Here is a 53,813-nt window from a genome sequence, read left to right on the forward strand (position 1 = left end):
ACGCGCGATGCGCCGATCATTCCGGAGACCGTCGATGCCCGCGACGTGGTCGCGATCCTGCGCGACTCCGCGGTGCATATCGGCCTCGTGCACGACGAATACGGCACCTTCCAGGGCGTCGTCACCAGCGCCGACATCCTCGAGGCCATCGTCGGCGCCTTCCATACCGAGGAAGGCCCGGCCGAGCCCGCCTATGTCAGGCGCGACGACGGCTCCTATCTGATCTCGGGCTGGATGCCGGCGCTCGAGTTCAGCGAACTGCTCGGCATCGCGCTGCCCTCGCCGCGGCCCTACCAGACCGCGGCCGGCTTCCTGCTGCATGCATTCGGCGCGATCCCGGATGTCGGCGCGAAAACCACTGCGCAGGGCTGGGACTTCGAGATCGTCGATCTCGACGGCCGGCGCATCGACAAGGTGCTGGCGAGCAAGCAGCCGGCGGCCTGAGGTTGCCAGCCGGCCGGCCTGTTGATAACGGGCAGGACAACGAAACAGGCGACCGCGGTGTGCTATCGGCATGCCGGCAGCCCAAGCAAATCCCGCGTAACCCCCCACGGAATTGATCCCATGCGCCTTACCCTCGTCGGTTCCCGCCATTTCGGCGTGACGACCTTGAACATGCTGCGCGAGCACCACGTCACGCTGGTCAGGGTGGTCGTCCATGACGGCGAGGACCGGCTGGCGGCAGCGGCCAGGGCGGCCGGCATCGAGGTCGTGGTCCAGGCCGATCCCAAGCTGGTGACGGCCGCCGAGATCGCGCCGGGCACCGACCTGATCGTAACCGCCCACAGCCACGCCCGGGTCAGCAAGGAAGCCCTTGCCGTGGCCAAGCTTGGCGGCATCGGGTACCACCCGTCGCTGCTACCGCGTCACCGCGGCATCGCAGCGGTCGAATGGACCATCAAGGAAGGCGATCCGATCGCCGGCGGCAGCATCTATCACCTCGCCGACCGCATGGACGCCGGCGCGATCGCCGCGCAGGACTGGGTGTTCGTCAAGAAGGGCGAGACCGCACGCGAATTGTGGGAGCGCGCGCTGGCGCCGCTCGGGCTGCGTCTGCTCGGCGAGGTCATCGACTACGGCAAGGTCAACGGCTCGCTGCCGGCCAAGCCCCAGGATGAGCAGTTTGCGACCAAGGCGCCTAACCTCAGCCCCGGCAAGCACTAATTCGCATCTTGGTATCTGGATACCTTAGATAATCGAACGACGGAGCAAATTCTTCGTTCCCGCCCCGGAACCAGATTCACTATGATGTGTTTGAGTTCACAGGAACATTCGGGGCTCCCGCGACGCAGCAAATTTTGAACACATTGTGACAGGATAAGCCGCGTCATCACACGAAATGACAGGGATTTGATTCATGCGTTCGATCCGCATTCGCGACCTGATTTTGGTCACTTCGGTCGCCTCGGCTGCCGCCCTCACCGCTGCTCCCGCCTCCGCACAGCAGCCTTATGACGGCCTCTGGAACGTCACCGTCGTCACCAAGACCGGTAGCTGCGAGCCGTCGTCCAGCTCCACCCTGACCGTTTCGGAAGGAAAGATCACTGCGCCCGGCGCGACGATCTCCGGCACCGTTGGCAGCGGGGGCCTTGTGCGCGTCTCGATCAATGGTGCATATGCGAACGGACAACTCAGTGGCAACTCCGGATCGGGGAAGTGGAATGGGGCATCAGCTGGCGTACCGTGCAGCGGCCGATGGGAAGCATCCCGTCAATAAGATCACCAGCGTATCGAGTTTCTTCGCCATCGCGCGGCGGCCAGCATTTGCAGCCGCCGCGTTTTACGTGACCGCATTGGCAAGCACCGCTGGCCATGCCCAGTCCGGCCCGTTCGCCGGCATGGCAGGCACCTGGTCGGGCGCCGGCTCGGTCACCCTCGATGACGGTTCCAGCGAGCGTATCCGCTGCCGTGCGACCTACCACGTCGGTGGGCCCAGGATGACCATGAGCCTTACCTGCGCCAGCGACGCCTACAAGTTCAATCTGGCGGCCGACGTGCAGGCCGAGGGTAATGCAGTCACGGGCTCCTGGAGCGAGTCCAGCCGCAATGTCTCCGGCGATCTGCGAGGTCGCGGCGCCGGCGGCAACTTCCAGGTCGTTGCCAGCGCGCCCGGCTTCAATGCCGACATTTCGATGCGCACCAGTGGTAACAAGCAGTCCGTCGCGATCAGGGCCGACAGCCAGTTCCGCGGCGCCAACATCACGCTGTCGAAGTAACCAATCGACACGCCGAACGAGAAAAGCCCTCGGGTCATCCCCGAGGGCTTTTCTTGTTGGCTGCGCAGGCAATGGCTCGCATGTGCCTCTATGCGGCAGGCACGAACGCCGTCACCTCGATCTCGACTTTGGCGCGCTGATCGACCAGCCCGTCGATATAGAGCAGCGTGGACGGCGGGAAATTGCGCCCGAGCGTCTCCTTCCACGCCGCGCCGATACCGGCGCCCGCGGCCTCGTATTCGCTTCGGCTGGTCAGGTACCAGGTCAGGCGGACGATGTGCTCGGGACCGGCGCCGGCTTCGCTCAACAGCTTGATGATGCGCTTCAGTGCCGTGCCGACCTGGGCAGCCATCTCGGGCGCGTACTCGCCCTTCTCGTCGCCGCCGGTCTGCCCCGCCAGCACGATCCATTGGCCGGGCGCGTCGAACGCGACACCGTGCGAGAAGCCGCGGGGTTTCGACCACTCGGCCGGTTGCAAGATACGCATGAGCAGATCCTCCTGATGTGATTATTCGCGCCCTGCTTAGCAGAGATCGCGTGGTCGGCGCACCACGCACCGGCAGAATTGCGCGTTGCAAATTCATACCAGCTCGCCGATACCGGGAATCCCTCCTCATCTCATTCCCGTCATGGATCGCACGCCCTCAAAGACCCGCGCAGCACTGTGGCTGTCCGGTTGGCTCGCGCTGATGCTGATCGTGGCGGTGGCCGGCCGCGAGGCCACGCGCGAGGTCAACGTCTTCCAGCTGATGGCCGTGCGCGGCGTGCTCGGCTTCGTGATGCTGTGTCCGCTTGTCCACATCAATGGCGGGCTTGCGATCGTGAAGACCGCGCGCCTGCACCTGCATATTGCGCGCAACCTGATTCATTTCTGCGCGCAGCTTGGCTGGTTCTATGCGCTGACACTGATCCCGATCGGCCAGGTGGTCGCGATCGAGTTCACCATGCCGATCTGGACCGCGATCCTCGCGGCCGGCTTCCTCGGCGAACGGATGACATCCTGGAAGATCGTCGCGATCGTGCTTGGCCTCATCGGCGTCATCATGATCGTGCGGCCGGCGACCGGTGCGATCAATCCGGGCCAGCTGATCGCGCTCGCCGCCGCCATGGGCTTCGGAGTCTCGATCGTCGTGGTCAAATCGCTGACGCGGACCGAGCAGGCGCTGACGATCATCTTCTGGATGCTGGTGGTGCAGTCGCTCGCCAGCATCGGGCCTGCGCTCTATGTCTGGACCTGGCCGCCGCTCTCCACCTGGGGCTGGCTTGCCGTGATCGCATTCTGCGGCACCTTCTCGCATTACTGCATGGCGCGCGCCCTGCTCCACGCTGATGCGACCGTCGTGATCCCGATGGATTTCGTCCGGGTCCCGCTGACCGCGATCGTCGGGTGGCTGATTTATGCCGAGCAGCTCGACGCCCATACGGTGCTTGGCGCCGCAATGATCCTGGCCGGCAACCTCCTGAACCTGAAGCCCGCTGCAAAGGTGTCGGCGCGCGCAAGATGACGGCCGCGCCGCGCTACGCCGCTGCGGCTCGACCACAAAGCCCGGGGATCGTCCCGGGCGCTTCGAAAGCGTGCTACTTCCCGGCGGCCTTGCGCAGCGCCGCGTTGATGCGGTCCTGCCAGCCGGGGCCGCCCTCCTGGAAATATGCCAGCACGTCCTGATCGATCCGCAGCGTGACCTGCTCCCGGACGCCGGGGACCGGGACGGCCGCAGTCTTTGGCAGCGCATCCGCGACCTTGGTGGTGGCCCGTTTGAACGCCGCCTCGGCTTCGCTGCGGGCATCGTTCAGGGTTCGCGGTCGTCTCGGCTGGTCGGCCATGTCCTAGATTCCTTCAAACAGCACCGTCGAGAGATAGCGCTCCGAGAATGACGGCACAATCGCCAGGATGGTCTTGCCCGCAGCCTCCGGCCGCTTGCCGATCTGCAAGGCGGCCGCGATCGCTGCCCCCGACGAGATGCCGCCGGGGATGCCTTCGTTGCGGGCCAGCGCGCGCGCGGTCTCGATTGCGGTGGCGCTGTTGATCTTGACGATCTCGTCGATCACCGAGCGGTCGAGGATGTCAGGGATGAAGCCCGCGCCGATGCCCTGGATCTTGTGCGGCGTATGCTGGCCGCCCGACAGCACCGGGCTCTCCTCCGGCTCCACCGCGACGACGCGCAATGACGGCTTGCGCGGCTTCAGCACCTGCCCGACGCCGGTGATGGTGCCGCCGGTGCCGACGCCGGCGACGAAATAGTCGATGTTGCCGCCGGTGTCGTTCCAGATCTCCTCCGCCGTGGTGCGGCGATGGATTTCGGGATTGGCGAGGTTCTTGAACTGCTGCGGCATGACGGCGTTGGGGGTCGTGCGCACGAGTTCTTCCGCGGTCGCGATCGAGCCCTTCATGCCCTGCGCCGCTGGAGTCAGCACGATCTCTGCGCCGAGGAAGGCGAGCATCCGCCGCCGCTCGATCGACATCGACTCCGGCATCACGAGCTTCAGCCGATAGCCGCGCGATGCCGCGACATAGGCCAGCGCGATTCCGGTGTTGCCCGAGGTCGGCTCGATCAGCACGGTGTCGGCGTTGATGATGCCGGCCTTCTCCATCGCCACGATCATCGCCGCGCCGATGCGATCCTTCACGCTGGCCGCCGGATTGAAGTATTCCAGCTTGGCGAGGATCGTCGCGTTGACGCCGCTTGCCTGCGGCAGTCTGCGCAGCCGCACGATCGGCGTCGAGCCGATCGCATCGACGATGGAGTCAAAGACGCGGCCGCGTCCGGGTTGCACTGCACTCGTTGTCGACGGCGCGTCCATCAAGCGGCTCCTGCTGCGGGATATGCTGGAAATATGCGGTCTTCTCTCATTAGAAGCAGCGCATCATGGCGCGCAAGTGAGAAACCGCCGAGACGCAAATTCGTTGCATCGCAAAAACTAGAACCTGCGCAAATAACGTAAAACCTACGCATTTGTGTTGCGACAAGGTCAAACAAATGCGTCTATATACTTTGGTAAGGTGCAGCTCAGAACGCAAAGGAGGTCACATGCCAGCTCTCGCTGAAGTTCTGTCGACCGCAGCGTCCAGGCCCGATCCGCGCGGCAGCGATTTGCCGACCTGTCCTGTGTGTGCTGACTCCATGGTAGCGGCAGAAGCGTCCGCGTACCTGTTCGACAATTTGATCAGCTATCTCTGGACCTGCGACAATTGCGGTTACGGGTTCGTGACCAAGCACACGGTGAAACCGATCGTGTGCAACTGATCACTTAAGCTCACCTCGGAGCGATGTCACCGCGCGCCCAACCGGCGCGCGTTTTCGTTTTGAAATCCTCGAAGGTGCCCATTGCCACCGCGTCGCGAATGCCCTGCATCAGCTCCTGGTAATAGGCGACGTTGATTTCGGACAGCAGCATTGCCCCAAGTGTTTCGCCGGCACGCACCAGATGATGCAGATAGGCGCGCGAGTAGCTGCGCGCCGCGGGCCACGTACTCTCTTCATCGAGCGGACGCGGATCGTCGATGTGCCGGGCATTGCGCAGGTTGATCTGCCCGAACCGGGTGAACGCCATGCCGTGCCGCCCGTTCCGGGTCGGCATCACACAGTCGAACATGTCGACACCGCGCGCCACCGCCTCCAGAATGTCCTCCGGCGTGCCGACGCCCATCAGATAGCGCGGCCGATCGGACGGCAGCGCCGGCGCGGTCTCCTCGATCATCGACAGCATCACCGCCTGCGGCTCGCCGACCGCCAGCCCGCCGATCGCATAGCCGTGAAAGCCAACGTCTGTGAGGCTGCGCGCGCTGGCGTGTCGGAGGTCGGGGATGTCGCCGCCCTGGACGATGCCGAACAGCATGTAACCGTCCGGCGCGCTCTCGAAGGCACGCTTGGAGCGTTCGGCCCAGCGCAGCGAGAGCTGCATCGCGCGCTCGATGTCGGCGCGCTCGGCCGGCAGCCGCACGCACTCGTCCATCTGCATCGCGATGTCGGAGCCGAGCAGCCGCTGCACCTCGATCGAGCGCTCCGGCGACAGCTCGACCTTGGCGCCGTCGATATGCGAGCGGAAGGTCACGGCCTTCTCGGTCACCTTGCGCAGCTCCGAGAGCGACATCACCTGGAAGCCGCCGGAATCCGTCAGCATCGGGCCGCCCCAGCCGGTGAAGCGCTGCAGGCCGCCGAGCCCCGCGATCCGCTCGGCGCCCGGCCGCAGCATCAGGTGATAGGTGTTGCCGAGCACGATATCGGCGCCGGCATCGCGCACCTCGCGCCAATGCATGCCCTTCATCGCCCCGGCGGTGCCGACCGGCATGAAGGCTGGCGTCCGGACGACGCCATGCGGCGTGGTCAGGCGCCCGGTGCGGGCGGCGCCATCAGTGGCCAGCAGTTCGAAATGATTGGGAAGATTCATGCGGCTGCTTATTGCGTGTCGCCGGTGCCCGATCAACCCGTCGGGTAACGGCCTCCGCGCGACTTCGTGAACGGCAGCGGCCGGGCGGATGCTTGCGCCGGAACGGTGCTTCCGTTAAACAAAACGAAACCGTATCGTTTTATGTCGAGAATAAGGCGGCGGATCATTCCCGCCGCGACTGCGATCCGCGTGAAACCTGACTGGCCGAGATGTTCCCACCCTGCAGCGTCCGGCCTGACGGCATCCGCCATCGGATGACAACCGCTCATGCGATCCGGCAAGCGGTGCTGCTGTGCGGGCTTGCTCTCGCGCTGGCGGCCTGCAGCTCGCTGCCGCGTATCCCTTACACTGCGGCCGACGCCGCCAATTCGCGGGTGCTCGATCTCGACGGGCTGCGCCGCTATGCCGACGAGCCGGCGTCCAAATTCCGGCTCGAGAAGAGCGACCGCGCCCCGATCAAGACCTATCTCGCCCTCTCCGGCGGCGGCGCCGACGGCGCCTATGGCGTCGGCGTCCTCAACGGCTGGACCGCGGCCGGCAACCGCCCGAGCTTCTCGGTCGTCTCCGGTGTCAGCACCGGCGGGCTGATCGCGCCCTTTGCATTCCTCGGCCCGCGCTACGACGATACCCTGAGGGACGTCTACACGTCGGGGATCGCCGAAAGCCTGCTGCAGGACCCGAGCCTGATGCGGGTGCTGTTCGGCTCCGGCCTGTTCGGCAACAAGCGGCTGCGCGAGCTGGTGGCGCGTTACGTTGGCCAGGACGTCCTGAGCGAGGTGGCGCACGAAAACGCCAAGGGCCGAAAGCTCCTGATCGTCACCACCGATCTCGACACCCAGCGCACGGTGATCTGGGACATGGGACGGATCGCCGCCGTCGGAACGCCGGAGGCGCTACAGCTGTTTCGCGACGTGATGGCGGCCTCCGCCAGCATCCCGCTGGTGTTTCCGCCGATCATGATCGACGCCGAGGGCCAGGGCCGCCGCTTCCAGGAGATGCATGTCGACGGCGGCGTTACCGCGCCGGTCCTGACGCTGCCGGACGCACTGCTGTTTCGCGAACGTGCCTGGCCCGCCGATGGCCGCATGAACATCTACATCCTCGTCAACAAGAAGCTCGAGGGCAACTTCGAGCTGGTGTCGAACTCGACGATCGACGTCGCCTCGCGCAGCATTTCCGCGATCACCCAGGCGCAGACGCGCTCGGTCATTCTCTCGACCTATGATTTCGCCCGGCGCAACCGGCTGGGCTTCCATCTGTCCTACATCGAGCGCGACTATCCAGCGCCGGAAACCCAGGGCTTCGACACCGCCTATATGCGCGCGCTCTACCAGCACGGCTACGAGAAGGCCGCCGCGGGGCAGGCCTGGACCGCGACGCCGCCCTGAGCGGGCCAGCCCCCGGTACCACCGAATGGACGAATCCGCATCGCGCGGGTTATAGACCGGACAGACCCGTCCGAACGCACAACGAGATGAATGGGCAATGGGATTGACGGCAAGCAAGGCCAAGGTGGCCAAGCGCGGCGTGATCAAGTCACGTGGCGGCCGGCCGACCCGGGATGCTGCGATCGAGCGCGACCAGCGGCTGATCGAGGTCGCCACGCGCCTGTTCCTCGAGCGCGGCTTCGATGCGACGTCGATCGACGCCGTGGCCGAGGCCGCCCGCGTCAGCAAGCCCACCGTCTACGGACAGTACGGCGACAAGCGCGGCCTGTTCACCGCGGTGCTCAGGCGCGAAATTGCCCGGTGGCTTGCCCCGCTCGCCGCCGCGGCGGCCGAAGCGCAGGCCGGCGGCAGCTGCGACGGTTCGGTCGAGGAACGGCTGATCGAGCTCGGGCGCCAGCTGCTGGTGCTGAACTGCAGCGCCGACTCGATCGCCTTCAGCCGGATCCTGACCGCGCAGGCGATCAATTTCCCCGAGGTCGCCAAGCTTGCCGTCGACGAAGGCTGGTCGAAAGCGGTGTCGACGACGGCGGATTTCTTCGACCATCTGGTCGACAATGGCGCCCTCGACCTCGAGGACACGACGATCGCGGCCGAGACCTTCCTCAACATGGTGGTCGGCCACACCCACCGGATGGCGACATTCGGGATTCTGATCGACATGAAGGCCGCGGTGACACGGATGGAAGTCTCGATCCGGCTGTTCCTCGCCGGTGCCGTGGGACCGCGGGACCGGCTGCGCGACGCCGCCAAGGCACGTCGCCGGCCGACGCGCTGACCGTTTTATTGGATCGTTTCGCCGTCCTACACGTTGCCGTGATGAGTCTTGAATAAACAGAACGAAACCGTATTGTTTAGTTGCAAAGAGACGCTCAGCCCGGATCGCCCCCCAAGGGTTCTGCGTCACCTTGTAACTTCGATCGTCACGACGGAGCTGCCGCCATCGCTCCGCCTGAACGTTCGGCGGCCGACCTCTGACTAACCGAGGTCGGCCGCACCTTTCTCGGCCCGCCGCTCGCTCTGCGAACGCGGGTCATGCGCGTGCACATGTTCAATACAGGCTCGACAATGAGGACAGGACGATTGCACGCACTGAGGCATTGGGCATTGGGAGTGCGGCTACTTGCAACCGCGCTGCTGGCGCTGCCCTTCGCGTCGCCGGCCCATGCGATCACGAGTTCGGCTGCCGCTGCGCTCACCCCGCAGGACAGCGATAGCGCGCTCGACGTGCATGCGGTTCGCCGCGAGCTCGACAGCTTCCAGTCCGCCCAGATCTCGCTGCGCAAGGCGATGTCGATCGCGGAGGCGCTGCACTCGGGCTCGATCACCGCCGATATCAGCTTCGACGGCGCGTCGGATCCGGCGGTCTACCGGGTCAAGACCATGCAGCAGAACCGCATCTGGCAGCATGCGATCGACGCCTCGACCGGCCAAGTGGTCGGCGGCGAGCCGCATTCGCCGCTGGCCTCCCTCGGCGCCGAAGACCGCGACAACCTTGTCGTGCTCAGGGCGCTGCGGCATCGGCTCGCCGATGCGGTGCGCGTCGCCGAGCACACGACCTCGGGCAAGGCGATCAGCGGCGGCTTGATGCGCGAACGCGGCAAGCTCAATTTCGTCATCGTGGTGCTGACGGGCAACGACCTGAAAGAGGTGATCCTCGAGCCGCCCGGCGCGCGCCGGCGCTGAGCGCGGCGCGGGTGCTGCCAAGTTTCTCCCTTGCCAGGTTTTCGCCCAAAAGCCGTTGACGGACGCCGATCTCTGCCGCATAAGTCGGCGCCATGATCACCGCGACCAAACGCACGACCAAAACCACCAAGCCCTCTGGGGCCTCGGGAGGCGTGCGCGCGTAGTCGGTCGTACAGCATCATCTCTACCCGAAGCCCCGCCTGATGAAGGTCCGGGGCTTTTTTGTTGCCCGCGTCATGCTCAAATTCGAATGGAGGACAAAGTGAGTAACGATCCCGTCGTCGCGATTGTCGGCGTCACCGGCGCAGTCGGCGCCGAATTCATCGCCACCATGGACAAGCGCGGCTTCCGCGTCGGCAAGCTGAAGGCGCTGGCGAGCGCCCGCTCGGCCGGCAAGACCGTCAGCTTCCGCGGCAAGCCGGTCGTGATCGAGGAGCTGACCGAGCGCGCCTTCGAGGGCGTCGACATCGCGCTGTTCTCGGCCGGCAGCGGCATCTCGAAGAAGTTCGCGCCTGTCGCGGTGAAGTCCGGCACCGTCGTCGTCGACAATTCGTCGGCCTTCCGGATGGATCCGAACGTGCCGCTGGTGATCCCCGAGATCAACGCCAACCGCATCCGCGACCACAAGGGCATCATCGCCAACCCGAACTGCGCCGCCATCACCGCGCTGGTGCCGCTGTGGCCGATCCACCAGAAGAACCGCATCAAGCGCGTGATCATCTCTACCTACCAGGCCGCGAGCGGCGCGGGAGCAGCCGCGATGGAGGAGCTTGTCGAATCGACCCGCGCCAATCTCAACGGACAGGTCTACACCCCGAAGGTGATGCCGCACCCCTACGCCTTCAACCTGTTCAACCACAACACGGCGATCGATCCGGAGACCGGCTACAACGACGAAGAGACCAAGGTCATCAAGGAGACCCACAAGATCTTCGAGGACGAGAAGATCGCGGTCGGCGTCACCTGCGTGCGGGTGCCGGTGCTGCGCGCGCATTGCGAGGCGATCACCTTCGAATGCGAGAAGCCGATCACCGAGGAGCAGGTGCGCGCGATCATGGCGCAGGCGCCGGGCGTCAAGATCGTCGACGATCGCGCGAAGAACTACTTCCCGATGCCGATCGATGCCTCCGGCCAGGACGACGTGCTGGTCGGCCGCATCCGCAAGGATCTCAGCGACCCCAGCGGGCACTCGATCTCGATGTTCGTCGCGGCCGATCAGCTGCTCAAGGGGGCTGCGCTGAACGCGGTGCAGATCGCCGAGCTGCTGCCCGAGCGCGCGATGGCGTGAGGGGCTTGCCGGGTTCGTAGGGTGGGTCAGCGAAGCGTAACCCACGATCGCTCCGCACATGGGAACGGGTGGGTTACGGCTTCGCCTAACCCACATGGGAACGGTGGGTTACGGTTTCGCCTAACCCACCCTACGCCTTTGCCCGAAACAGCAAACACGCATCGCCGTACGAATAGAACCGGTAGCCGTCGCTGATCGCGTGCGCGTAGGCGGCCTGCATCGTCTCCAGGCCGGAGAAGGCCGAGACCAGCATGAACAGCGTCGAACGCGGCAGATGGAAGTTCGTCAGCAGGATATCGACCGCGCGGAAGCGATAGCCCGGCGTGATGAAGATCGAGGTTTCCGCCGCGAACGGCTCAATGATGCCGTCGGCATTGGCGGCACTCTCCAGCAGCCGCAGCGATGTGGTGCCGACCGCGACGATCCGGCCGCCCCTTGCGCGCGCGGCGTTCAAGGCAGCAGCGGTCTCGGCGGTGATGCAGCCCCATTCGGCATGCATCTTGTGTTCGGAGGTCTCATCCGCCTTCACCGGCAGAAACGTCCCTGCCCCGACATGCAGCGTCAGCCGGTGCAGTTCGACGCCGCGGCTCTTCAGCGTGGCCTCGAGCGCCGGCGTGAAATGCAGCCCCGCCGTTGGTGCTGCGACCGCACCTTCATTGGCGGCGAACATGGTCTGGTAGTCGCTGACGTCCTGGTCGTCGGGCGTGCGCTTGGAGGCGATGTAGGGCGGCAGCGGCGTGGCGCCGACATCGGCGATGGCCTGGTCAAGCACCGGACCATGGAACGAGAATGACAGCGTCACCTCGCCCTCCTGCCCCTTGGCCTCGACCTCTGCATCGAGATTGCCGAGCAGGCAGACCTTGCCTTCATTGCCGAAGCGGATGGTGTCACCGGGTACAAGCTTCTTCGCCGGCTTCACCAGCGCCTGCCAGCGCGAGCCGTCAAGCCGCTTGATCAGGGTCGCCTCGATCTTCGGCTCGGTCTCGCGCCCGATCCGGCGGCCCTTGAGCTGGGCCGCGATCACCTTGGTGTCGTTGACGACGATCTGATCGCCCGCCTCCAGCCAATGCGGCAGGTCGGCAATCGTGGCGTCGCGCAGCACAGCGTCCGGATGCACCACCAGCATCCGCGCGGAATCGCGTGGGCTCGCGGGGCGAAGCGCGATGCTTTGGGGCGGCAGTTCGAAATCGAAGAGATCGGTGCGCATGGCGCGATTGCAACTTCAACGTTGTCATTCCGGGTACGTCGCTTTCGCCACGCCCCGGAACGACGAAGTGTTCAGCTCAAGCCGCGTCGGCGGCCATGCGCGCCTTCACGATCTTGTCCGGATCCTTCACCGGCTCGCCGCGCTTGATCTTGTCGACGTTCTCCATGCCCTCGGTGACCTTGCCCCAGACCGTGTATTGGCCGTTGAGGAACGAGGCGTCGTCGAAGCAGATGAAGAACTGGCTGTCGCCGGAATCCGGATTGGCGGCGCGGGCCATCGAGGCGGTGCCGCGGACATGCGGCTCCTTGTTGAACTCGGCCTTCAGCTTCTTGCCGGAGCCGCCCATGCCGGTGCCCTGCGGGCAACCGGTCTGCGCCATGAAGCCGTCGATCACGCGGTGGAACACGATGCCGTCGTAGAAGCCTTCGCGCACCAGCTCCTTGATCCGCGCGACGTGACCGGGTGCGAGATCCGGGCGCATCTCGATCGTGACCGGGCCCTGCGTGGTTTCGAGGATCAGAGTATTTTCGGTAGCAGCCATGCTCGCTTCTCCTGGCTTCGGGGTGGATATTTCTTGTTCCTGAACGGGATTGCGAATGGGCGGCCCGCAACCGCGCCGCCCAGGCTCTCGGTAAATGGCATCGGCGTGCAACGTTGCAACGCCTCCATCACCGCGACCCGGTACGCGATCCGGTCGTTGTCGGTCGCCTCCTGCGATTCATAGCTGATCCTGGGATGCCCGAGGATCGCGCCCTCGCGGTTGAAGCTGACAATGACGGTAATGTCGATCGGGCCGGCCTTGTCCGCCGGCGGCGGCCGCCAGCAGCGATGGATCGCCAGAACAACGTCCTTGATCGTATTGAGTTGCTCGGGCTCGGCCGCCACCGATCCGGTCAGCGCGAGCCACAGCACCAGCGGCGCGGCGAACCAGGCAAATGGTTTGCTGCGCGCCGCCATCGCCGATCACTTGACGTCGGATGCGACCTGCACCTTCACCATCTTGTCGGGATCGGTGACGGCGCCGCCGGGAGAGCCCGCGGGAGCCTTCTTCAGCTTGTCGACCACGTCCATGCCCGACACCACCTCGCCGACCACGGTGTACTGGCCATTAAGGCTCGATCCGTCGGCGAACATGATGAAGAACTGCGAATTGGCGCTGTCGACAGAGTCGCCGCGCCGGGCCATGCCGACGATGCCGCGCTTGAACGGGACCTGCGAGAATTCCTGCTTCAGGTTCGGATATTTCGAGCCGCCGGTGCCGTTGAAGTTCTGACCGTCGCCGGTCTGCGCCATGAAGCCATCCATCACGCGATGGAACGGCACGTTGTTGTAGAAGCCCTCGCGCGCCAGCTGCTTGATGCGCTCGGCGTGCTGGGGCGCGATGTCGGTGCGCAGCTTGATGACGATGCGGCCCTTGGTGGTGTCGATCACGATCGCATTGGCCTTGTCGAGATTGGCAGGCAGCGGCTGCGCGACAGCAGGCACGACGCAGAGCAGCGCGGCAACGAATGCAAGAATGCGGATCATGGAAACTCCGGACCTTTGATGTTCTGGGTGTGGCAGGCCGCCGGCATCAGCCGGCGAACTTGGCCTTCAGGCTAGCGGCGACTGATGACGGCACGAATGCAGAGAAGTCGCCGCCCATCTGGGCGATTTGGCGCACCAGTGTGGCGGTGATCGGGCGGACCGCGACCGACGCCGGAACGAACACGGTATGCACCTCGGGCGCCATCGCCTCGTTCATGCCGGCGAGCTGCATCTCGTAGTCGAGATCGGTGCCATCGCGCAGGCCGCGAATCATGATGGTCGCGCCGAGCTTGCGCGCCGCCGTCACCGTCAGATTGTCATAGGTGGTGCAATCGAAGGCACAGCCCGCCTGCTGGGCGATCGGGCCGCACACCTCGCGCAGCATGTCCAGCCGTTCCTCGGTCGAGAACAGCGGCTTTTTGCCGGCATGGATGGCGACGGCGACCACCAGGCGGTCGCACAGGCCGACCGCCTGCCGGACCACGTCCAGATGGCCGTTGGTGACGGGATCGAAGGAGCCGGGATAGAGCGCAATACGGGACATGGTCCCTCCTAACCCGCCCGGCTCTCCCCGGCAAGCCGCCCGGGTTCCGCCGGTTGCGCGAAATAAATCTCTCCTCGTCCAGTGAACGAGTCCTGGGATGCCAGCGTCTACGTGGGTGAATGTTTCGTCGGCCGCTGGCGGACGAAACAAAACCGGCCGGCGATGAAACCATTTTCCACCCTGGCGAAGACACCAGGAAACGTGCGGCCGGTAGACATTGGACAACGAAACGACGGGCCCGGGGGGCCCGATCATATGGGGACCGTCATGATCAAGGCACTTTCCGCCATCGCCGTTGCCGCGTTCATTGCCGCCGCGCTCACCGTTCTGCCGGGCTTTGCGCCGCAGGTCGCAGCCTCCACCCCGCAGCCGCTGGCCAAGAGCGACCGTCTCGACATCCACCCGGTCGGCAAGGACTGCTCGCAGCAGGCCTGGCCGAATTTTGAGGCCTCCTGCCTGCGCAGCGCCGGCAACAAGACAGTGGTTCGCGAAGCCCGCCTCGTCACCGCCGACCGCACCCCGTAGTCACTTCTGACCCGTCAAGGCGTCACTTCCGGCCGTCACACAAAACCCAATGGTAATTTGCGACGTCCCGTCGCAGACTATCGTCTAAGGCGCCCGACCGGATGACCCGGCGGGCGCAAGCCATCGGGGGATTGCCGTGACCAGTACGCCCGCCATCGTTTCTTCTGGCCATCCTCCAAGCAGTCCGATTCCGTTTGCCGTCACGCTCGGTGCCCTAGGTGTCGTCTATGGCGACATCGGCACCAGCCCCCTCTACGCCCTGAAGGAAGCCGCCAAGGCCGCCACCCATGGCGGTCCGCTCACCGAGAGCGCCGTGCTCGGCGTAGTCTCGCTGATCCTGTGGGCGCTGATCCTCATCATTTCAGTCAAATACGCCATGCTGATCCTGCGCGCGGACAACCGCGGTGAAGGCGGCATCGTCGCGCTGCTGGCGCTGCTCTCGGCTCGCAACGCAGCGCCCGGCACCTGGCGCGCCCATCTGCTGGTCGTCGGTCTGGTCGGCGCCGCCCTGCTCTATGGCGACGGCGCAATCACGCCGGCCATTTCCGTGCTGTCGGCGATCGAAGGCCTGAAGGTCGACGCGCCCTCGCTGTCGCCGGCGGTGGTGCCGCTCACCGTCGTGATCTTGATCGGCCTGTTCTTCATGCAGAAGCAGGGCACGGGATTCATCGGCAAGATCTTCGGCCCGGTGATGCTGTTCTGGTTCGCCGTGCTCGCAGCCCTCGGCGTTCACGGCATCGTCAAGGCGCCGGGCGTGCTGGTCGCACTGAGCCCGTTCTATGCGTTCGATTTCCTGATCCATCAGGATTTTCACGTCAGTTTCGCGATCCTCGGCGCCGCGTTCCTCGCGGTTACCGGCGGTGAGGCGATGTATGCCGACATGGGGCATTTCGGCCGCTTTCCGATCCGGCTCGCCTGGTTCGCCATCTGCCTGCCCGCGCTGGTGCTGAACTATTTCGGCCAGGCCGGGCTGCTGATCACCGACCCGACCGCGATCGAAAATCCGTTCTTCCAGCTCTCGCCCGACTGGGCGCATTACCCGCTTGTTCTGCTCGCGACCGTCGCCACCGTGATCGCCTCGCAGGCCATCATCTCGGGTGTGTTCTCGCTGACCCAGCAGTCGATCCAGCTCGGCTTCCTGCCGCGCATGCACATCCAGCACACCACCAGCGACGCGATCGGGCAGATCTACGTGCCGCTGGTGAACTGGCTGCTCGCGGCGGCGACGCTCGGCGCCGTGCTTGCCTTCGGCACCTCGGACGCGCTCGCCGGCGCCTACGGCATCGCCGTGTCGCTGTTGATGGCGATCACCACGCTGCTTGCGGCGCTGGTCGCGATCCAGTGGGGCTATTCGCCAATCATCGTGATCGCGGTGAACGGCTTCTTCTTCATCATCGACGCGATCTTCTTCGCGGCGAACACCGAAAAGCTGTTCGAAGGCGGCTGGTTCCCGCTGCTGCTTGCCGCTGCGGTGGCGTTCCTGATGATGACCTGGCGCGGCGGCGTCAAGCTGGTCGAAAGGGCGCGCGGCAAGCTGCGGCAGCCCGAAGAGGATCTGATCGAGACCGCGGTCAACAAGTGCAGCGCCCGCCTGCCCGGCACCGCCGTGTTCCTGGCCTCGGCCCCCAACGGGGTGCCGCTCGCACTGACCCAGTTCGTCAAGCACAATCACGTGCTGCATCAGCGCGTGCTGTTGGTCACCGTGCAGATCGAGGAGCGGCCGCGGATTCCCGACGAGGAACGCGCCGACGTCAACGAGATCAGCCCGGGCATCACCCGGATCATCCTGCATTACGGCTTCATGCAGTACCCGACGATCTACGAAGGGCTGCAGCTCGCCTGCCGGCAGGGCAAGCTGCCCGGCATCGATCTCTCCGACGTGACCTACTATATCGGCCGAGAAACCATCATCCCGCGCGAGGACGTTCCGGGCATGTGGGTGTGGCGTGAATCGCTGTTCGCCTTCCTGCAACGCAACGCCGAGCGGTCGGCGGCGTTCTTCGGCGTGCCGACCGGTCAGGTGGTGGAGTTCGGCACGGAGATCGAGATTTGATCGAGCGGCTCACGTAGCCCGCATGGAGCGGAGCACAATCCGGGCCCCCCAAGTCGGACACGGATATCCGAGGGCCTCGGCGGTTTATTTGCCGACTGCGAGACGACGAACGCCGGATGCCGTCAGGCCGAGTTCTCCGAGCCGTCTGACCGCGTAGCCGAGACCGACAAGGCGCTCCCCGTGCAATTGGGGAATCTCCCGTTGGGCTTCGCCCTTGCCGACCTCGACCAGGGAGGCGAACTCGTCCGAACTGAGGGCTTGGGGATCATCCGTCATGAAGCGGCCTCGTCGGTCCAGACCTTGAACGAAATCAGCGTGTTTGGCCCAAAGGTCTGGGTGATCGGAACGTCGGAGGCATCCCGTCCCTGTGCGATCAGAACCCGGCCGATCCTCGGCACGTTGTTGCGCGGATCGAACATATGCCAGCGGCCTCCGATATAGGCCTCGAACCAGCCGGCGAAATCTCCAGCGGCCCAAGGCAGCGGGGTGCCGATATCGCTGAGATAGCCGGTGCAATAGCGCGCCGGAATGTTCATGCAGCGACAGAAGGTAATGGCGAGATGCGCGTAGTCGCGGCACACGCCCTTGCCTTCGTCGAAGACCTCCCGCGCCGTCTTGGTGGCGCGGGCGTGCTCGTAGCCGAAAGCGATGTGGCGATGGACGAAGTCGCAAATGGCCTGGACCCGCGGCCAGCCCGGCGGCGTGCCCTCGAACAGCTTCCATGCGATTTCCGAAAGCCGGTCGGTCTCGCAATAGCGGCTGCCCAGCAGATAGACCAGCGTGTCCGCCGGCAGGTCCTCGACCGCGTGCTGGCCGGCCGAAGCAAACACCGGATCAGGCTCGCCGCTGTCGCGCACGACGCCATCGGCGGCCAGCCGCATCGGACCGGCCGGCGCAACGATACGGCTGCACCAATTGCCGAATCCGTCGCGATACGGCGTGATCGGCACCGCGGGGGTGGTGGTCAGGTGGTCGGGGACGATGATGTCGGACGCGCGCGTGAAATGCGTGCCGAGCACCATGATCATGGGCGTCGGCTGGGGGAACTCGTAGTGCATTTCGAATCCGACGCGAAGCTTCATTCGAAATACGTTCCTGTTTGTCCTCCCGACATGGCGACGATGCTGTCGAATACAAGGTACGATCTGCCTGATCGGACAAATACCCGTATCGCGCGAGAAAGTGCTGGCTATTTGCTGCAATCGCGCGCAGGAACGACGACGCTTGCCGGCTGGCGCGGCTTGTCAGCGCGAGGCGAACCCGACGAATGTTCGAGTCGGATGGTTGAAAGCCTCCTCCGTACGTTCGAGACAGGTTCGAACGCACTCACCGAAAGACCTTCATGCAAAATCTCTCGCCTCGTCACGTCAAGACTGAAGAGTCCGTGCGCCTCGGCGTGATTTCCGGTTGGTATTCCACAAAAGTCAGCGGAACATTCGTGACCGGCCCGCATGACACCGAAGCCGATTGCTTGCGCAAGATCGCCGAGATCAATCCTCCCCCGCCGAGGAAGAAGAAGTAACTCCTGCGCAGCCAATTGGGCGCATCGGCAAATGCCAACCAAGACGCATGTCGGCAAGATGGCCAAACAAATCCGTGTTCGCCTTCTCGAGGTTATCGTGAGTGCGCAGAAAGAGCCCACCCGCTGGAAATGGCATGTTTCCGAAGGCGGTTTGGAGCTCGTGCACGGCCACGCGACGTCACGCGAAACAGCGCAACGGGACGGCGATAGCGTTCTGTTCACAATGCTATCTGCCCCCCAGGCGCCCTGAGCGGGTCGCCCCTCGAACAGAGACGCAAGTTCTCGAAGCCCGCCGCAACGACCCACGGGCGCGGCCCTGCGCGCCCGAGCAATCGGGCATCAATCGACCTGGCGGGGCCCCAGCCAACCTGGCGTGGCCCCAACCTCGAGCCGCATGCAACGAACCACGCCCGAGAACGACCCTACTCGCCGTTCCCGTTCGCGCCGTTCTCTTCCTCCGGAATGTGCTCGACCGAGACGACATGCTCGTCCTCGGCGGTATCGAACACGATCACGCCCTGGGTCGAGCGGCCGGCGACGCGGATGTCGGCCACCGGGCAGCGGATCAGCTGCCCCTTGTCGGTGACCAGCATGATCTGGTCGGCGTCCTCGACCGGGAACGACGCCACCAGATTGCCGTTGCGGTTGTTGACGCTCATCGCGACGATGCCTTTGCCGCCGCGGCCGGTGGTGCGGTACTCGTAGGACGAGGTCCGCTTGCCGAAGCCGTTCACGGAGACGGTCAGCACCACCTGCTCGGCCGCCGACAGCTCGGCGTAGCGCTCCTGCGACAGCTGGATCGCGTTCGTCGTCTCCTCGCCCTCGGCATCCGCCGGCTCTTCGCTTGCGGCCTCGCCGGCCACCGCACGGCGCATCTTCAGGTAGGCTGAGCGCTCGTCCGATGTGGTCTCGACATGGCGCAGGATCGCCAGCGAGATCAGCTTGTCGGCCTCGGCCAGCGCGATACCGCGCACGCCCATCGAGGTACGGCCGGTGAAGACGCGCACATCGGTGACCGGGAAGCGGATGCACTGCCCGCCGGCGGCGGTCAGCAGCACGTCGTCACGCTCGGTGCAGATCTGCACGTCGACGATCGCCTCACCCTCGCCGAGCTTCATGGCGATGATGCCGGAACGGCGGACGTCGACGAAATCGGAGAGCTTGTTGCGGCGAACGGTGCCGCTGGTGGTCGCGAACATCACGTCGAGATTGCCCCAGGAGGATTCATCCTCCGGCAGCGGCATGATCGTGGTGATGCGCTCGCCCTGCTCCAGCGGCAGGATGTTGATCAGCGCCTTGCCGCGCGCGTTTGGCGCTGCCATCGGCAGCCGCCAGACCTTCTCCTTGTAGACCTGGCCGCGCGATGAGAAGAACAGCACCGGCGTGTGGGTCGAGGCCACGAACAGCCGCGAGACGAAATCCTCGTCGCGGGTCTGCATGCCGGCGCGGCCCTTGCCGCCGCGGCGCTGTGCCCGGTAGGTCGACAGCGGCACGCGCTTGACGTAGCCCGCATGCGACACGGTGACGACCATGTCCTCGCGCTGGATCAGGTCCTCGTCCTCGACCTCGCCTTCCTGCTCGATGATCACGGTCTTGCGCGGGGTGGCGAACTGCTGCTTCACCTCGGCGAGCTCGGTCTTGACGATGCCCTGCACGCGCGCACGCGAGCGCAGGATGTCGAGATAGTCGGCGATCTCGGCCGCGAGCTTGTCGAGCTCCTCGGAAATTTCGTCCCGCCCCAGTGCGGTCAGGCGCTGCAGCCGGAGATCGAGGATCGCTCTCGCCTGCTCCATCGACAGCCGGAGCGTGCCGTCATCGTTGATGCGATGCCGGGGATCGTCGATCAGCGTGATCATCGCCTCGACGTCGCGTGCCGGCCAGTCGCGCGACATCAGGGCCTCGCGCGCGGTGTTCGGATCGGGCGAGGTTCGGATGACACGGATCATCTCATCGATGTTGGCGACCGCGATCGCAAGGCCGACCAAAATGTGGGCGCGATCACGGGCCTTGCCGAGCAGGAACTTGGTTCGCCGGGTCACCACCTGCTCGCGGAACGCGACGAAGATGGTGAGCAGGTCCTTCAGATTCATGGTCTGCGGACGGCCGGAATCCAGCGCCAGGATGTTGGCCGGGAAATTCGTCTGCAGCGGGGTGAACCGGTAGAGCTGGTTCAGCACCACGTCGGGCACCGCTTCGCGCTTCAGCTCGATGACGACGCGATAGCCGTCACGATCGGACTCGTCGCGCAGGTCGCCGATGCCCTCGATCTTCTTCTCTTTCACGAGATCGGCGATGCGCTCGACCATCGTCGCCTTGTTCACCTGATAGGGAATCTCGGTGATGATGATCGCTTCGCGATCTTTCCTGATGGTGTCGATCGCCACCTTGCCGCGCATCACGATCGAGCCGCGGCCGAGATGGTAGGCCGAGCGGATGCCCTGGCGGCCCAGGATGACGCCGCCGGTCGGGAAGTCCGGTCCGGGAATGATGTCGATCAACTCGTCGATCGTGAGCGCCGGATTGTCGATCAGCGCCACGCAGGCGTCGACGACCTCGCCGAGATTGTGTGGCGGGATGTTGGTCGCCATGCCGACGGCGATGCCGCCGGCGCCATTGACCAGGAGGTTCGGGAACCGGGCCGGCAGAACCGACGGCTCCTTCTCCGAGTTGTCGTAGTTGGGCTGGAAATCGACGGTCTCCATGTCGATGTCGGCCAGAACGGCAAGCGCTGCCTTGGTCAGCCGTGCCTCGGTATATCGATAGGCCGCCGGCGGATCGCCGTCGACCGAGCCGAAATTGCCCTGGCCGTCGATCAGCGGCACCCGCAGCGAGAAGTCCTGCGCCATGCGGACCATCGCGTCGTAAATCGACTGGTCGCCATGCGGATGATATTTACCGATCACGTCGCCGACGACGCGCGCGGACTTGACGTATTTCTTGTCCGGCGTGTGTCCCTGCTCATGCATCGAATAGAGGATGCGCCGGTGCACCGGCTTGAGCCCGTCGCGCGCATCGGGCAACGCACGCGACACGATCACGCTCATCGCGTAATCGAGGTAGGACTTCTTCATCTCGTCGAGAATGGAAACGGGACGAATATCTGAGGGCACCGGCGGCTCGCCGGGCTTGTCGTCTTCGGGTTCGGACAAAGGGGAAATCCGGTCAGTTCTGCTGGGGAATCATATAGACCATCGGAGGCGTGATAACCACCCTTGCGCGGCTCCGGCAAGCCGTTTTTCCCTTCGTTTTTTCATGCACTTACGGGTTTGTTTGCGGCTTCGGTCGCGGCCTGGCCCGGGAAGCGAATTGTGAGCGGCGAATTGCGAATGGAACGCGGGTTTTGCCCTTCGCGATTTCGCTTCCCTCAGTGCCCGAACACCACCGCGTGCATGATCCGCCCGGGCATGAAGGTGAACAGGCCGGCAATCACCAGCGCGCCGAAGAAAATGCCGATCATCGTGAACTTGTGGCGGCGAACGTTGTGGCTCCGCGCGGTCGTCACGCCGAGCACCAGCATGATCAGCGAGAAGATCGACAACAGGTGGATCGGGCTCCACGGGCCCACCAGCTGGATCTGATGGATCCAGAACGAGCTCCCGGCGACCACCAGCATCAGGATCACCCAGATCCAGCCCAGCGTCCGGTGCGGCAGCGTGCCCTTCGGTGCGGCGAGCTGGATGGAGCCGAGCACGAAGGCCGCCATCGCGGCAAAGGCATGGAGCGGGATCGCAGGCGCAGCGTCAAGCAATGGCGCGAGGCTCATGATGACAGCCCTCGAGTGAAGCCACGGCCAGACGTCGCTCGCCGCAGGCCGATGTAAATATCATTCACATTGGCCTGTGTCAAAGTCTAGGGAACTTGCGCGATCTACTTGATGTTAGTTAAATATTATCAGCCTGATATGAGGCTATCCTCATAATCCACACAAGGACTTACCCTCGCGTGTCAAACCGCCGCTCCGGGAAATGAATCTTCACGGAACGGCGTCTGACGGGATCGCGGAAACCGCGACCTGCGGTCAGAACGGGATGTCGTCGTCCATGTCGCTGTTGCGGCTGCCGCCGCCGGCGGCGACCGCACGGCGCGGCGCCGAGCTGACCGGACCGGACGAGCCGAAATCGCTGCCGCCGCCATCATCGGCGAAGCTGCCGCCTCCGCCGCTCCGCCCGTCGAGCATGGTGAGGTTGGAGTTGAAGCCCTGCAGCACGACCTCGGTCGAGTACTTCTCGACGCCGCTCTGGTCGGTCCATTTGCGGGTCTGCAACTGACCTTCGATGTACACCTTGGCGCCCTTCTTCAGATATTGCTCGGCGACCTTGCAGAGGCCTTCGTTGAAGATCACGACGCGGTGCCACTCGGTCTTTTCCTTGCGCTCGCCGGTGCCCTTGTCGCGCCAGGTTTCCGAGGTGGCGATGGAAAGATTGGCGATCGGACGGCCGTCCTGAGTCCGCCGGATTTCCGGATCCTTGCCGAGGTTTCCAACCAGGATCACCTTGTTCACGCTTCCTGCCATCGCATCATCTCCACTCGAAAACCGGGCGCCGGACATCGGCCGCCACTCTCAACCATCGCCACTTACTTGCAGGCGTCGCGAATGACCTATACGGCCGCTGCCGGCTCGTTGCCCTCGCCGTCGCGCGGTTATCCACGATTATCGAGATATAGCACCACAGCCGACACTGTTCCAGTTTTGTTCGCCACAACCAGCCGTAGAAGCGGCCGATGGCGATGGCGCGGCCGCCGATTTCGGTCTTGGTCACCAGCGGGCTCCGTCGCCTCGCTAAAATGCAAGTTAAATCAATGCCTTACATTGTCGACGCTTCTTCCGCGAGTGTTGCATTTGGGAGACGGCGCTTCCGGTTGAATCGGGGTATAGGTACAGCCATCAGACGGGCGCTCGCGTCTGAGATCGCGCTTCGGGACCGTTGGAAGCCGATTGGGAAGCTGGGGTTTGATTATGAAGAAGTTTTTGCTCGCTACGGTTGCCCTGATTGCGTTCGCTGCGCCGGCCGCGGCCGCCGATCTCGCCGCGCGCCCCTACACCAAGGCGCCGCCGCCGATGATTGCCGCCGTCTATGACTGGAGCGGCTTCTACATCGGCGCCAACGGCGGCTGGGGCTCGAGCCACAATTGCTGGGACCAGGTCCCGGGCGGCATCCTGCTCGGCTCGGATGGTTGCCATGATGCGACCGGCGGCGTTGCCGGTGGCCAGATCGGCTATCGCTGGCAGTCGGGCACCTGGGTGTTCGGCCTCGAAGCGCAGGGCGACTGGGCTGACCTGAAGGGCAGCAATAACAGCGCGATCTTCCCGGGCCTGTTCACCAACCAGAGCAAGATCGACGCGTTCGGACTGTTCACCGGCCAGATCGGCTACGCCGTCAACAACGTGCTGCTCTACGCCAAGGGCGGTGCGGCGCTGACAGACAACCGCTTCAACACCTACTTCACGCCGACCGGCGTCCTCGCCGGCAGCGCGAGCGACACCCGCTGGGGCGGCACCATCGGCGCCGGCATCGAAGTCGGCTTCGCGCCGAACTGGACTGCTGGTGTCGAGTACGACCACCTGTTCATGCAAGACAAGACCTACAACCTCACCACCCCGACCGGCGCGCTGTTCAGCAGCATCCGCGATCGCCAGGACGTCGACCTCGTCACCGTCCGCGTGAACTACAAGTGGGGTGGCCCGGTGGTTCCGCGCTACTGATCGCGCGACACGGATTTGATCCAGACGAAAGGCCGGCTTCGCGCCGGCCTTTTTGTTTGCGTGGCCGCCTTGTTGCGCAGCCGAGCGCGCCGGACCAGTACATCGATCTCGGCAAGGTCGCGCCGATCCAGTACACGCCCGCGATCAACGATCGCTCGGAATGGAAGGACACGTTCCACACCGTCAAGCTCGGCATCAATTACCACTTCAACGCGCCGAGCCCGGTCGTATCAGCGAAATACTGAGCTACCGGCAGTCGCGCGCCGCACCCGCACAGCGAACACAAGAGCCGGCCTTGCGCCGGCTTTTTTCCTGCGAGCAAGCGCACGCCTCGCGCGGGCCATTTTCCGTGCATTGTGGTTTCACGGATACACAACTTCCAAGATTTCTATGTAGAAACACCTGATCGTCACACGACACTGCTGTGACGTTCCCTTCAATGTTTGAAGGGACAACAAGAAAATGGGACTGGGACTTGAAAATCAGGAATGTTTTGCTGGCATCGGCCGGCATGTTTGCCCTCAGCGCAATTGCACCGGCAATGGCCGCCGATATGGCAGCCCGCGCGCCTTACGTGAAGGCTCCGCCGCCGGCCGCGATCTACAACTGGACCGGCTTCTACATCGGCGGCTTCGGTGGCTATGCCAGCGAGGAGTCCGGCAATCCGAAGATGGAAGGCGGCTTCGCCGGCGGCACCATCGGCTACAACTGGCAGACCAGCAACATCGTGTACGGCCTCGAGGCCGACGGCGCGTGGGCTGACGTCGACGCTTCGGCCAGCACGCTCGGCGTCACCGTGAAGAGCAAGGTCGACGCGCTCGGCACCGTGCGCGGCCGCATCGGCTTCGCCGTCGACAAGGTGCTGTTCTACGGCACCGGCGGCTACGCCTGGGTCGACAACAAGATCAGCGTCAGCGCGCTCGGCGTGACCGCTTCGCAGAGCAACTTCCACTCCGGCTGGACCGTCGGCGCCGGCATCGAGGCGTTCATCGCGCCGCAGTGGTCGGTCAAGGGCGAGTATCTGTATCGCAGCCTCGGCAGCGAGACCTACTTCGGCGTGCCTTCCCCCGACCTCAATCTGCACAGCGTCCAGTTCGGCGTGAACTATCACTTCGGCGGCCCGATCGTCGCCAAGTACTGAGCAGAGTACTGGATTCAAGCAATCATCCGATCTCGGAAAGGCCGGCCTCGCGCCGGCCTTTTTGCGTCTGGGAACCCGTCCTGCTGACGGCTGCTGCCATCAGGCAAACTATCCGTTGATGGTCTCAACTCAGCACTGGAAATCTGCCGCCGTTCTTCCTACGTTCCAGTCTTCTCACCCATCGGCGCAAGGTCCCGGCAGCACCGGCGATGCGCGCCCAAAAGGCGCCCGATCATGCGCCCGGAAATGTCGCTATGGATGAAGTGCTCAAGGCGAAGCGCCAACAGACCGCCGGCTCCTCATCGCGCGCCATCACGATCCGCGGCGCGCGCGAACACAATCTGAAGAACATCGACGTCGAGATTCCGCGCGACAAGCTCGTGGTGTTCACCGGCCTGTCCGGCTCCGGCAAGTCGTCGCTCGCATTCGACACCATCTATGCCGAGGGCCAGCGCCGCTACGTCGAGTCGCTGTCGGCCTATGCGCGCCAGTTCCTCGAGATGATGCAGAAGCCGGATGTCGACCAGATCGACGGCCTGTCGCCGGCGATCTCGATCGAGCAGAAGACCACGTCGAAGAACCCGCGCTCCACCGTCGGCACCGTCACCGAGATCTACGACTATATGCGCCTGTTGTGGGCGCGCGTCGGCGTGCCCTATTCGCCGGCCACGGGGCTGCCGATCGAGAGCCAGATCGTCTCGCAGATGGTCGACCGCGTGCTGGCGCTGCCGGAAGGCACCCGCCTCTATCTGCTGGCGCCGGTCGTGCGCGGCCGCAAGGGCGAGTACAAGAAGGAGCTCGCCGAGTACCTCAAGAAGGGTTTTCAGCGCGTCAAGATCGACGGCACCTTCCATGAGCTGTCCGAGGCGCCCGCGCTCGACAAGAAATTCCCGCACGACATCGACGTCGTGGTCGACCGCATCGTGGTGCGCCCCGACCTCTCCCAGCGCCTCGCCGAAAGTTTTGAGACCGCGCTGAAGCTCGCCGAGGGCCTCGCCGTGATCGAATACGCCGACGCGCCGGCGGCGGCACCGGCTGAGGACAAGAAGAAGACCGCAAAAATCCACGACAAGAGCGGGCCCGAGCGCATCCTGTTCTCGGAGAAGTTCGCTTGCCCGGTGTCCGGCTTCACGATCCCGGAGATCGAGCCCAGGCTCTTTTCGTTCAACAACCCCTATGGCGCCTGCCCGGCGTGCGGCGGCCTCGGCGTCGAGCAGCATATCGACGAGGACCTGGTCATCCCCGACAAGGAGCTGACCTTGCGCAAGGGCGCGATCGCGCCGTGGGCGAAATCGTCCTCGCCCTATTACATCCAGACCCTGACCGCGCTCGGCAAGCACTACAAGTTCACGCTCGACACCAAGTGGAAGGACCTGACCAAGAAGGTGCAGGCCGCGCTGCTGCACGGCTCCGGCGACGACGAGATCAAGTTCTCCTATGAGGACGGCGTCCGCTCCTACGACACCAAGAAGCCCTTCGAGGGCGTCGTCACCAACATCAACCGCCGCTACCGCGAAACCGAGAGCGAATGGGCGCGCGAGGAGCTCGGCAAGTATTTCTCCGACGTGCCCTGCGCCGGCTGCAACGGCTATCGGCTGAAGCCGGAGGCGCTGTGCGTCAAGATCGGCGGCAAGCACATCGGCGAGATCTCCGAGCTCTCGGTCAGGCGCGCCGGCGAATGGTTCGAGACCGTGCCGGAAGCGCTGAATGCGCAGCAGAACGAGATCGCGACGCGCATCCTGAAAGAGATCCGCGAGCGCCTGACCTTCCTGCTCGACGTCGGCCTGAACTATCTGACGCTGTCGCGTTCGTCAGGCACGCTGTCCGGCGGCGAGAGCCAGCGCATCCGCCTGGCCTCGCAGATCGGCTCGGGCCTGACCGGCGTGCTCTACGTGCTGGACGAGCCGTCGATCGGCCTGCACCAGCGCGACAATGCCCGCCTGCTCGACACGCTGAAGCGGCTTCGCGACCTCGGCAACACCGTGGTCGTGGTCGAGCATGACGAGGACGCCATCCGGCTCGCCGACTATGTGCTCGATATCGGACCCGGCGCCGGCATGCATGGCGGCCACATCGTCGCCGAAGGCACGCCCGACCAGATCATGCGCAACCCGAAATCGCTGACCGGCAAGTACCTCACCGGCGAGCTTTCGGTTCCCGTGCCCGACCGGCGGCCGCCGAACCACCGGCGCACCATCAAGGTCATCAACGCCCGCGGCAACAATCTGAAGAACGTCTCGGCCGAGATCCCGCTCGGCCTGTTCACCTGTGTCACCGGCGTCTCCGGCGGCGGCAAGTCGACCTTGCTGATCGACACGCTCTACAAGTCGATCGCGCGCAAGCTGAACAACGCCAGCGAAGGCGCGGCCCCGCACGACCGCATCGAGGGCCTCGAGCACATCGACAAGATCATCGACATCGACCAGTCGCCGATCGGCCGCACCCCGCGCTCGAACCCCGCGACCTATACCGGCGCCTTCACGCCAATCCGCGAATGGTTCGCCGGCCTGCCCGAGGCGAAGGCGCGCGGCTACGAGCCCGGGCGCTTCTCCTTCAACGTCAAGGGCGGCCGCTGCGAGGCCTGCCAGGGCGACGGCGTCATCAAGATCGAGATGCACTTCCTGCCCGACGTCTACGTCACCTGCGACACCTGCAAGGGTAAGCGCTACAACCGCGAGACGCTGGAGGTGCTGTTCAAGGGCAAGAGCATCGCCGACGTGCTGGACATGACGGTCGAGGAAGCCGCCGAGTTCTTCAAGGCGGTGCCACGGGTGCGCGAGACGTTCCAGACCCTGCACCGCGTCGGTCTCGACTACATCCATGTCGGCCAGCAGGCGACCACGCTGTCCGGCGGCGAGGCCCAGCGCGTCAAGCTGGCGAAGGAGCTGTCAAAGCGAGCCACCGGCCGCACGCTCTACATCCTGGACGAGCCGACCACCGGCCTGCACTTCCACGACGTCGCAAAACTGCTCGAGGTGCTGCACGAGCTGGTCGCCCAGGGCAACACGGTTGTCGTGATCGAGCACAATCTCGAAGTCATCAAGACCGCCGACTGGGTGATCGACCTCGGCCCCGAAGGCGGCGACGGCGGCGGCGAGATCGTCGCCTGGGGCCCGCCCGAGGACATCGTCAAGGCGCCGAGGAGTTACACCGGCAAGTTTCTGGCGCCGGTGCTGAAGAAGGCGAACAGCAAGCCGAGGAAGAGCTCAGCGAGCGAGGCGGCGGAGTAGTTTAAGAAGAGTTTGTCCCGCCCCAAGCAGGTCGAAGCACTTCTAGCTGGTCTTTTAATGGGCGTTGACTGGTTCCGCAGGCAGTCCTGGTCGCAAGAAGATCAGACCGAATTTTGGCACCGCTTGAACAGAGCGCGGGAACAAAATCGGCCGCAGTATGTCTTTGTCCAAGGTTACACATTGATGGAGACCGGACCTCAATACCACGCCGGTGCGATAGACCTTTTTGATTATGTGATCGATCGCTACCCCGATTCGACCAGCTTCGTACAAGCGCTCTCCGCAAAAGCCGATTGTCTTGTAGCGTCGGGGAACGTTGAGGGCGCCCTAGCTTACTATGAGCGCGCGATCCAGAGGATGCGTACCAAGCCAAATGTTCAGACTTGGGCATGGCTTGAGTTTGCGTGGATTGTCGCGACGAGCGAACTCTCCAACCACTACGAGACGGCGCTTGCGACATTTGATGAGTTCGGGCGTCAACCGCCGCTGTTCCCAGTAGTTGCATTCCGCGTCTGCGGTAGCCGCGCCCTCATTCAGAGCGCTTGCGGGCTGACCGACTTGGCCAAGGACGCCGCAAGCGCGGCTCTTGCTGCAGCGGACAAAGAGGTCTCTGGACTGCGGTATCATCCGAAGCTTGGCATCGTAGGATCAAGTTACGACGAGGTCAGGGCGCGACTCGCCGCGATTGCATAGCAAGTAGCCCGGAGGAGCGGAGCGACATCCGGGGCCTCTTATCAACGACAACGGATGATCCCGCATGTCGCTTCGCTCATGCGGACTACAACGTCCGGGCACCCTCACCTCCGCGCTCCACCGCCCAATAGTTCGGGTGCGATTACGATCGCGAGCGGTCGCCCTAGCATGTAGCCCGGATGAATTCGTACAGGGTGGGCTGGCGAAGCGTAATACGCCGACCCTTCGCAAAACTGCGGCGGGTACGCCTATGTCTAATTAGCTAACCCGCCCTACGCACTGCCTCAGTTCCCACGGTACGTGGCTATCTGCCAGACGTTTGCCCAGGAATCCCGCACCGTCGCTCGTCTGTCCCCATAAGGCGTATCCGCAGGCATCTCGATCGATTCAGCTCCTGCTACAATCGCCCGCCGATAGGTCTCGTCCGTGTTCTCAACGTACACATAGAGAAAGGCCGGCATGGCCTCGCGGACGCCTCCACCGTCGCTGATCAGGATAATCGAGTCTCCGATCCGCATTTCCGTTGGCGCTCCGGACCGGACTTCGCCTTTCGCATCAAAAACGTCTCTCAGGAATCCGGCCAAGCCGGCGAGGTCGCGCGTGACAATTCTCGGTATCACGGAAGGCCAGCCGACGGGTTTGAATTGGGTCATGGGTCTGCCTTTGACTAGGCCACGACGATGCGTCGTGGATCAGAGCGGTAGCCCGGATGAGCGAAGCGACATCCGGGGGCTCTGGCAGCCGCCGACGACCGTCCCGCATATCGCTTCGCTCATGCGGGCTACAACAACCGCCACTCACCAGCGCGCTACACCGCCCAATAATTCGGGTGCGTGTAGGCGTGCGAGCGGTCGCCCCAGTCGAATTCGTCGCCGTCGAACTCGGACGGGCCGGTGCGCAGATCGTCCAGCGTCACCTCGGCCTCGAAGGCCTGGCGCGCGGGATCGAATTTCAAGGCAGTCCACCGAACTGGATAATGGTGGTGACTGCTGAGCACGCCGCCGGTCTTGATCACGGCGTAAGCCACCGTTCCGCTCACCTTGTCGAGCATCAGCCGCTCGATCGATCCGAGTTTTGAGCCATCGCGCCCGTAGACGCAGACGTGCTCGACCCGGTCACTGGGCACCAAGGTATGATGCATGGCATCCTCCCTACTTCCCTGGTTCAGCTGACATTATAGCACCAGAGCACGCCGGATGTGCAGAGATCGCATCCATCGGCGCGCCAAACCCGCCTGCTCACCGCCGCGACTTCACCCACCGCAGCCAATCCGTTAGCGGACGCCCCGATGCCTTCGCGGCGATTCCCGACCTTGAGCCGTCAAGCAAATTCGGCGGCGCCTTGATCCAGCGCAAAGTCCGGGACGGTCTTTTCGTCTACTGATTCATCCAATCTTCTGCGTGGATCACTGCCATGGTCATCGACATTCTGTCCCGGGAACACCGCAATATCGAACGGCTGCTTACCGTTCTTGAGCACGAGCTGGACATCTTCGATCACGCCGGCCGGCCGGACTATGAGGTGATCGGCAGCGTCATCGCCTATTTCGAGGTCTACACAGAACTCTATCATCACCGGCAGGAAGATCTGATTTTCGCCAAGCTACAGCTCCGCGATCCGGTCGCTGCCGCGAGAATCGGCGATCTCGCGCGCGAGCATCAAAAGGGCTCCGATCGCCTGCACCGCGTCGCGCATGCCGTCGCCAATGTGCGCGCCGGGGCCGAAATTCCGCGCGAGAATGTCGACGCCATCATCCGCGATTTCCTGGCGCACGAGCGGCGGCACATCATGATGGAAGACCGCGATTTCTTCCCGACCGCGGTCAAGGCATTGACGGCGCAGGACTGGGCCGAAATCGCGTCCGCCCTGTCCCCGCACAAAGACCCGTTGTTTAGCGATGTGACCGAAGCGCGATTCGACGTCCTGCGCGACCACATCATGGAGCTGGAGAAGGAGGCGGAAGCCGAGCGGCATTAGCCACCATGCCGGGCGGCTGCCGGCACATCGACCGACATCTCACCGATTACAATCCAATCCATTTCCGGAGCCTCTCATGATGGGAATGAAATTCGGCGCTGCCTGGTCTGTCGGCAGCGTCGCGCTCGCCGCCGCCTTGCTCGCGACATCTCCGGCGCCGGTCCGGGCGATGGACGGTGACCCGTTCGCGGGCCAGGCCATCTTCCAGCGCACTTGCGTGAACTGCCATTCGCTCGATGTCGGCGTGAACAAGGTCGGCCCGAGCCTGTGGCACGTTGTTGGCCGCCAGCCGGCGTCGGTCCAGGGATTCGACTATTCGGACGCCATGCGCGGCAACAAGACGCCCTGGGACGCGGCGGCGCTCGATACCTACCTCGCCGATCCCCGCGGTGACGTTCACGGTGCGAAGATGTTCTTCAAGGGGCTGCCCGACGCCCATGATCGCGCCGACGTCATTGCCTATCTGAAGACCGCGCGCTGAAACTCGCAGCGCGTGTGCGATGAAGGAGCCCGCATGTCGCTTCGCTCAGGTGGGCTACCGGCCGCAGCTACTCCGTCCGCCTCAGAAACGTCCCGAACGCCCTTGGGCCGTCGCCGACCTTCACCTCGCCGACCACCTTCAGCTCGGCGGCATCGATCACGCTGAGTGTGTTGCTCTCCCAGTTCGCGACCATGATGCGCTTGCCGTCGGCGGTCGCCTCGATGCCCTCGGGGTAGTCGCCGACCGCGATCCGCTTCACGGGCTGCAAGGTCGCAAGGTCGAACACGCTGACCTTGCCGTCATACTGGTCGGTGACGAAACCGCGGCCCTGCGCCAGCGCCACGGCATAGGGGCGCAGGCCGACATGGACGCGGCCGATCTCGCGCGCGGTTAAGATGTCGATCACCGAGACGTCGTTGGAGCCGACATTGGCGGTGTAGGCGCGCTTGCCTTCGGCATCGATGGTGACGCCGAACGGACGGGTCCCAACCTTCACGACCCCTCGCCGCTCGTGCGCGGAAATGTCTGTGATCGACACGCTGTCGTCGTCGCGATCCGCCGAGAGCAGCAGCCGCCCGTCCGGCGTCACGGCAAGTCCGGACGGCGAAGCGCCGACCGCAAGACTGGCGACGACCCGCCGCTCCCCGGCATCGATCACCCGCACCGCGGCAGCGTACCAGTCGGCGACATAGACGGTTGCGCCGTCGGGTGCCACCGCGATGCCGAGCGGCCCGCCGCCGACCTCGACCCGGCCGACCACCCTCCGCTCCGACGCGTCGACCACCGTGACCGCCTTGGCATCCGGGCTCGTCACATAGGCGAAGCGGCCGTCATGGCTGACGGCAACGCCTGCCGGCTTGCCGCCGATCGCGATCGTCGCGACCGGCTTCGAGGTCGAAAGATCGACGATTGTGAGACCGTCGCTGAGCTGGTTGGTGACAAAGGCCTCCTCGGCCCGCGCACCACTGAGACTGGCGAGCAGCGCGATCGCGCGCACGCTCAGCTGCCGCTCTCGATCTTCTTCTTCAGCGCCGCCAGCCCGCCCCGGTAGAGCTCGCTCACCGCCTTCACCGCGGCCTCGTCGTTCAGCTCCGGCGGCGGATCGTTGTTCGGAAAGCCGCGATAGAACGCGCCGGCCCATTCCAGCTTCGCCTTGCCGCCGGGCGCCGGCGACACCGACAGCGTCGAGGAGTAATTGGTGACCGGCAGCACCTTCACGTCGACAGCCGTGATGCGGTACGAATAGCTCATCATCTCGGGCTCGTATTTGTAGAGTTCCTCGTCAATGGTAATGCCGGGCGCCAGTGTCAGCCGCCGCGTGGCGCCGATCTCGTTGCCCTTCTCGCCCTCGGTCTTGGCGACACCGGCAAGCCAGCTCATGTCCTGGAAATTGCCGATCACCGCCCACACCTTGGCCTGCGGCGCATCGATCTCGATAGATTCGCGCACCTTCTGGCGGGTCGGCCCATGGGCCCAGGCGGCCCCCAATACGGCCAATGCCGCCACCACGACGCCAACCTTCGCGATCGTCGATCTCATCCTTGGTCTCTCCCGATGTCCGTCGGTCATGCGCCGCCTGGCGCATGCCGCAGTTTATGGTTCGAGGTTCTAGACTAGATCGGGGGCCGGCTTCTTGCACCAGAGCGAAGTCGCCGCCGACGGGCTTCCTCGGGAGGCAAGCCAGCCGGGATCGGCGTCAATCCGCGATCGCCGCCTCGACGAACCCCTTCGGGTCGTCGCAGAACTCCCGCATCAGCCGGTAGTGATCGGTCTCCCGCAGCCTGACCGGCTCGAGCCCGTATTTGCTCAGCCGCAGCAGCGTCGCGTCGGGATAGGCCATCAGAACCGGCGCATGCGTCGCCATGATCACCTGGCAGTGGCCGGTGCCGTTCATCCGGTGCAGCAGCTTGAGGAATTCGATCTGCCGTGACGGCGACAGCGCGGATTCCGGCTCGTCGAAAATGAAGATGCCCTGCCGTTGGCAGCGCTCCTCGAAGAAACGCAGAAAGCCCTCGCCGTGGGAATGCGACAGGAAGTCCGGCGGCAACGCGCCGACGTCCTGCGCTGCCTCGTCGAGATATCGTGCAACCGAGAAGAAGCTTTCGGCGCGGAAGAACCAGCCATTGGTGACCTTGGGCAACCAGCTCGCGCGCAGCGCTGACGCCAGCGAGCCGCCCATTTTCTCCAGCGCACGACCATGGTCGATCGGCCGATAGCCCTTGCCGCCGCCGGCATCGTCATAGCCGGCCATCACGGCGATACCTTCCAGTAACGTCGATTTGCCGGTGCCGTTCTCGCCGACGATGATGGTGATCGCCTTGTCGAAGCTGAGTTCGAATTCATCGCGCAGCAGCGGCAACACGAACGGATATGCATCGCGGTTGGGAATGCGCCCGGGATCGAGCCAGACCCGCCTCAGGTACGGCGCGGGCATGTTGATCGGGCGGTGTCGTGCTCTGGCCATCGGCGCGGATCCGGGGAAACAACGGCAGGTGGCCCACCTTATATGATAGGAGCCCGCAGCAATCCTAGATGGCCCGATGTCCCATGCCTAGCAAAGCTTACGCCCGCTTCCGCGAGGCGATCCTCACCGAGCAGCAAGTGGTTTGCATCTATGACGGTCGGCCGCGCGAGCTCTGCCCGCATATCATCGGCCACAACAAGAGCGGTGAAGAGGTCGTGCTGGCGTGGCAGTTCGCCGGCGGCAGTTCGGGCAAGCTGCCGCAATGGCGCTGCCTGCGGCTTGCCCAGGTCAGCGCGATCAGCTTGCGCAAGGGCCGCTGGCACGAGGGCGGATCGCACCGCACCGAGCAGACCTGTGTCAGCGCGATCGACCTCGACATCAACATCCATGTCCGCAAGCGTCGGTAATGCCCCTGCCACTATGTCGCGAGAATGCCGGCGTGTGACGCACCAGCCGCGCCGCACACTCGCCGTCGTCCCGGCGCAAGCCGGGACCTATAACCAGCAATCCTGCTAGTTGTGCGATGCCGGAACGACGAGTCCCGTCAACAGCATCTGCTGCGGCGTATGGGTCCCGGCCTTCGCCGGGACGACAGAGGAAGACGCGGCGCGATATCGGCTCCAGCGAACGCCAGGACGACGTGTGGAGGGGGGCGCCCTACGGCCGCTCCGCCTCCTCCAGCACTTCCAGCACCAGCTCCATCGTCATCAGCACGGGATTGTCGCCGCGCACCAGGCGTCCCTCGGCGACGCCGCCGAGATAGTCGACCAGCGCGACGTCGAGACTGGCGCGCACCCGACGATTGGCGTCAGGCGCGATCTGCCCCGCGGTCACCGCGAGCTCGGTCGCGAACGGCACCACGCTGTGGCCCTCGCTGAAGACCGCGCCGATGGTCGAGCCGACGCCGCCATGCAGCCGCGCGCGCAGGATGCCGTGCTGGCGACAGAAGCCTTCCAGCGCACAGGCGAAATCCTGGTTCGGCCGCAGCCGCAACGCGAAGGCATGGCTCGTGGTCTTCGCCCCGCGCGGCGCGCAGGCGACCGGACCGAACAGCTTGAAATTGGTCTCGCTGTCGGGTTCGGCCAGGAACGTCGCACCGTCGATGCCGAACGCGTTGACCTCGAACGGCTCGGCGACGATGGTCTCGTCCGGCAGCATGTGTCCGCCGTTGAAGCGGCCGTCGGCCTCGGTCCACAATCCGTGGCAGTGGAAGAACGGCGCACCGTCGCGCTCGCCGAAGGTCAGCGCCGCGAGCTTGAGCCGTGTCACGCCATCGGGACGGAACGTGTCGCTGTAGAACGCGGCGTTGACGCCGTCTTTCGACAGCGCCGGCATCACATAGGCGAACGGGCCGAGCGCGCCCCCCTTGGCGCTCAGCACGCCGCCGGAAAAACCCTCCGCCGCAAAGCCGCGGCGCACGGCTTCGAGGAAGGGAATGCCGGCTTCCAGCACGAATGAAAAGGCGCGGCCGCGCGCGGTGACCCATTGGATGCGCTCGGGTATGGGAGCGCCGGGCTGGGCGATGCTGCGCATCGCCTCAGGCGCCCGTCGATTTGGCGATCACCTCGAGCAGCCCGCGCGCCTCGAGCTCGTCGCGGATCAGCCGCTTCGGCACCTTGCCGTAGCCGGACTTCGGCAGCGCCTCCCAGAAGAAGAAGCGCTTCGGCATCTTGTAACGCGGCACCTTCGGCGCGAGATAGGCGGCAAGCTCCGCCTCCCCCACCTCGTCGACGCCCTCGCGCGCGACGCAGACGGCGATACCGACCTCGCCCCAGAAGGGATCGGGCACGCCGAGCACAGCAACCTCGCCGACCGCGGGATGCGTCAGCAGTTTCTCCTCGATCTCGCGCGGATAGATGTTGGAGCCGCCGGAGATGTACATGTCGGAGGCGCGGCCGGTGATGTAGACAAAGCCCTCCTCGTCCATGTGGCCGAGGTCGCCGGTGCGAAACCAGCCGTCGCGGAACGCCTTCGCATTGGCCTCGGGGTTGTCGTAATAGCCGGCGAACACGCCGGGGCCGATCACGCAGATCTCGCCGGTCTCGAGCGGCTTCAGCTCGCGGCCGTCGTCGCCCTGGATCGAGACCTGCATGCCGGTGCGCTCGAAACCGCAGGTGCCGATCCGCGCATGCGGTCCGTCCTCGGGATCGTGCAGGCCGGGCGGCAGCACGGTGATGTTGCCGGTGACCTCGCCAAGGCCGAAATACTGCACCAGCACACCGCCGAGCTTGTGCAGCGCCGCCTTCTGGTCCTCGCGATACATCGGCGCGCCGGCATAGATGATGTAGCGCAACGAGGAATGGTCGTGCTGATCGGCGGCGGGATGCTCGACCATCATCTTCAGGATGGTCGGCACCGTGAACATGTTGCTGATGCGGTATTTGGCGATCAGACGGAACGCCTCGGCGATGTCGAATTTCTCCGACGGCAGCAGGATCGTCGGCACGCCGCGCGCGGCCTGCACCAGCTGATGCACGCCGGCGCCATGCGACAGCGGCGCCACCACCAGCGAGGCGTCCTGTTCGGTGGTGCCGGGCATCAGGTCGGCGAGATGGTTGGTGATCACGAAGGCCATCTGGCCGTGGGTCAAGACCGCGGCCTTGGAGCGGCCGGTGGTGCCGGAGGTGAAGAAGAACCAGCAGGGATCGTCGTATTCGACCGGGGTGTTCTCGACGACAGCGCTGGCATGCTTGGCGATGACGTCGCCGACGGTGGCCTCGCCGAACGTGCCCTCCTCGCCGATGCGCCAGACGAATTCGAGCGCGGGATTGGCGGCCGCCTTGGCGTGCTCGGGGAAGTCGGCGTGGCACAGAAACGCCTTGGCACCGGAGGCCGCCGCCAGATAGGCGACCTCGTCGGGCATCAGGCGGAAATTGGTCGGCACCCAGACCGCGCCGAGCCGGAAGGCCGCGAACATCGACCAGAACATTTCGTCGCAGTTCTTGGAATGCACTAGGATGCGGTCGCCCTTGCCGATCCCGCGCGCGGCGAGCGCCGCCGCCAGCGCCGAGACGTTCTGGTCGATATGGCGCCAGGGCCAAGCCTTCTCGTTCCAGATGAAGCCGGGACGATCGCCGTGCCGGCGTGCGTTCTGGGTCAGGATGTAGGCGAGGTTCATCACCCGGCGCGACACCCGCGCGATCCCGCCGCGCGGCGCGGTCGCCTCGGTCCCGCTCATTGCCGCCCCGCCGATACGCACAACAGACAGGGCATGGTCAGAACGGTCATCGGGTGTTTCCTCGGTCAGAACCGGGCGTCTTCAAGCGCCGCAAGGGATTGGTGCCACCCGGTTTATCGCCAAGCGGCGCGCCTCGGCAAGGCCCGCCGGGCGCGGCGCGATGATACCGCGCCGACGGCTGCCGCCCCTGACGCCTGCCGGGACCGCTATTGCGGATGTTTGGCCAGGTCCTGCTCGCTCAGGTTCCAGTCCTGCCAGAGCTGCAAGGCGCCGATCAGGGCGACCAGCCCGCCGAGCAGGATGTGCCAGAGTTGCAGCGCCTGGTCTTCCGAATAGCCGAAGATGTTCGGCGACGCGATCAGCCAGAGGCCGAGCACGATGCTCGCCACCTCCTCCCAGCGATGCAGCGCGACATATTCGAGCTGGGCGAGGCCCAGCACCAGCATGCCGACCACGAAGCAGTTGAGCACCAGGTGGCTGCGCTCGACATCGACGACGTCGCTGACCTGGATCGGAAACCAGGGCGAGACCATGATCAGCACGCCGAGCAGCATGCCGAGCCAGTCCTCCCAGGGGCGGTGTGTGCCGAAGAAACGATTGTCCGACATGACGAACCTCCTTGCGACAAGGGGCATACGTCAGCGGCCGGCCTCACCACTCGGTACCAAACGACCATTGGGCCGCATCCGGGGGCGTATGTCTGGGAACAAGCCTAATCGAATTGCATCGGCCCGCAAGGCCCGATCGGCGTATGTGCGATGCGGCAGGATCGAGGGCGCCCGGCACCGCGCGTCAGCGCCCCCCGCCGAGCCGCGCCAACGCCTCCCTGGCGGACTTCAGATCGGGCTGCAGCTCCAGTGCCTTGCGAAAATCGGCCGCCGCGCCCTTCTTGTCGCCGAGCCGCAGCTTGGCCTGGCCGCGGTTGTTCCAGGAATAGACGTCGGCGGAATCGTATTGCAGCGCCTTGTCATAATCGGCGAGCCCGCCCTTGTTGTCGCCCTGAAAGAGCCGGATCATGCCGCGGTTGCGCCAGCCGCGCGCATCGGTCGGCGCAATCTTCGCCGCCTCGCCGTAGTCCGCGGCGGCGCGATCGAGCTGCTCGGTGTCGCGATAGACATTGCCGCGGTTGATGTAGGCGAGCGCGTTGGGCTCGAGCTTGATCTCGGTGGTGTAGTCGGCGATCGCATGCGCCGCGTCGCGCTTGCGGTAATAGACGAAGCCGCGATTGCCATAGGCCGCGGCGAGCTGCGGGTTGTATTTGATGGCGAGGCTGAGATCGGCCAGCGCACGGTCGAGATCGCCCTTGTTGAGCCAGGCATCGCCGCGATTGTTGTAAGCCAGCGCGAAGGCCGGATCGATGCGGATCGCCTCGTCGTAATCGGCGATCGCATGGTCGAGATCGCGCCTGAACGCGTAAACCCGGCCGCGATTGGTGTAGGCGCAGGCATAGGCGGGATCGAGCTTGATCGCCTCGTTGAGGTCGGCGAGCGCGGCGTCGAGCTCGCGCTTCTCGGTCAGCCCGTGACCGCGGTTGCAATAGGCGCCGGCCAGCCGCCTGCCGGTCTCGGTCTTGCCGTCGATCACCGTGGTGCAGGCGGACACGCGGTCGCCGGGCGCCGTCGTGAGGCCGACGCAGGCCTGCCAGCTCAGATCATCGCCGGCGGCGGCTTGCGGAGGATTTGGGAGCGTCAACGCGGCGCCGAGCAATGCGGCGGTCAGGCAGGCCAAAATGCGCATCTCGTCAATCCACAAATGTCAATTCGCGGGTTGGTCGCGGCTTTGCACCGGCTGGTTCACGGGATTAGATCAAGGCCTGTGAATCAACCGGGATTTTGCGATGGCTGCCGTCCGCGACAACAAGGCCGAGAGGCGCTTCGAGCTCGATACCGAGGGCGGCACAGCCTTTGCGAATTACCGGCAGACGCCCTCGGCCGTCATCATCACCCATACCGAGACACCGCGCGCCCTGCGCGGGCGCGGCATCGCATCGGAGCTGGTCAAGGGCGCGCTGGAGCTGATCCGTGCCGACGGCCACAAGGTGATCGCCGGCTGCAGCTTCGTGGTGGACTACCTCGACAAGCATCCGGAATACGCGGATCTTGCCGGGTAGCGCCGCGTTCATCAGACGATCTTGATCGACATGTCCGGCAGGCCCTCGAGCTTGCAGAGCAGCACGTCGCCCTTGACGACCGGGCCGACATTCTCCGGCGTTCCGGAATAGATGATGTCGCCGGCTTTCAGCTCGAAGGCCTCGGAGAGCTTTGCGATCTGCTCGGCGACGCTCCAGATCATGTTCTTCAGATCCGAGCTCTGCCGCACCGTGCCGTTGACCGCGAGCGAGATTGCGCCCTGCGTGAAATGGCCGGTCTTATCAGCCGGATGGATCGGCCCGAGTACCGCCGCATGGTCAAAGCTCTTGCCGATCTCCCACGGCTTCTTCTCCGCGGCCATGCCGTTCTGCAGATCGCGCCGCGTCATGTCGAGGCCGAGGGCGTAGCCGTAGACGTGATCGAGCGCCTTGTCGGCGGGGATGTTGGCGCCGCCGGACTTCAGCGCGGCGACCAGCTCGACCTCGTGGTGATAGTTCTTGGTCAGCGACGGATAGGGATGATCGGCGACCGTGCCGATCGCGACATTCTGGATCGCATCCGTCGGCTTCTGGAAGAAGAACGGCGGCTCGCGGCTCGGATCGGAGCCGCGCTCGATCGCGTGCGCGGCGTAGTTGCGGCCGATGCAGTAGATGCGGCGGACCTGGAACACTTCGGTGGCGCCGACGATCGGGATCGTCACGGCCGGGACCGCAAACATCGCCTTCGGCGCGGCCTCGGCGTGGGCCGGCACAGATTGCGCGGCGGCGCCGGCCAGTGCGAGGGCGCCGGTTGCAAGCATCGTTCGGCGATCGACATCAGTCGTGGGAGTTTTCATGGGAGTTTTCATGGGCGTTCTCCTTCTTGTCCGCCGATCTATAGATGCTCGCCGGTCCATAAAAAAGGGCCCGCGCTGGCGCGGGCCCTGGCCGTGTGCGGGATGATGATCCCGTCAGTGCTTGATATCCGGGGGCAGCTTGCCGCCATTGGCCGCGAGCTTCGTCATCACCTGCTTGTGCAGCCAGATGTTCATGCTGGCGGAATCGTTGGTGTCGCCGGTGTAACCAAGCTCCTTGGCGAGCTCCTTCCGCGCCGACAGGCTGGAGTCGATGTCGAGCGCCTTCATCAGGTCGACGATCGAGGTCCGCCATTCGAGCTTCTCGCCCTTCGCGGCAACCGCCTTGTCGAGGATCGGGGCGACGTCAACGGACTGCGCGGGCGCCGCACCGGCGGGTACTGCGGCAGGAGACGGCGAGGCGCTACCGGATCCACCGGCGGGAGCTGCGCTTGTGGCCGTTCCGCCGGCGGGCGCGGCGCTGGCGCTGCTGCCGAAGATCGCGCCCATGATTTTTCCGAAAATGCTCATCGTTCGCTCCCAAGAGAGTTGAGATGTGAAGGCCACGCGGCAACGCGCCGGCTGACCGGGGTCGCAGTTCAAGTGTATCGCCCCCTCAATACCTTGCCAATGCGACATTCACCTAAGCGTGAGTGCTTTTGCCGCGGTTTGGGAGTACCCTCAGTGCACAGTTCGCGACACGGCCAGTTCCCTGCTCTGTCTTTCGCGTCTGGCTTGCTCGTGATCGCTTCGAGAGGCGGTACGTTTGTGCCCGCGTGCCGGGCGCAGAATGCGCCCGCCCAGAGGGAGACAACGACCATGGCCACGCCATACCAAGGCAATGTCACATCGATGACGCAGAGCGGACAAGGCCCCGCATCTGCGCCAGTTATCCGCACCATCGGCCTGTCCGATTTGCATCAAGCGCTACGTCTCGGCTGGGAAGACTTCAAGGCAGTACCAAGTCACGCCATCATCCTGTGTCTGATCTATCCCGTGCTCGGCATCGTGCTTGCGCGCACCGTGCACGGTTATTCTGTGCTGCCCCTGCTGTTTCCGCTGGCCGCGGGCTTTGCCCTGCTCGGCCCGTTCGCCGCGATCGGCCTTTACGAGATGAGCCGCCGCCGCGAGGACGGCGGTGAGGCATCCGCATGGGACGCCATCCAGGTATTCCGCTCGCCGTCATTCGGCGCGATGCTCGGGGTGGGAACGTTGCTATTCGCACTGTTCGTGACCTGGATCGCCACCGCGCAGGCGATCTACACCGCGGTGTTCGGCTATCAGATCGCGGCCGACATTCCCGATTTTGCCGCGCGCGTGCTGACCACCCAACAAGGCTGGTGGCTGATCGTGGTCGGTTGCAGCGTCGGCTTTCTATTCGCGCTCGTCGCGCTGTGCATCAGCGTGGTCGCCTTCCCCATGATGCTCGACCGCCAGGCAACCGCCGGCGAAGCCATGGTGACGTCGATGCGCGCCGTCGCACAGAACCCGGTGCCGATGGCGGCCTGGGGCCTGATCGTCGCGGTGTTGCTGGTGCTCGGCACGATCCCGTTCTTCCTCGGGCTTGCCGTCGTGATCCCCCTGCTCGGTCACGCCACCTGGCATCTCTATCGTGAGGTCATCGTCAAGGACCCGAACGCACGGCCGGTGATCCCCGAGCCGCGTGAGCGCAAGCCCGCCGCCGACTTCCCGGCCAACCTGTTCCCGTGGCGGCGCAGCGATCGCGGCTAAGCGCCAGTCACCCCGAACGCGTAAACGCCAAAGCAACCGCCGGCCGATTATATTCGGCCGGCGGTTTGTCGTTCCGGATCGTCAAACGGGTGTGAAATTGGCGTGGCATTTGCAGCGCTGGCCGAGATAAACGGCTCGATCACGAGCCTTGTTTTAGCCGCTGTTGCCGCGAACATACCCGCCGGGTTTCGCGACCAATCGATGACATCGCAGACTCCGGAGTGAAATTGCCTATGACCTCGCGCTTTTCCTTTCACACGCTCGCCGTCGGGGCGTGGCTGTTGACCTCGACCGCGTCTGCGCTCGCCGCCCAATGCGGCACGGGCACGTTCGAGGCCTGGCTCGACGATTTCAAGAAAGAGGCTGTGACGAAGGGCATTTCGCAGAACGCGATCCAGGCCGGGTTGAGCGGCGTCACGCAGGACAAGGCTATCCTGGCACGCGACCATTCGCAGCAGGTGTTCAGCCAGACCTTCGAGCAGTTCTCGGGTCGCATGGTGCCGCCGCGGCTCAATCGCGGCTCCGACATGATGAAGCGCTACGGCTCGGTGCTGTCGCGAATCGAGGAGGCCTACGGCGTGCCCGGCGAAATCCTGGTCGCGATCTGGGGGCTGGAGACCGATTTCGGCGTCAACACAGGCAAGTTTCCGACCCTGCGCTCGCTGGCGACGCTGGCCTATGATTGCCGCCGCTCCGACATGTTCAAGGCCGAGTTGATGGATGCGCTGCGCATCGTCGAGCGCGGCGACCTTGCGCCGCAGGAGATGCGCGGCGCCTGGGCCGGCGAGCTCGGCCAGACCCAGTTCATGCCGTCGTCCTACATCAAGTTCGCGGTCGACTTCGACGGCAACGGCAAGCGCGACCTCTTGCACAACGTGCCTGACGTGCTGGCCTCGACGGCGAACTTCCTGAAGAGTTACGGCTGGAAGAAGGGCAAAGGCTGGGAGCCCGGCAGCGAGAATTTCGCGGTCATCCAGCAATGGAACAAGAGCGAGGTGTACGCCAAGACGATCGGCTACTTCGCCACCCAGCTCGCCAAAGCCCCATAGGGTACGTCAAAAGGCCGACTGCGCCAGGCGATCGGCCTTTATCGCCTTGATCAAAGATTTACTTCGCCATGCTGGGACGCTCAGAACGATGCGCAAGTGGCCGAGAGCGTGAGGCCAACCGACTGTTGATGAAAGCGCTCCCTGTATGCGGTGCTGATCTGTGTCAAGCGTGCCAGGGTCTCCGGGGTCTCGGCAGCGATGATGCGCACGACGAAGGACGGCTCGCGTGTGATCCGGCCGGTGTCCCGGTCTCGCCACTGGCCGAAAGCCCTGAGCAAGGTCAATCCATCTGGAAAGTGCGGTGTCACCTCCCTCCGGAGGAAATCCGACCACTGGGCGTCCGATACGCGGCCATGTCCGGCGATATTACGTCCAAAGAACAGTTCGGCCTGCATCATCGACTTGCCATTGATCAGCGTGCAGGAAGTCGCCGCGCCTTCGGCGCTGGATGTGTTGGTTCCCGCAACGAGGACAAGCCACGCCGCAGCTCGGATCAGTGCGCGCATGAAGTTGGAACTGTAGCAGACCTGATGTCGCCCGGCGCGATTTCAACACGCAAAAGTAGTGCTAGAACCATCCATCATCCTTCTGCGGGCGGGCCAATCTTGCGCTAGGGGTTTTATTGACTTGTCCGCCCGCCGGCTTGGACAGGCGCGACAACGGATTGGACGAAAACGACCTGGCGGGTCGGTGTTTCTGTATACGCTTCGGCCGATAGGTCGGTGCGTTCCACCTCGGACTTCACCTGCCACAGGGGCGAACCGCGGATGGAACACACGTAGGGCGCTTTGACACAGCCCGGTCATTGGCTAGGTCGTGTGGACACTTATCGCATCCAAAGGACGATGGCTGCGAGGGTGACGACGGCGCGATAATTTCGGGCGGTCTTTTCGAAGCGGGTTGCAACGCGGCGGAACTGCTTGAGCTTTGAGAAGCAGCATTCGACGAGGTGACGCTGGGCATAGAGGTGCTTGTCCAGCGGGTATTTGAGTGCGCGTGACGGGTTGTTGGGGATGACGGCGAGCGCGCCCTTGGCGGCAATGGCTTGGCGCAAATGATCGGCGTCATAGGCCGTATCGGCCATGACGACCTCGGCAGGTAGTCCCTCGATCAATGCGGCAGCTTGCGGTGCATCGCCCTTCTGGCCTGCGGTCAGCGCGAACCGTACGGGACATCCCAAGCCACGAACGGCCATATGTATCTTGGTGCTCAGCCCCCCGCGCGAGCGGCCGATCGCCTGATCTTCAGACCCCCTTTTTTGGCGCCGGCGGCGTGCTGATGCGCCCGGACGATGGTTGAATCGACGATCAGATATTCGAAGTCCGGATCATCGGACATCGCCTCGAAGATCCGCCACCAGACGCCCTTGATGCTCCATCGACTGAAGCGCCGGAACACGCTGTTCCAATCCCCGAACGCCTCCGGGAGATCACGCCAGGGAGAGCCCGTGCGAACAATCCAAAGTACACCTTCCACGAACATCCGATTGTCGCGCCCAGTGGAGCCCTTCTGGTCGGGGCGACCTATAATCAGCGGTGCCATCCGCTCCCAAGCCGCGTCGCTCAATACCAAACGGTCCATCACACCCAAGACTGCCTCCCCAAAAGCAGTCTTGAATCTGATTTGCGCTTAAAAGGGAATCCTTAGAGTCCACACCACCTAGAGGCCCCGGCGTCGCGTGCGTTTGTTGCCGCCAAACCGGGTTGCCTTGATGAACCAGACGCGTCAATTCGGCGACATCTGTTGCGACAGCCTGAGTTTCCCGATGACCTCGACGGCCAACGACGTTGCACTTTCCCGGTTTTCCCTGGAGGATTTTGCCGAGCAGGACCGTATGGCCGCATGGCGTGATCTATACGGCCGGCTGGTGCTCAAGGCCGACCTCGCGCCACTGCCGGATCATTCTTTGCATGCAGACGTAACCGTGCAGACTCTGCCCGGGCTGTCCATCACGTCGGCCAGCATGTCGGCATTTCGCTACGAGCGGGGAGCCGAACAGTTGGCGGATGGCAACGACGGGCTTGTCCTGGTGATGGGTTCGCAGGATGCCATGATGGTGCAGCGTGGACACGAGGTCACGTGGAGCGCCGGCGACGGGCTGTTGCTCAGCTCGGCGGACCCGGTCGCGATGGTCTGCCCCACCCCGGCGAAGATTCTGTGCCTTCACGTTCCACGGCCGGCGCTGGCACCGCTGGTGAGCAGCGTCGATTCCTCCGTGATGCAGCCTATTGCGCGCTCCACCGAAGCGCTGAAATTGCTGGTGAGCTATGTTGGGGCGCTGCAGGAGGATTATGCGCTTGCCACGCCTCAGCTCCGGCACCACGTGGCCTCGCATGTGCACGATCTGATCGCTGTGGCGCTCGGCGCAACGAGAGATGCCGCGGCTCTTGCCCATGGGCGGGGCGTCCGTGCCGCGCGGCTGCGTGCAATCAAGGCCGACATCATCGACCATCTCAATCACGCTAGTCTCACGGTTGCGGCTGTAGCGCGGCGGCACGCCGTCACACCGCGCCAGGTCCAACGGCTGTTTGAAGACGACGGGACCACATTTTCACAATTCGTGCTTGGGCGCCGTCTCGCACGAGCGCATAGATTGCTCGTCAATCCGCGCTACGCCGATCGGCCTGTGAGCGCAGTCGCCTTTGAGGTTGGTTTCGGCGACGTGTCCTATTTCAACCGGACCTTTCGCCGACAATACGGGGCGCCCCCGTCCGACGTACGTGAATCGGCGCGAAGAGAGCTGCTCATCGGCGCTCCATCCAAAACACGTGAAGGGCATTCGAGCGGGGCACCCGCGCGGCGCGATGGCGTCGGCCCGCCGGAATAGGACGATTGCATTGAGCGTTTGTCGCCGGCGAGATTACGCGCTTTTGGCAATCCGCAACATGAACGGGTGGGCCGACCGATGCGGCAGGCTCGGCTACTACACCCATCGAAGTCGGCCACTTCGCCACCCTCTCCGACACAGCACCGTAGAGCGAACCACGTAACCGGCCGCTTCGAGCATGCGTTCCGAAGCGTGATTGCGAGCAGTGGTCTTCGGTTCAATCCGAACCGATCACGCGCCGCGCAAATCAAAGGGCCGATTGCCCCAGGCAATCGGCCCTCATCGTCATCATCAAACCTTACTTCGCCATGCTCTCTTCGGCGGCCTTGCTGAGGTGCGCGCCGCATGCGCCCCACTTGTTGTTCAGCATCGCGTCCTGGGCGAGCGAGACTTCCTTCTCCGCCGCGAATTTGACCTCATTGTCAGCCATAACTTCGACGGCAGCTTCCGTCTTGCCGAAATTGGCACCGCTGCAGCCGACGCCCATATGATGGCGATGAGCGGCCTGGGCGGGAGCAGCGACAGCGTAAGCAACGGCAGCCATGCCAGCTGCGGCGATGAATGTTTTAATCATGGGATGATCCATCTCTTGTTCTTGGACAGATCCCTGCGTGATTGCGGAATCTGCAGCGTAATTATTCGCTGGTCCCGGCGCCATTCAGAATGAACTTCGCGCGATACGAATGTGATGGGCGCTGCACGCGGATCGCGCATGCGTTGCATAGTGTTTCGATTACATGTCGGTAAGGAAGCGGTGCCGCATTAGCTTTGCTGCCAACGTTCACTTCAATCGAAATGCACTTCCGATATTCCTCAGCACATTCCGCGCGAGACGCCGGGCGCGACGGAGATCCGCTCGGCGGCAGTACCGAATTACCTCTTGCGTCAATGCGACCGATTGACGCTCCGCCCATTCATGGACGCTCGCACCAACATATGAACTGACAATCATTCCAAGGCCATCTTGTCGCATGCGAATCACGCATGGAACACATCGATGTGATCCGGTAAGCCAAGGCGCGGAAAAACTTGATTGGGCGGTCTTTAATTACCATATATCCAACCTGATCCGGCTTGCCGAATTTCTATCAACCAATTGATTTCAGGAATAGTTTTGCGAAATTCCGCATCTCGGCGGAACTTTCATTTGCAGACCAGCTCGCCAAGCGCCAAACGGTTAACCAGAGCTTACCGCCGCCATGCGTTTTGGGTCTAGCTGCATCGCACCATTGGAACTACCGCGCCGCACCATATCATCTATATTCACTTCAACGATGAGGCTTTTGAAAAGCTGAATCTGAATTGCTAGGAGACTACCATGTTGCTCTCGCTCATCCGCATGATCCAGGCCTTCCGGGATTATCAGCGCAATGTCAGCGAACTGTCCCAGCTCAGCGATCGCGAACTGGCCGATATTGGCCTCGACCGCTCGGACATTCCGCGCGTTGCCGCCGGTACCTACAACGGCTAATCGGCCGCAAGCCATCAGATGACGGATAACGCCCGCTTCCACAGCGGGCGTTCTCGTTTCCAGCGCGGTTTCAGATGCATATGGAATCAAAACGCGCTAACGCTGCGCGATGACACCGCATCAATCCTCTTCCCAACCCGTGCACATCGTGGGCGCAGGGCTCGCCGGCTCGGAAGCTGCCTGGCAGGTTGCCAATTCCGGCGTCCGTGCCGTCCTGCATGAAATGCGCCCGCACCGAATGACCGAGGCGCATCGGACCGAAGGCTGCGCCGAACTGGTCTGCTCGAATTCCTTCCGCTCCGACGATGCCGCCAACAACGCGGTCGGGCTGCTGCACGCCGAGATGCGGCGGCTGGGCTCCCTCATCATGCGCTCGGCCGATGCCAACCAGGTGCCCGCCGGCGGCGCGCTGGCGGTCGACCGCGACGGCTTTTCCGCTGCCGTCACCAAAGCCCTGAACGAACATCCGCTGATCGAGATCAGCCGCGAGGAAGTCGCGGGCCTGCCGCCGGCCGACTGGAGCAACGTGATCGTCGCCACCGGTCCCCTCACCTCGGCGCCGCTCGCCGACGCCATCAGGCAGCTCACGGACGAGAACGCGCTGGCGTTCTTCGATGCGATCGCACCGATCGTGCACAAGGATTCCATCGACATGTCGGTGGCCTGGTTTCAGTCGCGCTACGACAAGGTCGGCCCCGGCGGCACGGGCGCCGATTACATCAACTGCCCGATGACCAAGGAGCAATATGACGCCTTCGTCGCGGCGCTGCTCGACGGCGAGAAGGTCGACTTCAAGGATTGGGAGACCAACACGCCCTATTTCGACGGCTGCCTGCCGGTCGAGGTGATGGCCGACCGCGGTCAGGAGACGCTGCGCCACGGGCCGATGAAGCCGGTGGGATTGACCAATCCGCACAATCCGACGGTCAAGGCGTATGCGATCGTCCAGCTGCGGCAGGACAACAAGCTCGGCACGCTCTACAACATCGTCGGTTTCCAGACCAAGCTGAAGCATGGCGCGCAGCAGCGCGTGTTCCGCACCATCCCGGGTCTTGAGAACGCGGAGTTCGCGCGCCTCGGCGGCCTGCATCGCAACACCTTCCTCAATTCACCGAAGCTGCTCGATAGCCAGCTGCGCCTGCGCGCGCAGCCGCGGCTGCGTTTCGCCGGCCAGATGACGGGCTGCGAGGGCTACGTCGAGTCGGCCAGCGTCGGGTTGATTGCGGGGCTCTGCGCTGCCGCCGACATGCGCGGCACCGCGCTGACGCCACCACCCGCCACCACCGCGCTCGGCGCGCTGCTCGGCCATATCACCGGTGGCCATATCGAGACGATCGACGCCGGGACGCGCTCGTTCCAGCCGATGAACATCAATTTCGGTCTGTTCCCGCCGCTTGCCAACCCTCCGACCAAGAAGCCGGACGGCTCGCGGCTGCGCGGTAACGAGAAGACGGTCGCCAAGAAGCAGGCGATCAGCGCGCGGGCACTCGCCGACCTCGACCACTGGATCGCAGAGCACCTGCGCGTTGCGGCAGCGGCCTGACGGTCATGAGCTTGCCGAAAGACGACGACGCCACCCTGTCGGCGCGCTGGAGCCAGGGCGTGTTGCTCAAGCGCGACGTGTTCTCGACGGTCGAGCGCGGCCGTTTCCGGACCGATGACGGCGAGGTCGAGGGCGTGCTGCGCCGGCTCGATCAGGTGCCGTTCTGGTCGTTCGCCGTGGCGCTGCATCTGTTCTCGCGCGAACGCCGCGCGCTGACCCTGGCGCGCGATCTCGACGTCGGCCCCAAGCTGCTGTGGGCAGGCAGGCGCGCGCTGGTGCGCGGCTTCATCGAGGGCGCGGCGCTGCATCTGGCGAAGCCGCATGGCGACGTCGCCTATTTCCGCTCCGCCAAGGCCGCGTTGCGCAAACTGCATCGTGCCGGTATCTGCCACAACGACCTCGCCAAGGAGCAGAACTGGCTGGTCGGCCGCGACGGCCGCGCCTACCTCACCGACTTTCAGCTTGCTGCCTGCTTCAAGAACCGAAGCCGGCTGTTCCGCATCGCGGCCTATGAGGATCTGCGGCATCTATTGAAGCACAAGCGCAGCTACGCGCCGGGGGCGTTGACGCCGATGGAGCGCAAGGTGCTCGCGAAGAAGTCCGCGGTCGCCAGCGTCTGGCTCAAGACCGGCAAGAAGGTCTATCAGGCAATCACCCGCGGCATCTTCAATTTCACCGACCGCGAGGGCGGCGGCCGGCGGCTGGTCAACGACGCCCCGGTGCTGGTCGATTTGATCCGCAGGAATCCTGACGTGCGCGACACCGCGATCGTCGCCTTTGCCGACCGGCGCGTCGGCGTCGGGCTCTACGCCTTCGTCGAGGCCGACCAGTCCGCGCTGGAAAAGACGCTGCGCAACGAGCTCGCCGCAGCCAAGGGTGTCAAGCCGCCCGAACACATCCAGATCGTGCATGCATTGCCGCGCGATGCGGCCGGCAAGCCGCGCACCGAAATCCTGCAGCTCGTCGCCATGAACCAGATCGACCTGATCGAACCGATGATGCGCAGCGACGCCGATCGCGAGTTCCTCAAGGACATCCTCGAGCAACGCAAGAATCTGCGCGACCGCTTCAATTTCGAAGTTGCCGAGATGGATCGGCCGATGCGCTGAAGCGCGCGCACTCTCGACAAACGCAGCTCGAAGCGCCAATCTTGTGAGGGCTAGCGCGCTCAAGGGACAAGCTTAATGCCACTCACCCGTGGCCGTATCGGGGGATATGATTCCGAACGCCTGGCGTTCGGATTCACCATGATGCACGGCGATCAGGAAATTGAATGTCAGATCAGCGACGCCGCAATGGACGAATTGGCCGGCACGCGCGGAACACCGAGCCTGGCCCGGCAGGCGCAGTTCATTGCGCTGCGCGACGCGATCGAGATGATCGCATCCGACATCTTTGACGGCGGCCCGGTGGTCAAAGGCGCGACGATCCGGATCTTCACCAAGCACATCTCGAAAGAACAGAGCTAAAGCGCGATGAGATTGCGTTGAACCGTCATCGCGCTTTAGATTCTTGTTTTAGCACGATCTTTTCGGAAAACCGCTTCGCACTTTTCCGGATTATGCTCTAGCGACCGAACTCTTCGGTGCGCGCAGCTCGCCACAACGTCCAGAGCGTGCGCAGGCGCGACACTGGCTTCGGCAGGAACGGATCGTAGTCGGACCTCCTCACCCGGTTCAGCTCGCGCCTGATGTGAGCGAGCGGCAGGAAGATCGGCCTCACGCCGGACGGCACATCTGCAAGCAGCCCGAATGCGGTCTTGAGGTGGCCCCGCGCCTCGTCCGCAAGCTGATCGATCGCAGCACGGATGTTCGGCGTCGGCTTGCCGGCAAACACCTCCTCCTTGCTGCTGCCGTGCTGTTGCAACAGCTGCAACGGCAGAAACAGCTGTTGCCGCGCGGCGTCGCGGCCCAGCGCCGCGATGACCTGCGCCATGCCCTGGGCGAGGCCGGCATGACGGGCCAGGTGATCGATCGCCTCCGATGGCCGCGCCACCACGCGCGCGGCTTGCGCGAACAGCGCCGATGCCGTGGCGTCGAGGTAGCCCTCGAGCGCTGCCAGCGACGGCATCGGGTCGTTGTAGAGATCGAACTGATGCTCCTCGACCAGGAGCGAGAACGGCGAGACCGGCAGACGGTGATTGCGGATCGCATACAGCAGTTCTGCCGCGACCGGATTGCCTTCGACGCCGCCGTGTCCGGCGCCGGCCAACATGTCGGTCCACCATTGCAGCCGCATCTCGCCGGGCAGCGGCTGGCTGACCTGCTCGTGCACGCGCGAGACTTCGATGTTGAAGGCGTAGATCGCAAGCAGCGCCCGGCGCTCCGGACCCGGCATGAACAAGGTCGACGCGTAGCGCACGAAGTCATGGGTCCGCACCAGATCGGCGCAGAACGCCGCGCCGTCGGTCGGCGCCTCCGTCGCGCTCATGGCACCGCGATCAGCGCCGCCGCGACGCGACGCCGCTCGCCCAGCATGATGTTGTAGGTGCGGATCGCGGGGCCCGTCTGCATCGGGTCGAGCACCACCCGCACCGCGCGCAGGGCCTCGCGCAGGCCCTTCGGCGGCACCCAGACCTCGGTGCCGGTGCCGACGATCAGCGTATCGATCGCATTGGCGGCCGCGAATACCTTCTGCAGCGCGTATTCGTCGATCTCCTGCGGCCTGGTCACCGCCCAGGCCCAGATCGCATCGGGCAGGCACAGCAGCGAGCCGCGGTGCGACATATCGGCAAACGCGAAGCCGCCCTTGCCGTAGGCCTCGATCGGCGCCGACCTCGGAAGATGGGGAGCGTCCGAGGAGTTGCTCATGACCGGCTACTTCTTGGCTGCCGCGTTCGGCTTCTTCTCCGATTGATCGTCGGCGGCGTCGCGCCTCGTGGTGCCGACGCCGAGATAGATCAGGATCGGTGCCGCGATGAAGATCGAGGTATAGGTGCCGACCAGCACCACGCCGAACATCATCACGGCGGTGAAGCTGTGAATCGCCTGGCCACCGAACAGCAGTAGCGCGAGCAGCGCCAGGGTCACGGTGACGTGGGTGATGATCGAGCGCGAGAGCGTCGAGTTGATCGATTCATTCAGCAGCTGCGGCATCGGCATCTTCTTGTAGCGCCGCAGCATCTCGCGGATACGGTCGTAGATGACGACGGTGTCGTTGAGCGAATAGCCGAGAATCGTCAGCAGCGCCGCGATGCTGGTGAGATCGAAGTCGACCTGGGTGATCGACATGAAGCCGATCGTCAGCACGATGTCGTGGACGTTGGCGATCATGGCGCCGAGCGCGAACTGCCACTCGAACCGGAACCAGAGATAGATCAGGATGCCGACGATCGCGAGCATCAGGCCGAGCATGCCGTAGGCGAGCAATTCGCCGGAGACGCGCGGTCCCACCACTTCGACGCGGCGGTAGTCGACGGAATCGCCGAGCGCGCCGCGAACCTTGGTCACCGCGTCCTGTTGCGCCTGATCGCCGCCGGGTTGCTCGGCGACGCGGATCAGGACTTCGGCCGGACCTCCGAACTGCTGCAACTGCACCTCGCCGAGACCAAGACCGTTCAAGGTCGTGCGCATCGCGGCAATGTCGGCGGTGCCGGACTTGGCCCGCACTTCCAGCAGCGTGCCGCCCTTGAAGTCGATGCCGAAATTCAGGCCATGGGTGAAGAACAGCGTGATCGCGACGATCGAGAGCAGCGCCGAGATCGGGAAGCTGATGCGGCGAAAGCGTGTGAAGTCGAAATGCGTGTCGTCGGGCACGATGCGCAGCGCCGGCATCAGCCCGAGCGCCGCGACCACGGTCAGCACGGCGATCAGGATGCCAAGGCCAATGAGAACGGTATGAGTCACAATAGGCCTCTCAGATCGGCACGGTTTGCGGCCGCTTCCACCGCACCCATGCCGCGACGATCAGGCGCGTCAAGGTAAAGGCGGTGAACACCGTGGTGATGATGCCGATGCCGAGCGTCACGGCAAAGCCGCGCACCGGTCCGGTGCCGATGTAGAACAGCACGGCGGCGGCGATGAAGGTGGTGATGTTGGAATCGAGGATGGTCGCCAGCGCCCGCTTGAACCCGGCGTCGATCGCCGAGATCGCGTTGCGGCCGCCGCGCAATTCCTCGCGGATGCGCTCGTAGATCAGCACGTTGGAGTCGACCGCGATGCCCACCGTCAGCACGATGCCGGCGATGCCGGGCAAGGTCAGCGTGGCGTTGAGCAGCGACAGCAGCCCGAAGATCATGGCGACGTTGATGGCCACCGCGATGTTGGCGAACACCCCGAACAGCCGGTAGGTGATCAGCATGAACACGATGACCAGGATCGAGCCGACATAGGCCGCAAGCTCGCCCTTTTCGATCGAGTCCTGGCCGAGGCCGGGACCGACCGTGCGCTCCTCGACCACCGTCAGCGGTGCCGGCAGCGCGCCGGCGCGCATCAGGATCGCCAGATCGTTGGCCGACTGCACCGTGAAGCTGCCGGAGATCTGGCCCTGTCCGCCGGTGATCGGCTCGCGAATCACGGGGGCCGAGATCACCTTGTTGTCGAGCACGATCGCAAACGGCTGGCCGACATTATCGGCGGTCGCCTGAGCGAATTTGCGCGCGCCCGAGGTATTGAATTTGAAGCTGACGATCGCCTCGCCGGTACGCTGGTCAAAGCCGGGTTGGGCATCGGAGAGTTCACTTCCGGAAACCAGCACCTGCTTCTTCACAATGTACGGAACCGGTGGCGGCGACGCGCTCACGAGCCGCTCCGAGTCCGCCGGCACCGTGGCCTGATCGGGCGACGCCGTGGTGTCGACCATGCGGAATTCCATCTTCGCGGTCTTGCCAAGCAGCTCCTTGAGATGGGTCGGGTCCTGCAGGCCCGGCACCTGCACCAGGATGCGGTCGGTGCCCTGACGCTGGATCAAGGGCTCGACGGTGCCGAGCTCGTTGACGCGGCGCTCGACGATCTGGATCGACTGCTCGATGGTCTTGCGCATCCGCTCAATCATCGCGGGCT

General features: G+C 64.4%; 63 protein-coding genes (2 of these 63 running past the window's edge). 30 read left to right on the forward strand and 33 right to left on the reverse strand.

The features are described from left to right. The 4 genes from AC066Y_RS25050 to AC066Y_RS25065 form a co-directional block, all read left to right on the forward strand. A protein-coding gene (locus AC066Y_RS25050) for a hemolysin family protein (RefSeq protein ID WP_478276203.1) crosses the window boundary here: on the forward strand, positions 1 to 444 show its final stretch. Its footprint begins 846 nt before the window's first position; the window shows 444 of its 1,290 coding nt (coding positions 847-1,290); its start codon lies beyond the left edge, outside the window; it ends in the stop codon at positions 442 to 444. A 120-nt stretch (positions 445 to 564) separates the two neighbouring features. After that, positions 565 to 1,164, forward strand: coding sequence for a formyltransferase family protein (locus tag AC066Y_RS25055; protein ID WP_097672129.1), 600 nt, complete (start codon positions 565 to 567; stop codon positions 1,162 to 1,164). Between the two features lie 193 nt (positions 1,165 to 1,357). Then, the gene (locus AC066Y_RS25060) at positions 1,358 to 1,717 is read left to right on the forward strand and encodes a hypothetical protein (RefSeq protein WP_244549451.1); all 360 of its coding nucleotides are present in this window, start codon (positions 1,358 to 1,360) and stop codon (positions 1,715 to 1,717) included. A 121-nt stretch (positions 1,718 to 1,838) separates the two neighbouring features. Then, positions 1,839 to 2,216, forward strand: coding sequence for a hypothetical protein (locus AC066Y_RS25065; RefSeq protein ID WP_478276287.1), 378 nt, complete (start codon positions 1,839 to 1,841; stop codon positions 2,214 to 2,216). Positions 2,217 to 2,304: 88 nt separating this feature from the next. On the opposite strand, the gene AC066Y_RS25070 is transcribed toward AC066Y_RS25065, so the two are convergent. After that, positions 2,305 to 2,703, reverse strand: coding sequence for a RidA family protein (locus AC066Y_RS25070; protein WP_478276204.1), 399 nt, complete (start codon positions 2,701 to 2,703; stop codon positions 2,305 to 2,307). A 142-nt stretch (positions 2,704 to 2,845) separates the two neighbouring features. Between AC066Y_RS25070 and AC066Y_RS25075 the strand changes: the two genes are divergently transcribed. Further along, positions 2,846 to 3,721 (forward strand): DMT family transporter, encoded by an 876-nt coding sequence (locus tag AC066Y_RS25075; RefSeq protein WP_478276205.1) that lies wholly within the window; start codon positions 2,846 to 2,848, stop codon positions 3,719 to 3,721. 73 nt (positions 3,722 to 3,794) lie between these two features. Here AC066Y_RS25075 and AC066Y_RS25080 read toward each other — a convergent pair whose 3' ends face one another. Together AC066Y_RS25080 and cysK are read right to left on the reverse strand one after the other, a co-directional pair. Further along, positions 3,795 to 4,040, reverse strand: a complete 246-nt coding sequence (locus AC066Y_RS25080; protein WP_092114100.1) for a BrnA antitoxin family protein — start codon at positions 4,038 to 4,040, stop codon at positions 3,795 to 3,797. Between the two features lie 3 nt (positions 4,041 to 4,043). After that, on the reverse strand, positions 4,044 to 5,018 hold the full coding sequence (gene cysK / locus AC066Y_RS25085; RefSeq protein ID WP_092114098.1) for a cysteine synthase A: 975 nt from the start codon (positions 5,016 to 5,018) through the stop codon (positions 4,044 to 4,046). Positions 5,019 to 5,245: 227 nt separating this feature from the next. Between cysK and AC066Y_RS25090 the strand changes: the two genes are divergently transcribed. After that, positions 5,246 to 5,461, forward strand: coding sequence for a hypothetical protein (locus AC066Y_RS25090; RefSeq protein ID WP_092114096.1), 216 nt, complete (start codon positions 5,246 to 5,248; stop codon positions 5,459 to 5,461). 10 nt (positions 5,462 to 5,471) lie between these two features. Here the strand turns inward: AC066Y_RS25090 and tgt are convergent, their stop codons facing one another. After that, the gene (gene tgt, locus AC066Y_RS25095) at positions 5,472 to 6,605 is read right to left on the reverse strand and encodes a tRNA guanosine(34) transglycosylase Tgt (protein WP_478276206.1); all 1,134 of its coding nucleotides are present in this window, start codon (positions 6,603 to 6,605) and stop codon (positions 5,472 to 5,474) included. Positions 6,606 to 6,859: 254 nt separating this feature from the next. Between tgt and AC066Y_RS25100 the strand changes: the two genes are divergently transcribed. The 4 genes from AC066Y_RS25100 (at position 6,860) to AC066Y_RS25115 (ending at position 11,024) form a co-directional block, all read left to right on the forward strand. Beyond that, positions 6,860 to 7,993 carry a patatin-like phospholipase family protein gene (locus AC066Y_RS25100; RefSeq protein ID WP_478276207.1) on the forward strand — a complete coding sequence of 378 codons (1,134 nt, stop codon included), beginning with the start codon at positions 6,860 to 6,862 and terminating at the stop codon, positions 7,991 to 7,993. A gap of 97 nt (positions 7,994 to 8,090) precedes the next feature. Continuing rightward, entirely contained in the window at positions 8,091 to 8,828 is a 738-nt protein-coding gene (locus AC066Y_RS25105; RefSeq protein ID WP_478276208.1) for a TetR/AcrR family transcriptional regulator, read from the forward strand. A gap of 335 nt (positions 8,829 to 9,163) precedes the next feature. After that, positions 9,164 to 9,736, forward strand: coding sequence for a PepSY domain-containing protein (locus AC066Y_RS25110; protein ID WP_478276209.1), 573 nt, complete (start codon positions 9,164 to 9,166; stop codon positions 9,734 to 9,736). Positions 9,737 to 9,986: 250 nt separating this feature from the next. Then, positions 9,987 to 11,024 (forward strand): aspartate-semialdehyde dehydrogenase, encoded by a 1,038-nt coding sequence (locus tag AC066Y_RS25115; RefSeq protein WP_478276210.1) that lies wholly within the window; start codon positions 9,987 to 9,989, stop codon positions 11,022 to 11,024. A 130-nt stretch (positions 11,025 to 11,154) separates the two neighbouring features. Here AC066Y_RS25115 and queA read toward each other — a convergent pair whose 3' ends face one another. The 5 genes from queA to coaD all read right to left on the reverse strand — a co-directional run bounded on the left by queA (position 11,155) and on the right by coaD (position 14,302). After that, positions 11,155 to 12,231: a tRNA preQ1(34) S-adenosylmethionine ribosyltransferase-isomerase QueA gene (gene queA, locus AC066Y_RS25120; RefSeq protein WP_478276211.1), complete on the reverse strand. Its 1,077-nt coding sequence runs from the start codon at positions 12,229 to 12,231 to the stop codon at positions 11,155 to 11,157. Positions 12,232 to 12,307: 76 nt separating this feature from the next. Then, a complete protein-coding gene (locus tag AC066Y_RS25125) occupies positions 12,308 to 12,772 on the reverse strand; it encodes a peptidylprolyl isomerase (protein WP_016846097.1) in 465 nt (154 codons plus the stop codon). Further along, positions 12,748 to 13,188 carry a hypothetical protein gene (locus tag AC066Y_RS25130; protein ID WP_478276212.1) on the reverse strand — a complete coding sequence of 147 codons (441 nt, stop codon included), beginning with the start codon at positions 13,186 to 13,188 and terminating at the stop codon, positions 12,748 to 12,750. Before AC066Y_RS25130 ends, AC066Y_RS25125 begins: the two co-directional genes overlap by 25 nt. Positions 13,189 to 13,194: 6 nt before the next feature. Continuing rightward, on the reverse strand, positions 13,195 to 13,758 hold the full coding sequence (locus tag AC066Y_RS25135) for a peptidylprolyl isomerase (protein ID WP_229169032.1): 564 nt from the start codon (positions 13,756 to 13,758) through the stop codon (positions 13,195 to 13,197). Between the two features lie 46 nt (positions 13,759 to 13,804). Beyond that, the gene (coaD, locus tag AC066Y_RS25140) at positions 13,805 to 14,302 is read right to left on the reverse strand and encodes a pantetheine-phosphate adenylyltransferase (protein ID WP_092114077.1); all 498 of its coding nucleotides are present in this window, start codon (positions 14,300 to 14,302) and stop codon (positions 13,805 to 13,807) included. 267 nt (positions 14,303 to 14,569) lie between these two features. On the opposite strand from coaD, the gene AC066Y_RS25145 reads away from it, so the two are divergent. Together AC066Y_RS25145 and AC066Y_RS25150 are read left to right on the forward strand one after the other, a co-directional pair. Continuing rightward, entirely contained in the window at positions 14,570 to 14,827 is a 258-nt protein-coding gene (locus AC066Y_RS25145; protein ID WP_092125612.1) for a hypothetical protein, read from the forward strand. A 154-nt stretch (positions 14,828 to 14,981) separates the two neighbouring features. Beyond that, positions 14,982 to 16,880 (forward strand): potassium transporter Kup, encoded by a 1,899-nt coding sequence (locus tag AC066Y_RS25150; RefSeq protein ID WP_478276288.1) that lies wholly within the window; start codon positions 14,982 to 14,984, stop codon positions 16,878 to 16,880. 84 nt (positions 16,881 to 16,964) lie between these two features. Here AC066Y_RS25150 and AC066Y_RS25155 read toward each other — a convergent pair whose 3' ends face one another. After that, positions 16,965 to 17,156, reverse strand: a complete 192-nt coding sequence (locus AC066Y_RS25155; RefSeq protein WP_478276213.1) for a hypothetical protein — start codon at positions 17,154 to 17,156, stop codon at positions 16,965 to 16,967. Continuing rightward, positions 17,153 to 17,962: a transglutaminase-like domain-containing protein gene (locus tag AC066Y_RS25160; RefSeq protein ID WP_229184912.1), complete on the reverse strand. Its 810-nt coding sequence runs from the start codon at positions 17,960 to 17,962 to the stop codon at positions 17,153 to 17,155. The genes AC066Y_RS25155 and AC066Y_RS25160 overlap by 4 nt, the downstream gene beginning before the upstream one ends. A gap of 260 nt (positions 17,963 to 18,222) precedes the next feature. Here AC066Y_RS25160 and AC066Y_RS25165 point away from each other — a divergent pair, with 260 nt between their 5' ends. Then, positions 18,223 to 18,402, forward strand: a complete 180-nt coding sequence (locus AC066Y_RS25165) for a hypothetical protein (protein WP_478276214.1) — start codon at positions 18,223 to 18,225, stop codon at positions 18,400 to 18,402. 31 nt (positions 18,403 to 18,433) lie between these two features. Further along, complete coding sequence (locus AC066Y_RS25170; RefSeq protein ID WP_478276215.1) at positions 18,434 to 18,652, forward strand: hypothetical protein; 219 nt, start codon at positions 18,434 to 18,436, stop codon at positions 18,650 to 18,652. Between the two features lie 172 nt (positions 18,653 to 18,824). Here the strand turns inward: AC066Y_RS25170 and gyrA are convergent, their stop codons facing one another. The 4 genes from gyrA to AC066Y_RS25190 form a co-directional block, all read right to left on the reverse strand. Beyond that, entirely contained in the window at positions 18,825 to 21,551 is a 2,727-nt protein-coding gene (gene gyrA, locus AC066Y_RS25175; protein ID WP_478276216.1) for a DNA gyrase subunit A, read from the reverse strand. Between the two features lie 215 nt (positions 21,552 to 21,766). Further along, positions 21,767 to 22,165, reverse strand: a complete 399-nt coding sequence (locus tag AC066Y_RS25180) for a DUF2306 domain-containing protein (RefSeq protein WP_478276217.1) — start codon at positions 22,163 to 22,165, stop codon at positions 21,767 to 21,769. 255 nt (positions 22,166 to 22,420) lie between these two features. Continuing rightward, entirely contained in the window at positions 22,421 to 22,915 is a 495-nt protein-coding gene (locus AC066Y_RS25185) for a single-stranded DNA-binding protein (RefSeq protein WP_092114064.1), read from the reverse strand. Positions 22,916 to 22,919: 4 nt separating this feature from the next. Next, positions 22,920 to 23,162, reverse strand: a complete 243-nt coding sequence (locus tag AC066Y_RS25190) for a hypothetical protein (RefSeq protein WP_478276218.1) — start codon at positions 23,160 to 23,162, stop codon at positions 22,920 to 22,922. Between the two features lie 197 nt (positions 23,163 to 23,359). Here AC066Y_RS25190 and AC066Y_RS25195 point away from each other — a divergent pair, with 197 nt between their 5' ends. The 5 genes from AC066Y_RS25195 (at position 23,360) to AC066Y_RS25215 (ending at position 29,170) form a co-directional block, all read left to right on the forward strand. Further along, positions 23,360 to 24,106 carry an outer membrane protein gene (locus tag AC066Y_RS25195; protein WP_478276219.1) on the forward strand — a complete coding sequence of 249 codons (747 nt, stop codon included), beginning with the start codon at positions 23,360 to 23,362 and terminating at the stop codon, positions 24,104 to 24,106. Between the two features lie 56 nt (positions 24,107 to 24,162). After that, positions 24,163 to 24,351 carry a hypothetical protein gene (locus AC066Y_RS25200; protein ID WP_478276220.1) on the forward strand — a complete coding sequence of 63 codons (189 nt, stop codon included), beginning with the start codon at positions 24,163 to 24,165 and terminating at the stop codon, positions 24,349 to 24,351. A 236-nt stretch (positions 24,352 to 24,587) separates the two neighbouring features. Then, complete coding sequence (locus tag AC066Y_RS25205; protein ID WP_456725221.1) at positions 24,588 to 25,247, forward strand: outer membrane protein; 660 nt, start codon at positions 24,588 to 24,590, stop codon at positions 25,245 to 25,247. Positions 25,248 to 25,501: 254 nt separating this feature from the next. Then, a complete protein-coding gene (gene uvrA, locus AC066Y_RS25210) occupies positions 25,502 to 28,477 on the forward strand; it encodes an excinuclease ABC subunit UvrA (protein WP_092114062.1) in 2,976 nt (991 codons plus the stop codon). Positions 28,478 to 28,489: 12 nt separating this feature from the next. Next, complete coding sequence (locus AC066Y_RS25215; RefSeq protein WP_478276221.1) at positions 28,490 to 29,170, forward strand: tetratricopeptide repeat protein; 681 nt, start codon at positions 28,490 to 28,492, stop codon at positions 29,168 to 29,170. 284 nt (positions 29,171 to 29,454) lie between these two features. On the opposite strand, the gene AC066Y_RS25220 is transcribed toward AC066Y_RS25215, so the two are convergent. Together AC066Y_RS25220 and AC066Y_RS25225 are read right to left on the reverse strand one after the other, a co-directional pair. After that, positions 29,455 to 29,823 (reverse strand): VOC family protein, encoded by a 369-nt coding sequence (locus AC066Y_RS25220; protein ID WP_478276222.1) that lies wholly within the window; start codon positions 29,821 to 29,823, stop codon positions 29,455 to 29,457. 155 nt (positions 29,824 to 29,978) lie between these two features. Then, positions 29,979 to 30,311, reverse strand: a complete 333-nt coding sequence (locus tag AC066Y_RS25225) for a PRC-barrel domain-containing protein (protein ID WP_478276223.1) — start codon at positions 30,309 to 30,311, stop codon at positions 29,979 to 29,981. A gap of 272 nt (positions 30,312 to 30,583) precedes the next feature. On the opposite strand from AC066Y_RS25225, the gene AC066Y_RS25230 reads away from it, so the two are divergent. Both AC066Y_RS25230 and AC066Y_RS25235 read left to right on the forward strand, forming a co-directional pair. Beyond that, positions 30,584 to 31,147 carry a hemerythrin domain-containing protein gene (locus AC066Y_RS25230; RefSeq protein WP_478276224.1) on the forward strand — a complete coding sequence of 188 codons (564 nt, stop codon included), beginning with the start codon at positions 30,584 to 30,586 and terminating at the stop codon, positions 31,145 to 31,147. A 76-nt stretch (positions 31,148 to 31,223) separates the two neighbouring features. After that, a complete protein-coding gene (locus tag AC066Y_RS25235; RefSeq protein WP_478276225.1) occupies positions 31,224 to 31,628 on the forward strand; it encodes a c-type cytochrome in 405 nt (134 codons plus the stop codon). A gap of 67 nt (positions 31,629 to 31,695) precedes the next feature. Here the strand turns inward: AC066Y_RS25235 and AC066Y_RS25240 are convergent, their stop codons facing one another. From AC066Y_RS25240 to AC066Y_RS25250, 3 genes are all read right to left on the reverse strand, one after another. Further along, complete coding sequence (locus tag AC066Y_RS25240; RefSeq protein WP_478276226.1) at positions 31,696 to 32,625, reverse strand: YVTN family beta-propeller repeat protein; 930 nt, start codon at positions 32,623 to 32,625, stop codon at positions 31,696 to 31,698. 2 nt (positions 32,626 to 32,627) lie between these two features. Next, on the reverse strand, positions 32,628 to 33,167 hold the full coding sequence (locus AC066Y_RS25245) for an SRPBCC family protein (protein ID WP_478276227.1): 540 nt from the start codon (positions 33,165 to 33,167) through the stop codon (positions 32,628 to 32,630). 157 nt (positions 33,168 to 33,324) lie between these two features. Next, the gene (locus AC066Y_RS25250; RefSeq protein ID WP_478276228.1) at positions 33,325 to 34,092 is read right to left on the reverse strand and encodes an AAA family ATPase; all 768 of its coding nucleotides are present in this window, start codon (positions 34,090 to 34,092) and stop codon (positions 33,325 to 33,327) included. An 83-nt stretch (positions 34,093 to 34,175) separates the two neighbouring features. Between AC066Y_RS25250 and AC066Y_RS25255 the strand changes: the two genes are divergently transcribed. Then, positions 34,176 to 34,499, forward strand: a complete 324-nt coding sequence (locus AC066Y_RS25255; RefSeq protein ID WP_478276229.1) for a hypothetical protein — start codon at positions 34,176 to 34,178, stop codon at positions 34,497 to 34,499. A gap of 250 nt (positions 34,500 to 34,749) precedes the next feature. Here the strand turns inward: AC066Y_RS25255 and AC066Y_RS25260 are convergent, their stop codons facing one another. From AC066Y_RS25260 to AC066Y_RS25275, 4 genes are all read right to left on the reverse strand, one after another. Continuing rightward, the gene (locus AC066Y_RS25260) at positions 34,750 to 35,625 is read right to left on the reverse strand and encodes a PCC domain-containing protein (protein ID WP_478276230.1); all 876 of its coding nucleotides are present in this window, start codon (positions 35,623 to 35,625) and stop codon (positions 34,750 to 34,752) included. Between the two features lie 4 nt (positions 35,626 to 35,629). Then, positions 35,630 to 37,270, reverse strand: a complete 1,641-nt coding sequence (locus AC066Y_RS25265; RefSeq protein ID WP_478276231.1) for an acyl-CoA synthetase — start codon at positions 37,268 to 37,270, stop codon at positions 35,630 to 35,632. A 206-nt stretch (positions 37,271 to 37,476) separates the two neighbouring features. After that, positions 37,477 to 37,878 carry an SPW repeat protein gene (locus AC066Y_RS25270; RefSeq protein WP_478276232.1) on the reverse strand — a complete coding sequence of 134 codons (402 nt, stop codon included), beginning with the start codon at positions 37,876 to 37,878 and terminating at the stop codon, positions 37,477 to 37,479. 184 nt (positions 37,879 to 38,062) lie between these two features. Further along, complete coding sequence (locus AC066Y_RS25275; RefSeq protein ID WP_478276233.1) at positions 38,063 to 39,007, reverse strand: tetratricopeptide repeat protein; 945 nt, start codon at positions 39,005 to 39,007, stop codon at positions 38,063 to 38,065. Positions 39,008 to 39,107: 100 nt separating this feature from the next. Between AC066Y_RS25275 and AC066Y_RS25280 the strand changes: the two genes are divergently transcribed. After that, a complete protein-coding gene (locus tag AC066Y_RS25280; RefSeq protein WP_375783159.1) occupies positions 39,108 to 39,380 on the forward strand; it encodes a GNAT family N-acetyltransferase in 273 nt (90 codons plus the stop codon). Between the two features lie 11 nt (positions 39,381 to 39,391). On the opposite strand, the gene AC066Y_RS25285 is transcribed toward AC066Y_RS25280, so the two are convergent. Both AC066Y_RS25285 and AC066Y_RS25290 read right to left on the reverse strand, forming a co-directional pair. After that, entirely contained in the window at positions 39,392 to 40,207 is an 816-nt protein-coding gene (locus tag AC066Y_RS25285) for a fumarylacetoacetate hydrolase family protein (RefSeq protein WP_478276234.1), read from the reverse strand. 102 nt (positions 40,208 to 40,309) lie between these two features. Beyond that, positions 40,310 to 40,723: a DUF3597 domain-containing protein gene (locus AC066Y_RS25290; RefSeq protein WP_092114034.1), complete on the reverse strand. Its 414-nt coding sequence runs from the start codon at positions 40,721 to 40,723 to the stop codon at positions 40,310 to 40,312. Between the two features lie 288 nt (positions 40,724 to 41,011). On the opposite strand from AC066Y_RS25290, the gene AC066Y_RS25295 reads away from it, so the two are divergent. Together AC066Y_RS25295 and AC066Y_RS25300 are read left to right on the forward strand one after the other, a co-directional pair. Next, on the forward strand, positions 41,012 to 41,923 hold the full coding sequence (locus AC066Y_RS25295; RefSeq protein ID WP_478276235.1) for a DUF2189 domain-containing protein: 912 nt from the start codon (positions 41,012 to 41,014) through the stop codon (positions 41,921 to 41,923). Between the two features lie 233 nt (positions 41,924 to 42,156). Continuing rightward, positions 42,157 to 42,972 (forward strand): lytic murein transglycosylase, encoded by an 816-nt coding sequence (locus AC066Y_RS25300; protein WP_478276236.1) that lies wholly within the window; start codon positions 42,157 to 42,159, stop codon positions 42,970 to 42,972. 80 nt (positions 42,973 to 43,052) lie between these two features. Here AC066Y_RS25300 and AC066Y_RS25305 read toward each other — a convergent pair whose 3' ends face one another. Both AC066Y_RS25305 and AC066Y_RS25310 read right to left on the reverse strand, forming a co-directional pair. Next, entirely contained in the window at positions 43,053 to 43,478 is a 426-nt protein-coding gene (locus AC066Y_RS25305; RefSeq protein ID WP_478276237.1) for a DUF3574 domain-containing protein, read from the reverse strand. Between the two features lie 320 nt (positions 43,479 to 43,798). Then, a protein-coding gene (locus AC066Y_RS25310; RefSeq protein WP_207835091.1) for an IS5 family transposase occupies positions 43,799 to 44,562 on the reverse strand; the annotation gives its coding sequence in 2 pieces (ribosomal slippage) (positions 43,799 to 44,224 and positions 44,227 to 44,562; 762 coding nt in all). Between the two features lie 121 nt (positions 44,563 to 44,683). Here AC066Y_RS25310 and AC066Y_RS25315 point away from each other — a divergent pair. Continuing rightward, positions 44,684 to 45,799, forward strand: coding sequence for an AraC family transcriptional regulator (locus AC066Y_RS25315; protein ID WP_478276238.1), 1,116 nt, complete (start codon positions 44,684 to 44,686; stop codon positions 45,797 to 45,799). 298 nt (positions 45,800 to 46,097) lie between these two features. Here the strand turns inward: AC066Y_RS25315 and AC066Y_RS25320 are convergent, their stop codons facing one another. Beyond that, entirely contained in the window at positions 46,098 to 46,385 is a 288-nt protein-coding gene (locus tag AC066Y_RS25320; RefSeq protein ID WP_478276239.1) for a hypothetical protein, read from the reverse strand. Positions 46,386 to 47,117: 732 nt separating this feature from the next. Between AC066Y_RS25320 and AC066Y_RS25325 the strand changes: the two genes are divergently transcribed. The 4 genes from AC066Y_RS25325 to AC066Y_RS25340 all read left to right on the forward strand — a co-directional run bounded on the left by AC066Y_RS25325 (position 47,118) and on the right by AC066Y_RS25340 (position 50,282). Beyond that, complete coding sequence (locus AC066Y_RS25325) at positions 47,118 to 47,270, forward strand: DUF1127 domain-containing protein (RefSeq protein ID WP_016846063.1); 153 nt, start codon at positions 47,118 to 47,120, stop codon at positions 47,268 to 47,270. Between the two features lie 109 nt (positions 47,271 to 47,379). Beyond that, on the forward strand, positions 47,380 to 48,813 hold the full coding sequence (gene trmFO, locus AC066Y_RS25330; RefSeq protein ID WP_478276240.1) for a methylenetetrahydrofolate--tRNA-(uracil(54)-C(5))-methyltransferase (FADH(2)-oxidizing) TrmFO: 1,434 nt from the start codon (positions 47,380 to 47,382) through the stop codon (positions 48,811 to 48,813). A 5-nt stretch (positions 48,814 to 48,818) separates the two neighbouring features. Beyond that, complete coding sequence (locus AC066Y_RS25335; RefSeq protein ID WP_478276241.1) at positions 48,819 to 49,922, forward strand: serine/threonine protein kinase; 1,104 nt, start codon at positions 48,819 to 48,821, stop codon at positions 49,920 to 49,922. A gap of 75 nt (positions 49,923 to 49,997) precedes the next feature. After that, complete coding sequence (locus AC066Y_RS25340) at positions 49,998 to 50,282, forward strand: DUF1488 family protein (RefSeq protein WP_478276242.1); 285 nt, start codon at positions 49,998 to 50,000, stop codon at positions 50,280 to 50,282. Between the two features lie 97 nt (positions 50,283 to 50,379). Here AC066Y_RS25340 and AC066Y_RS25345 read toward each other — a convergent pair whose 3' ends face one another. The 4 genes in view from AC066Y_RS25345 to secD are tightly spaced (at most 10 nt apart) and all read right to left on the reverse strand, a layout consistent with a single transcriptional unit that may run on beyond the window. Further along, complete coding sequence (locus tag AC066Y_RS25345; RefSeq protein ID WP_478276243.1) at positions 50,380 to 51,243, reverse strand: phytoene/squalene synthase family protein; 864 nt, start codon at positions 51,241 to 51,243, stop codon at positions 50,380 to 50,382. Next, complete coding sequence (locus tag AC066Y_RS25350; RefSeq protein ID WP_092114014.1) at positions 51,240 to 51,623, reverse strand: Mth938-like domain-containing protein; 384 nt, start codon at positions 51,621 to 51,623, stop codon at positions 51,240 to 51,242. The genes AC066Y_RS25345 and AC066Y_RS25350 overlap by 4 nt, the downstream gene beginning before the upstream one ends. Before the next feature lie 6 nt (positions 51,624 to 51,629). Beyond that, a complete protein-coding gene (secF, locus tag AC066Y_RS25355) occupies positions 51,630 to 52,658 on the reverse strand; it encodes a protein translocase subunit SecF (RefSeq protein WP_478276244.1) in 1,029 nt (342 codons plus the stop codon). 10 nt (positions 52,659 to 52,668) lie between these two features. Then, positions 52,669 to 53,813, reverse strand: the 3' portion of a protein-coding gene (gene secD / locus AC066Y_RS25360; protein ID WP_478276245.1) for a protein translocase subunit SecD. 451 nt of this gene lie beyond the right edge of the window; 1,145 of the gene's 1,596 nt are visible here — the last part of the coding sequence; its start codon lies off the right edge, out of view — the gene reads right to left on this strand; its stop codon occupies positions 52,669 to 52,671.

This window comes from Bradyrhizobium sp. USDA3010 (genome assembly GCF_056429065.1).

Excerpts from the sequence above, each read along its gene's own strand:
- AC066Y_RS25125 (WP_016846097.1), bottom strand. The coding sequence starts at position 12,772 with ATGGCTGCTACCGAAAATACTCTGATCCTCGAAACCACGCAGGGCCCG.
- AC066Y_RS25320 (WP_478276239.1), bottom strand. The coding sequence starts at position 46,385 with ATGGATCATCCCATGATTAAAACATTCATCGCCGCAGCTGGCATGGCT.
- AC066Y_RS25250 (WP_478276228.1), bottom strand. The coding sequence starts at position 34,092 with ATGGCCAGAGCACGACACCGCCCGATCAACATGCCCGCGCCGTACCTG.
- AC066Y_RS25280 (WP_375783159.1), top strand. The coding sequence starts at position 39,108 with ATGGCTGCCGTCCGCGACAACAAGGCCGAGAGGCGCTTCGAGCTCGAT.
- cysK (WP_092114098.1), bottom strand. The coding sequence starts at position 5,018 with ATGGACGCGCCGTCGACAACGAGTGCAGTGCAACCCGGACGCGGCCGC.
- AC066Y_RS25295 (WP_478276235.1), top strand. The coding sequence starts at position 41,012 with ATGGCCACGCCATACCAAGGCAATGTCACATCGATGACGCAGAGCGGA.
- trmFO (WP_478276240.1), top strand. The coding sequence starts at position 47,380 with ATGACACCGCATCAATCCTCTTCCCAACCCGTGCACATCGTGGGCGCA.
- AC066Y_RS25115 (WP_478276210.1), top strand. The coding sequence starts at position 9,987 with ATGGAGGACAAAGTGAGTAACGATCCCGTCGTCGCGATTGTCGGCGTC.
- AC066Y_RS25225 (WP_478276223.1), bottom strand. The coding sequence starts at position 30,311 with ATGCATCATACCTTGGTGCCCAGTGACCGGGTCGAGCACGTCTGCGTC.
- AC066Y_RS25270 (WP_478276232.1), bottom strand. The coding sequence starts at position 37,878 with ATGTCGGACAATCGTTTCTTCGGCACACACCGCCCCTGGGAGGACTGG.
- AC066Y_RS25080 (WP_092114100.1), bottom strand. The coding sequence starts at position 4,040 with ATGGCCGACCAGCCGAGACGACCGCGAACCCTGAACGATGCCCGCAGC.
- AC066Y_RS25065 (WP_478276287.1), top strand. The coding sequence starts at position 1,839 with ATGGCAGGCACCTGGTCGGGCGCCGGCTCGGTCACCCTCGATGACGGT.
- AC066Y_RS25220 (WP_478276222.1), bottom strand. The coding sequence starts at position 29,823 with ATGACCCAATTCAAACCCGTCGGCTGGCCTTCCGTGATACCGAGAATT.
- AC066Y_RS25265 (WP_478276231.1), bottom strand. The coding sequence starts at position 37,270 with ATGAGCGGGACCGAGGCGACCGCGCCGCGCGGCGGGATCGCGCGGGTG.
- AC066Y_RS25275 (WP_478276233.1), bottom strand. The coding sequence starts at position 39,007 with ATGCGCATTTTGGCCTGCCTGACCGCCGCATTGCTCGGCGCCGCGTTG.
- AC066Y_RS25075 (WP_478276205.1), top strand. The coding sequence starts at position 2,846 with ATGGATCGCACGCCCTCAAAGACCCGCGCAGCACTGTGGCTGTCCGGT.
- AC066Y_RS25350 (WP_092114014.1), bottom strand. The coding sequence starts at position 51,623 with ATGAGCAACTCCTCGGACGCTCCCCATCTTCCGAGGTCGGCGCCGATC.
- AC066Y_RS25165 (WP_478276214.1), top strand. The coding sequence starts at position 18,223 with ATGCAAAATCTCTCGCCTCGTCACGTCAAGACTGAAGAGTCCGTGCGC.
- AC066Y_RS25260 (WP_478276230.1), bottom strand. The coding sequence starts at position 35,625 with ATGCGCAGCATCGCCCAGCCCGGCGCTCCCATACCCGAGCGCATCCAA.
- AC066Y_RS25105 (WP_478276208.1), top strand. The coding sequence starts at position 8,091 with ATGGGATTGACGGCAAGCAAGGCCAAGGTGGCCAAGCGCGGCGTGATC.
- AC066Y_RS25315 (WP_478276238.1), top strand. The coding sequence starts at position 44,684 with ATGAACCAGACGCGTCAATTCGGCGACATCTGTTGCGACAGCCTGAGT.
- AC066Y_RS25255 (WP_478276229.1), top strand. The coding sequence starts at position 34,176 with ATGCCTAGCAAAGCTTACGCCCGCTTCCGCGAGGCGATCCTCACCGAG.
- AC066Y_RS25235 (WP_478276225.1), top strand. The coding sequence starts at position 31,224 with ATGATGGGAATGAAATTCGGCGCTGCCTGGTCTGTCGGCAGCGTCGCG.
- AC066Y_RS25135 (WP_229169032.1), bottom strand. The coding sequence starts at position 13,758 with ATGATCCGCATTCTTGCATTCGTTGCCGCGCTGCTCTGCGTCGTGCCT.
- coaD (WP_092114077.1), bottom strand. The coding sequence starts at position 14,302 with ATGTCCCGTATTGCGCTCTATCCCGGCTCCTTCGATCCCGTCACCAAC.
- AC066Y_RS25130 (WP_478276212.1), bottom strand. The coding sequence starts at position 13,188 with ATGGCGGCGCGCAGCAAACCATTTGCCTGGTTCGCCGCGCCGCTGGTG.
- AC066Y_RS25195 (WP_478276219.1), top strand. The coding sequence starts at position 23,360 with ATGAAGAAGTTTTTGCTCGCTACGGTTGCCCTGATTGCGTTCGCTGCG.
- tgt (WP_478276206.1), bottom strand. The coding sequence starts at position 6,605 with ATGAATCTTCCCAATCATTTCGAACTGCTGGCCACTGATGGCGCCGCC.
- AC066Y_RS25285 (WP_478276234.1), bottom strand. The coding sequence starts at position 40,207 with ATGAAAACTCCCATGAAAACTCCCACGACTGATGTCGATCGCCGAACG.
- AC066Y_RS25100 (WP_478276207.1), top strand. The coding sequence starts at position 6,860 with ATGACAACCGCTCATGCGATCCGGCAAGCGGTGCTGCTGTGCGGGCTT.
- AC066Y_RS25340 (WP_478276242.1), top strand. The coding sequence starts at position 49,998 with ATGCCACTCACCCGTGGCCGTATCGGGGGATATGATTCCGAACGCCTG.
- AC066Y_RS25185 (WP_092114064.1), bottom strand. The coding sequence starts at position 22,915 with ATGGCAGGAAGCGTGAACAAGGTGATCCTGGTTGGAAACCTCGGCAAG.
- AC066Y_RS25300 (WP_478276236.1), top strand. The coding sequence starts at position 42,157 with ATGACCTCGCGCTTTTCCTTTCACACGCTCGCCGTCGGGGCGTGGCTG.
- AC066Y_RS25230 (WP_478276224.1), top strand. The coding sequence starts at position 30,584 with ATGGTCATCGACATTCTGTCCCGGGAACACCGCAATATCGAACGGCTG.
- AC066Y_RS25325 (WP_016846063.1), top strand. The coding sequence starts at position 47,118 with ATGTTGCTCTCGCTCATCCGCATGATCCAGGCCTTCCGGGATTATCAG.
- AC066Y_RS25145 (WP_092125612.1), top strand. The coding sequence starts at position 14,570 with ATGATCAAGGCACTTTCCGCCATCGCCGTTGCCGCGTTCATTGCCGCC.
- queA (WP_478276211.1), bottom strand. The coding sequence starts at position 12,231 with ATGCGCACCGATCTCTTCGATTTCGAACTGCCGCCCCAAAGCATCGCG.
- AC066Y_RS25335 (WP_478276241.1), top strand. The coding sequence starts at position 48,819 with ATGAGCTTGCCGAAAGACGACGACGCCACCCTGTCGGCGCGCTGGAGC.
- uvrA (WP_092114062.1), top strand. The coding sequence starts at position 25,502 with ATGGATGAAGTGCTCAAGGCGAAGCGCCAACAGACCGCCGGCTCCTCA.
- AC066Y_RS25090 (WP_092114096.1), top strand. The coding sequence starts at position 5,246 with ATGCCAGCTCTCGCTGAAGTTCTGTCGACCGCAGCGTCCAGGCCCGAT.
- AC066Y_RS25055 (WP_097672129.1), top strand. The coding sequence starts at position 565 with ATGCGCCTTACCCTCGTCGGTTCCCGCCATTTCGGCGTGACGACCTTG.
- AC066Y_RS25245 (WP_478276227.1), bottom strand. The coding sequence starts at position 33,167 with ATGAGATCGACGATCGCGAAGGTTGGCGTCGTGGTGGCGGCATTGGCC.
- AC066Y_RS25070 (WP_478276204.1), bottom strand. The coding sequence starts at position 2,703 with ATGCGTATCTTGCAACCGGCCGAGTGGTCGAAACCCCGCGGCTTCTCG.
- AC066Y_RS25160 (WP_229184912.1), bottom strand. The coding sequence starts at position 17,962 with ATGAAGCTTCGCGTCGGATTCGAAATGCACTACGAGTTCCCCCAGCCG.
- AC066Y_RS25060 (WP_244549451.1), top strand. The coding sequence starts at position 1,358 with ATGCGTTCGATCCGCATTCGCGACCTGATTTTGGTCACTTCGGTCGCC.
- AC066Y_RS25155 (WP_478276213.1), bottom strand. The coding sequence starts at position 17,156 with ATGACGGATGATCCCCAAGCCCTCAGTTCGGACGAGTTCGCCTCCCTG.
- AC066Y_RS25290 (WP_092114034.1), bottom strand. The coding sequence starts at position 40,723 with ATGAGCATTTTCGGAAAAATCATGGGCGCGATCTTCGGCAGCAGCGCC.
- AC066Y_RS25170 (WP_478276215.1), top strand. The coding sequence starts at position 18,434 with ATGCCAACCAAGACGCATGTCGGCAAGATGGCCAAACAAATCCGTGTT.
- AC066Y_RS25305 (WP_478276237.1), bottom strand. The coding sequence starts at position 43,478 with ATGCGCGCACTGATCCGAGCTGCGGCGTGGCTTGTCCTCGTTGCGGGA.
- AC066Y_RS25345 (WP_478276243.1), bottom strand. The coding sequence starts at position 51,243 with ATGAGCGCGACGGAGGCGCCGACCGACGGCGCGGCGTTCTGCGCCGAT.
- AC066Y_RS25180 (WP_478276217.1), bottom strand. The coding sequence starts at position 22,165 with ATGAGCCTCGCGCCATTGCTTGACGCTGCGCCTGCGATCCCGCTCCAT.